This is a genomic window from Kitasatospora sp. NPDC098652 (assembly GCF_044760155.1).
In the GTDB taxonomy this organism is placed as follows: domain Bacteria; phylum Actinomycetota; class Actinomycetes; order Streptomycetales; family Streptomycetaceae; genus Kitasatospora.
On sequence record NZ_JBIWAQ010000017.1, the window covers coordinates 119983 to 177653 of the forward strand.

Consider the following 57671-nt stretch of genomic DNA (forward strand, 5'->3'; position numbering starts at 1 on the left):
GCCCTGCCCCCGGCCGGTCACCCAACGCGACGATGGGGGTGTGGTGGCCCTGGCCACCACACCCCCTGCCCGGCTCCCCGCGCCCGGTGGCGCTGCTACGTTCCGGCGCAGTTGGTGAACGTGGGCCTGGTCCGTGCGCTGTAGATGCTCGCGCCGCCATTGTTGTCGTACTTGAGGGGCACGGTGATGGTGTCGTCGGCGGTCCACGGGAAGCCCTGGGCGTCGAACGTGAAGGTTCCGGTGGCCTTGGTGGCCAGTTCGGACAGCGTGACCCACCCGTACTGGCGCGGGGGCACGCTCACGGTCAGCTTGCTGCCCAGCTCCTGCTTGAGGTCCACCGTGGTCGCGCCGTTGACCTCACCGTTGATCGTCAGCGCGACATTGGCGAGTCCGATAGTGCCGCCGACCTTCAGGCTTCCCCCCAGCTTGAAGCCGATGGTGTTGCTCCACCCCGTGGTGGTGCTCAGCGAGAACTCCCACGGGATCGTGGTCGAGGTGTCGTTGAACCAGATCGGGGAGACGCACTGCTCCGGCAGCGTGAACGGCGGCGTCTGGCTGCTCGTGGTCCACGAGCAGGTCGCGGTGTCCTTGTTGCACCGGGCGGCCGCGTAGTCCACGGCCATGTTCCACGCCGTCTGGTAGAGCTCGGCGGGCAGTGTCCACTGCTGGTACGGCGTGTTGTCACAGCGGTAGGTGTACACCCAGTTGTCGAAGGCGGGCGGAATCTGGACGGTCAGGCAGGAGTTGTCGCCGACCTGGCGGATCCTGAACGCCTTCTGCGCCGATCCGGCGACCGGTTGGAAGTACCACTGCTCGGACGCGCGCCCGTCACACGGCTGTTGCCGCAGCTGGTAGCGGGCGGTGGTCAGGTCCATGCACTTGCCGGTGGTGGCGTTGGCGATGGCGAACCCCGAGCCGAGGCTGGTGCCCGTGTTGATGCGCCACGTCGTGGCGGACCCCGGCGCCGAGTTGACGGAGATGGGCGCGTTGTCGTCGTAGCTGCCGTCCTGGACATCCAGTTGTTTGCCGTTGCTGACGTTGGTGAAGGTCAGCTGGATCAGCGCCGTGAGCGACGTGCCGCTCTCCTCCCGCGCGGCGGCGGGGGCGGCCATGAGCCCCACTGCCGCGAACAGCACCGCCGCGACGGCGGTGGCCCTCCTCCAGAAGGTCCGTCTCTGCCTTGATGGTTCGGTTGTCACCAGTGCGTTCCTTTCGTAGCGCAGGTATCACGTGCGAGGTCGGGGTCCTTACCGCCTGTACCCCGGAGAATTGACCTTGTTCGAAAGGTTGTCCTTGCCTCCGAGTTCGGCGATGAGAGAGGCTTCCTCCTTCTCACGGGCTCCTTTGCCACCCGGCACGTGGACGAGCAGGACGTCGTCCCCCTTCTCCGTCCTGCCGTTTCGAGCGTGCTCGTTCAGTCGGCGGTCGAAGTTGTTGGTCTGCCCCACGTACATCCGCCCTTGCGCGTCCGCCCTGTCCTTGAACGCGTACACGCCCTCCTGCGGCAGGCTGCAGCTGTTGTTGTGCACCAGGACGGGGGTGGGCCCTGCCAGTACGTAGTACGTGTGGACGTGGCCGATGGTGAGGTTGTAGACGGTCTGGCCGTCGACGTCACCGCGATCGTGAACGCTGGAGACGGTCACGACGTCGACAGTGCGTCCGCTGCGGACGCGGTCGCCGAGCCTCAGGTCCCCTGCGTCGATCCAGCCCCGGCCCTCCACCCAGAAGGGGTGGTTGGCGGTCGCGGTGATCGTGGTCCCGGGGGTCCGGGCGTCGAGACCGATGTCGATGAGGTGCTTCGTTCCGTGGCCGACAATGACGTCGGTGACGGGTTCGTCCAGGGTCGCGCCGGTGGCGGGGTCCGTGGCCTGGACCCGGTCGCCGACCTGGATGACGCTGATGGGTTTGGTCGAGCCGTCGGCCATCACCACAGGGGTCTCCACAGAGAAGGAGTTGCACCTCTCTGCGGCTTCCACGGCTTTGCCGACCGTCGAGGCTTCTTTCCCGGCGGTTCTGGCGAGCGTGCTGGCGAGTTTGCCACCGGGGATGGCACCGAGCGCATCCATGGCGGCTTCTTTGTAGTGCCCTTGCGCCAGCTGCCCGGCCGCGGCTGCGCCGGAGGCGACCGTTCCGATCGGGCCCGGCACGTAGGCCACGACTTCTGCCGCTTTGGTGGCGGTGGAGACCACGGACTTCCAGCCGAAGGTACCGGCGAGGTCCAAGCCGTTGACCGGGTCCGCGTTGACGTAGTCGTAGTCGTTGGCCGATCCGCCCGCGACGGGGTCGACCTGGAGGAAGCGGCCGAGTACCGGCAAGTAGACGCGGGCGCCCATCTCGATGGCCTGATGGTCGGCCAGGTGTTCCACCGGCCGTTCGTGCTGGCCCAGCCACCCGAAGTCCATCCCGCCGGCGACGGTGGCGGGGATCGGGACGTCGGTGAAGAGGCCGGTGACGGGGTCGATGTTCTGGCCGTAGGGGTCGTAGAGGCGGATGCCACCGGTGAGAGTGGCGGCCCCGTCCGCGGTGAACAGCACATCGCCGTGGATGTTGGGGTAGGACCAGTTGGTGGTGGCGCTCTGGTCGTAGTTCTTGGTCAGCAGCACGCCGCCGGGCAGTGCCACGATCCGTTGGAGTAGCCCGCCGTCCTTGCTGAGGATGAGGTCGGCGTCGTCGTGCCTGGAACTGTAGGAGTAGCGGGTGGTCCCGTTCTTCGACGCGTCCGTCGCACCGGTGACCGTGCGGGCGGTCAGCCTGTCGGCCGGGTCCCGGGTGTACGAGATCGTGGTCCCGGCCGCGGTCGTGGTCCGGACGTGCCGTTTGGTGACGTCGTACCCCAGGGTGTCGCCCCCGGCCTTGACCGTGTCGCCGAGGTCGTCGTAGCCGAACGACAGCGCGGTGCCGCCGCTGGTGGACGTCAACCGGTCGGCACCGTCGTAGCAGTAGCTGGTGGCGACCGCCGGGGCACCGTTGAAACTGTCCGTGGACGTGGTGCGGTTGGTGTTCAGCCCGGCGGCATTCGCTGTCCCGCAGCCGTCGGTCGGGTCGAAGCGGTAGGTGAGCTGGTGGTGCGGGACGGTCGCCGCGACGAGCCGGCCCACCGTGTCATAGGTGTAGGCGTAGGTCGCGACGGACTTCCCGTCCGCGGTCACCACGTCGTCGGTGACGCGGTTGTCGCGCGACCTGGTGACCGTGTCGACGACCGTGGACGCGGAGGTCTTCCAGGTCAGCGCCGTCGGTTTGCCCGAGGCGTTGCGCACCAGCGCGTCGAGGCGGGATCCGTTGCCGTAGACGACTCCGGCCAGTTCGGTGGCCGCGTCGTAGGACGGGGTGGCGACGGTGGTCCCGTCCACCTTGACGTTGGTCAACTGGTTGGCGTCGTTCCAGGCGTACGTCACGGTGCTGGACACGCCCTTGACCGTGGTGGTGTCCGTGATCAGACGTCCGACCTGGTCGTAGGTGGAGGTCGAGGTGACGCCGTTGGCGTCGGTGTAGCGGACCTCCTGGCCGAGGAGGTCGATCCCGGTGGTGATCGACCCGTTCTCGTCGGTCAGCTTCGAGATCAGCGGATCACCGTCGACCGCCCAGTCCGTGATGACCGTACGACCCGGCTTGCCCCCAGATGCGGGGACGCTCTTCTTGACCACCCGTCCACGTGCGTCGTAGCTGTTACAGGCCCACGGCTCGTCGTTGACGCGCTGGGCCACCACACGGCCCGCCTCGTCGTAGACCGTCTCCCCCGTGGGGGTTGGCCCGCTGCCCGGTTTGGCCGCGGTGGCGGTCCTGGCCATGCCGCCCTGGTTGGCGGCCGGACCGCCCGGGTCGCAGGGGTTGGCGCGGGTCTCGGAGTCGCCGTAGTAGACGGTCGTGTTGCGCTTGTCGGGGTTGGCGAGGTCACCGGCGGGCATGGCCGAGGCCAGCTTGCGCAGGTATCCCTCCCCCGGGCGCTCGTAGCTGGTACGGGCGGTCAGGCCCAGCCCGCCGGGATCACCCGTGGTGGACACGGTGAGCCCGTACGCCGGGTCGATGCCCGCCGCCGGGTCCGAGTAACTGCTGGTGCTGTGCTTGGACGGTGCCCGCTCCTGGCCGCCGCCGGAGGTGTCGTCGGTGGTCGTGCCCGTTGCCCAGCCGTAGCGGGGCGCGAGGTTCGTGCCGGGCACCGGGGCCGGGGCACCGGCGCCGGGCGGGGTCCAGGTGAAGGCCAATGCCCCGGTCGTGCCGGAGCGGTTGTAGTAGTCGACGCGGACCCGGTGCCAGCTGCCGGCCGTGCTGTTGGCGTAGGTGCCGGTGACCGCGGTGGCGGGTTTGTCGCCCCAGCTGTCGACGGTCAGGACGTCGTCGACCCAGAGGCGGACTCCGTCGACCGCGGTGAACCCGAGGCCGTACTGCCCGGCGGCCGGGAACTGCAACTCGCCGGTGAAGCGCCCGGACCAGCCACCGGTGTTCGGCACCGGCGGGCTCGTTCCCCACGACCGTGACAGTGCCCCGTCGGCGGCGCCGACCCCAGTGGCGAACACCGTCGGGACGCCCGCCAGTTCCGGGTTGTCGTAGAAGGCGGCCGACAGCCCCGCCAGGCCCTCGTCATAGCTGGTGCGGGTGTGCGGCATCGTCGCCGCGCACGCGGGTGTCGGGGTCTGGCCGGTGAAGCAGGAGGCCGGCGCGGGCCCGTACTTGTCGACCGGGCGGTCGGCGTGGTCGTAGACCGTGGTGGAGCGTCGGCCGGCGCTGTCGACGGCCGCGGTGGCCTGGTCCTTGGTGTTCCACTCCGCGGCGATGCTCGCCCCGGTGAAGTCGGTGGTGACCAGGGTGCGGCCGGCGTCGTCGTAGGTGACGGTGCGGGAGCGGGTGGAGTCGTACACCCCGGCCAGGGCCACGGTGGCCTGCTTGCGCTCCAGGTAGTACTGGTAGAAGTGCTCGGCGCGTTTGTCGCCGGAGCGGCCGTCCGGGGCCGGTGCCAGCACCTGCACCGCGCGCAGGGCGGGCGGTTCCTGGGGCTGTTCGGTCACGGAGTCGTAGCCGATCACCGTACAGGCGGCGGCGGTGTCACCGGTGTTGGTGCAGCCGTTCGCCGCGGACGGGGCCTGGTGCGCCACCCAGTCGTAGGCCAGACTGCCCCGGATGGTGGCCAGCGGCCCGATGCTGTCCAGGGCCTTCTGCTTCTCCTCCTCGTTGTCCCCGGCCTCGTCGTAGCGCTGCTTGGCCGAGGCCCGGCCCAGGTAGTCGAAGTCCTGCATGACCGCGCCGGGGTTCTCCACCCGGGCCAGGGTGCCCATCTGGTACCAGAGCCTGGTCTCGCTGCCGTCCCAGTACCGGACCCGGCACAGCATCTGCGGCGGGGCCGGGTCGGAGCCCGGCGGGCGGGGCACTCCGCCGTAACAGCCGTCGCTGCCGTCGGTGTTGTAGAAGAGCTGGTGCGACCGGCCGGAGACCGGGTCCTTGATCTGCGTCAGCCGTGGTGGCGTCCCGCTGTAGGCGTACTGCAGTGCGGCCGGCTTCTTGCCGTCCAGCACCGGCTCCACCGCCGCCAGGGTGCCGTCGGGGTTGAACAGCGACACGGTGTCGCCCTCGGTGAGCGTGATCCGGCCCGAGGTGTCGAAGGCGAGCACCCCGTCCTCGCCGACCGGCGGCGCGTAGCCGCCGGTGGAGGCCTTGGCCCAGGTGTGCTTGCCGCCGGCGCCGTCGGTGAGCACCACCGAGCCGTCCAGCATCTCGGCCCGGCTGTAGCCGCTGGACTGCGCCGACAGGGTCCAACCCGCCGGGAGCGCCTGCGAATCCGCGGAGAACAGCCACTCCGTGGGCACGATCCTCGGATCCAGGTTGTGGGCGCGGTGGTCGTCGGTGCCGGTGCTGCTCTTGGCCCACAGCACCATGCGCGGGCGCTGGTCGGAGTGGTGGTACAGCTCGACCCGGATCGGCACCAGTTGGCCGGCCTTCAACGCGAGGTCGTGGTCCTGGCGCGGGCCGGGCAGCAGGAAGTCGTCGCCGGGCTCGGCGGGCCCGGGGTTGTCGTAGACGAGCTTGTCGCCCAGCCAGATCCGGGCGCCGTCGGTGTGGGCGCCGGCGAACCGGAAGTCCCCGGTGACCGGGGCCTTGAACTGGCCCTCCCAGCGCACGACGAACCAGTTCTTGTCCAGGGCGGGCGGCATCGGGTTGTCACGCCACGGCAGGTTGTCCGGGTTGCCGGTCCACGGGATGCCCCAGTCCAGGTTGACCTGTGACTCTCCGCGCACCATCACGGGGATCGCGTCCGGGGTGCCCGCGTGCCGGGAGTCGTTGAAGTACGACGTGCGGACGCCGTGCGGGGCGCCCTCCCGGGAGTTGTAGGCGAGGTTCACCCCCGCCGATCCGCCGACGGTCCGGAAGGCCGGCCCGGCGGCCTCGACGTGCGCGTTGCCGTTGAACAGGTTCACCGTCACCGGGCCCAGGTGGTCGGTCGGTGCCGGCCCCGGGTCGCCGACCCGCTGGTTGACCGTGAAGTGCCCGACCCACTGCGGCGGCGTCGCGGTCGTCCCGCCGGACACCGCGGTGGCCGCCGTCCAGGTGTAGCGGCCGCCGTCGTGCAGCACGTGCTTGGGGACCGTCCACTGCGGCTGGTCGAGGCATCCGGAGTCCACCACGCTGCCCGAACGGCCGTCGAACCCGGTGGAGATCTTGAAGCAGTAGAGGACGCCGTCACCGGCCGCGGCCACCTGCAGCGCGGGCGTCTCCGTCCCCACCACGGCACCGTCGACCGGGGACACCAGGCTGGTCTGCGGCGCCGCCGGGGCTGCGGCGCGCACGGATCCGCGCGCGCCGGACCGGGGATGGCCGCCGGCGGCCAAGGGCGCGAAGTCGGCCTTCGGCTGCCTCACCTCGGCCTGCGGCTTCTGCTCGGCCGCCGACGGGACCGACAGGATCGGCAGGTCCCGTGGGACCGTCCTCGACACGGCAGACTCGGGCGCGGATGCGGGCTCGGGCAGGGGCGCGGACGCCTGCGCCGCTGGCAGGCCCCCCGCCTGGGCCAGCGAAGCCACCAACACCGTCGCCACCAGGAACACGACCCACCGGAACCACGAGCGCGCGGACCCCCGCGCCATGCCGGCACCTCTGGACAAGGCCCCCTCCAACGCCGTCGACGCCCGCCCGAACCCGCGACACGTCAGGGCGCGGGCCAACGCTCCTGCACTCCCGACCGGGAGGCATACGCAACGACTGGCATCCTCCGGGACCGGCGGGCCCCGGGGAACAGGTGCCGTGCACCTTGGCCGGAACCACCGGACCGCCGAGCCGCCAAACGGAACACCCGCCGTAGGGCCCGGCTGTCACCGTCAGCCCTCCCTGTCAGGGACATGGTAAAGATCATGCCCCTGGGCATCCCTAAACGGAGTTGTGGAACCGCCCGGCGCGGGTGCCCCAATTGGCCGGAACCGTACGGCCCGTCGAGCACCCGGCCGATGGCGCGTGACCGTCGGCGCGGGCCCCGGTCCGCCTACGCGCAGTGACGCCGCCCGGCCCGGGCGGCGGGCCGGGGCAGCGAACCAGGGCGGCAGGCCAGGGCCAGAAATTGATCCGCATCCGAACCGGGAATAGCCTGGAAGCACCGCGAGTTGGCGGGCCCCGGCAGTCCGTACTCCGCCCCCGCCGACCGGCACGGCGTCAATCCGCCGTGTCCATGTGCTGCGTTCATCCGCTGCGTTCATCTGCTGCGTTCAATCCGCTGGGGGCGCCCGATGCACACCCATCCGGCACGGGCCCTGGCCGTCTGTTCGCCAGGGCACGGCAGACTCCACCTCTTCGTCGGCGCGGAGGACGACACCGTACGGCACCAGGCCTTCGACGGCGGCTGGCACCCCTGGCGCACCCTGGACCGCCCCTGGCCCGCGCCCGGCACCCCCGGGGCCACCGGCGCCCCCGGGTTCAACTGGCTGAGCGCGACGGCGATGCTGGCCGACGACGGCGAGGTCTACTGCTTCGAGGTCAACCCCTGTCCGGCCTTCACCTACTACGAGTCCCACACCGGCCAGCCGATCGCCCGCGCCGTCGCCCGCGCACTCGCCCGGGGCTGACGAGGACAGGGAGCCCCGGGACTCTACGACTCGGCGAGGCGGGCCGCCAGCGCGTCCAGGCCGAGCGAGCCCTGGGCGAGGACGGTGCCGTGCCAGGCCCGGAGGTCGAAGGCGGCGCCCTGGCGGCGGCGGGCCTCCTCCCGGCCCCGCAGCCAGACCCGTTCGCCCAGCTTGTAGCCGATGGCCTGGCCGGGCCAGCCCAGGTAGCGGTCGATCTCGCTGCTGCGGCGTGGGAGTTCGCTGCCGTGGTGGGCGGCCATGAACGCGGTGGCGAGTTCCGGGGTCCAGCGCTCGCCGGGGTGGAAGCCGCTGTCGGCGGGGATGGCGAGTTCCAGGTGCATGCCCAGGTCCACGATCACGCGGATGATCCGGAGCATCTGCTTGTCCAGGTAGCCGAGCCGCCGGGCGGGGTCGGTGAGGAAGCCGAGTTCGTCCATCAGGCGCTCGGCGTACAGCGCCCAGCCCTCCTTGTCGGCGCTGACCGCGCCGAGGGTGATCTGGTAGCTGCTCAGCCGGTCGGCGGAGGCGGTCCAGCGGGCGGTCTGGAGGTGGTGGCCGGGGACGCCCTCGTGGTACCAGGTGCTGACGAGCTGCCAGGTCGGGAAGGACCGCCGGCCGAGGGTGGGCAGGTAGGTGCGGCCGGGGCGGCTGAAATCGAGGCTGGGGCCGGTGTAGTACGGCGCGCCCGAGCTGCCGGGCGGCGCGATCCTGGTCTCGACCCGGCGCAGCGGGCCGGAGATGTCGAAGTGGGTGCCGTCGAGGGCGTCGATCGCCTCGTCGACGACCTGCTGGAGCCAGGCGCGGACGTTCTCCTCGCCCTCGACGGCGTGGCCGTGCCGGTTGAGGTGGTCCATGGCGGCCCGGGGGCCGGCGCCGGGGAGGATGCGGTCCGCCTCGGTGTGCATCTCGGCGACCGTGCGGTGGAACTCCTCCCAGGCCCAGGCGTACGCCTCGGCCGGGTCGAGGTCGGCGCCGTTGGCCCAGCGGGCGGAGCGCAGGTAGCGCTCGCGGCCGACGGCGTCCGGGGTGCCGTCGGCGGCGGGCAGGTAGGTGTCGTGCAGCCAGTCGCGGAAGGCCGCGGTGGCGGCGGTGGCGCGGTCGGCGGCGGCGTCCAGTTCGGGGCGCAGCCGGGCGGGGGCGGCCGCGGTGAAGCCGTTGAACCAGCTCCCGCCGCCGGAACGGCCGGTCCAGGCGTCCAGTTGGGCGATGGTCGCGCGGGCCTGCCGGGGTGCGCTCAGCAGTCCCCGGGCGATGCCCTCGGTCAGGGTGGCGCGGTAACCGTCCAGCGCTCCGGGCACCTTGCGCAGCCGGCCGGCGACGGCCGCCCAGTGCTCCTCGGTCTCGGTGGGCATCATGGTGAGGACGCCGCGCACCTTGTGCAGCGGGGAGTTGACGTTGCGCAGCTGGCGGAAGTGGTCCCCGGCCTCGTGCACGGCGAGTTCGGCGGTCAGCCGCTCCCGCAGCAGCCGGGCGCAGTCCCGGTCCGCGCGGTCCGCCGCCCCGTGGTCGACACCGTCGAGCGCGGCCAGCGTCCGCCGCCCCAGTTCGGCGAGCGCCTCGAAGCCCTCCGGTGACAGGTCCGGCTGCCGGTCGTCCTCCGGGTGCAGGCCGAGTCTGGTCGAGGTCGCCGGGTCAAGTGCCGCGACCTGCGCGACGTACCGGTCGGCGATGCTGCGGGCGGACTCCGGCGTCTCGGGCATGCGCCCCATGCTGGCGCAGCGGCCGACCCGCCGTCCAGGGCGCCTCGGCTCCGGACGGCGGGTCGGCGGATCGGCGGGGCTGCGGGGCTGCGGGGCTGCGGGGCTGCGGGCTCAGCCCTGGCAGAGGCCGCGGCTGTAGTCGAAGGTCGCGGCGGCCTGGGAGTACTGCCACTGCGGGGCCAGCAGCTGCTGGTCCAGCTGCGCGGCGGCGGTGCGGTTCTCCACGACGTAGCCGAAGTCCTGGAGCCAGGCCGGGTAGAGGTTCTTGGAGCCGATGAAGAAGGCGGAGCCGTCGACCGAGACCAGCTTGTGGTGCAGTGCGTAGGGGTGGCCGTCGGCCCAGGTGGGGGCGGACGAGGCCCGGAACGGGGCGAGTTGGAGGTTGCGGCACATCGCGGTGCGGGCCTGCGCCGGGTCGCCGAGGCGGGCGGTGAGCCGGGCCGCGAGGGTGTCGCTGATCTCGTTCAGGGACTTGATCTGCGAGTAGCCGCCGCTGCCGACCGCGCCGCGGTTGCCGGGGTCGCTGACCACGATGCGGACCTTGACCCCGTCGGCGAGCTTGCCCGCGAGCAGGTCGAAGAGCCGGGCGTCGTAGCGGGGCATCGGCGGGCAGGTGCCGGTCATGTCCTGCTGGGAGATGTCGATCCGGCTGGCGGCGCCGGCGACCAGGGCGCGCAGCGCGTTCTCCTCGGGGTTGACCGTCTCGTAGTCGCGGTCGTCGTTGGTGCGGTCGGGCAGGCCGATCGGGCCGCACTTGACGTCCTCCGGCCGGGCCGTCCGGTCCGGGCGGTAGGCGGAGGCGGGGTCGGCGTCGCGGATGCCGACGCCCAGGCCGCCGATCGCGATCACCGGGACGCTGCCGGTGGCGGGCACCTGCCCGACCGCCGGGTTGCGGCGCTTCTCCAGGTCGGGGGTGCAGCTCGCGCCGTTCGTGGCGGCGAACCAGGCGGCCGAGAGCACCCCGGTGTTGCGGCAGGTCCAGTCCCACAGGGTGTCCAGGTACGCACCGGCGGAGGCGGCGGCCGGGCCGCTGAGTGCGAGGTCGACGTCGGTGACCGGGTGGGCGGTGTCGAGGTAGTCGCCCTTCCAGTTGTTGATGCCGCCGGTGATGACGCTCTGCCCGTCCACCACCAGCAACTTGGAGTGGTTCCAGGAGAACGCGGTCTTCGCGGTGGTCATCGAGGCCACCTCGATGGTGACGCGGCCGGCGGCGCCGCCGAGCCGGGCCACCAGGTCGTCCCGGTACTTGGACGGCAGCGCGGTGATGTTGAGCAGCGGCGCGGCCCCGGCGAGGACCCGCACGTGCGGGGTGTTCCCGGCGGCCACCGAGGCCTTGAGGCCGTCGGCGATGGCGTCCTGGAACGCACCGTCCGGGAAGGGGGCGAGGGTTGATATGTCGACGGTCCGGGTGGCCCGCCCGATGGTCTCCCGCATCCGGTCGAGCAGCTGCTTCGTGCCGGTGCGCTCGGTGCAGGAGGCGTCGCCCCAGCAGCCCGGCGTCTGCAGCAGCCACCCGCCCGGGTTCCCGGCCGGCGCGTCGAGCCGGTTGCCCGCCGTCCGCTGCCAGACCGTTCCCTCCAGCCCGGGCGACACCTGACGCAGCGTCCGCTCCACCGCGTCCAGGTACGGAGTGGCCTCGGCGGGCACGGTCGACGCCGGTGCGGTCGGCGCCGACACGGTCGACGACGGGGCGGTCGGCGCCGGGGCGGGAGCCGAATCGGCGAAGGCGGGAGCAACGGGCAGCACACCGACGGCGGCGGCGAGGGCCAGCGCGGTACCGGCCGAACGGCGGCGGCCGGAGCGGCGGGAATGAGGAGAGAGCACGTACGAGTCCTTCATGCGAGGCCGGGGACGTTCACCCGGACGACACCCTTAAATTACCTCAAAGTAACCATATCCGCTGTCAGGGTCCCATCAATTCCGTCAACTCGACCGCATACCAACCGATTTCACGTCGCATCACCCTGATGCCCACTCAGTTGCCGAAAGCAAAGAGACCTCCGCACCGATCCGGTGCGGAGGCGGTGCAGTTGACCAGCGCGGCGGCGCGGCAGCGTCGCCGGACGCAAAAAGGAGCCGGGGCCGACGCACCAAGTGCGCCGACCCCGGCTCCTACTGAGTAGCGGGGACAGGATTTGAACCTGCGACCTCTGGGTTATGAGCCCAGCGAGCTACCGAGCTGCTCCACCCCGCGTCGATGTCCCAACCATAGGCCACCCCCGGGCGAAAACGGAAATCGGTTTCCCGGCGGGCTCCTCGGCCTTCCCTTCCAGGCTCCCCGGCCCTCCCGTCTCCGGGGTTCGAGGGGCTCGTAGGAGCCCGAAGGGATTCGGTGCCCACAGCTGATCAGTCGTCGGTAGACGGGTGATCAACGCCGTCAGCAGATCCGCGGCAGCTGCTCGCCCATCGGCAGGTCCACGACCCGGGTGCCGCCGAAGCCGGTGCGGGCGACGACCATCCCCGGGTGGTCCTCGACGCACTCGCCGATCACCACCGCCTCCGCGCCCAGCGGGTGGGCCCGCATGGCGGCGAGCACGGCGTCCGCCTCGACGCGCGGGACGAAGGCCACCAGCTTGCCCTCGTTGGCGATGTACATCGGGTCCAGGCCCAGGACGGCGCAGGCGTTGGCCACCGGGTCCGGCACGGGGACGGCGCGTTCGCTCAGCACCACGCCCACCCCGGCCGCCGCCGCGATCTCGTTGAGCGCCGCCGCCAGCCCGCCCCGGGTGGGGTCCCGGAGCACGTGCAGGTCACGGGTCGCCCCGAGCATGGCTTCGACCAGTCCGCCAAGCGCCGCGCAGTCGCTGCGCACCTCGACCCCGAATTCCAGCCCCTCCCGAACGCTCATGATCGCCACCCCGTGCAGCCCGATCGGCCCGCTGACGATCACCACGTCGCCCGGGCGGGCCCGCTGCGGCCGGATGTCGACCCCGGCCGGGACGAGCCCGATGCCGGCGGTGTTCAGGTAGACGCCGTCGCCGTGCCCGGCCTCGACCACCTTGGTGTCGCCGGTGACCACCTCGACCCCGGCGGTGCGGGCGGCGGCGCCGAGCGCCCGGGCCACCCGGTCCACCACGGCCAGCTCCACCCCCTCCTCCAGGATGAAGCCGCAGGACAGGTAGGCCGCCCGGGCCCCGCTCATGGCCAGGTCGTTGACGGTGCCGTTGACGGCGAGGTCGCCGATGCAGCCGCCGGGGAAGAACAGCGGCCGCACCACGTAGGAGTCGGTGGAGAAGGCCAGCCGGGCGCCGCCCAGGTCGAGCACCGCGGAGTCGCCGAGACCGGCCAGCGCCCGGCTGCCGTAGGCGGGCGCGAAGATGTTCTCCACCAGCTCGGCGGACATCGCCCCGCCGCCGCCGTGCCCCATCACCACCCGGGGGTGGTCGCGCAGCGGCAGCGGGCAGCTCCAGCCGGCGAAGTCCGGCGCACCGGCCGAGCCAGGCGCACCGGCGCCGTCGGCCTGTTCGGTGAGCAGTTCGGTGTCAGCCAACGGGGCTCGCCTCCTGGACGGGGCTCGGCGTGCTCGACCCGGTCGGCGTGCTCAGCCGCCGGTAGAGGTAGTACGCGGCGCAGGCCCCCTCGCTGGAGACCATCGTGGCGCCGAGCGGGGTGCGCGGGGTGCAGACGGTGCCGAAGGCCTCGCACTGGTGGGGCTTGAGCAGCCCCTGGAGCACCTCGCCGGCCCGGCACTGGGCGGGTTCGCTGGTCCGGATGCCCCCGACGTCGAAGCGGTGCTCGGCGTCGTGGTCCCGGTAGCGCGGGGAGAGCCGCCAGCCGCTCTGCGGGATGACCCCGATGCCGCGCCAGGCCCGGTCGGTCACCTCGAAGACGTCCTCCAGCATGGCGCGGGCGGCCGGGTTCCCCTCCGGGCGGACGGCCCGCGGGTAGGCGTTGTCGACGGCGTGCTCGCCGCGCTCCAACTGCCGTACGGTGCGCCGGATCCCCTCCAGGATGTCGAGCGGCTCGAAGCCGGTGACGACGATCGGGACGCGGTGGCGTTCGGCGAGCGCGGGGTACTCGGCGGTGCCCATCACGCTGCACACGTGCCCGGCGGCCAGGAAGGCCTGGACCCGGCAGTCCGGCGATTCCATGATCGCATCGATCGCCGGGGGCACCCGGACGTGCGAGACCAGCATGCTGAAATTGCCCAGGCGCTGCTTGCGGGCCAGGTGGACGGCCATCGCGTTCGGCGGGGCGGTGGTCTCAAAGCCGATGCCGAAGAAGACCACCTCCCGGTCCGGGTTCTCCCGGGCGATCCGCAGCGCGTCGAGCGGCGAGTACACCACCCGGACGTCACCGCCCTCGGCCCGGACCCGGAACAGGTCGCGGTCGGTGCCGGGCACCCGCAGCATGTCGCCGAAGGAGCAGAAGACCACCCCCGGGCGGGCGGCGATGGCGAGCGCCCGGTCGATCACCTCCAGCGGGGTGACGCACACCGGGCACCCCGGACCGTGGATCAACTCGACCTCCTCCGGGAGGAGTTGGTCGATGGCGTGCCGGATGATGCTGTGCGTCTGTCCGCCGCAGACCTCCATCAGCGCCCAGGGCCGGGTGACCGTCGCCCTGATGTCGGCGAGCAGCCCCTCGGCCAGCTCGGGGTTGCGGAACTCCTCCAAGTACTTCACCGCCCCGCCTCCTCGACCGCCGCGGGCTGCCCCGCCGCCTCCCATGGATCGCCGAACTCCTCCTGCAGCAGCCCGAGTTCCTCGAACAGCTCCAGGGTCCGCCGGGCCGACTCCTCGTCCAGGCGCTGCAACGCGAACCCCACGTGGACGATGGCGTACTCCCCCACCGCCAGGTCGGGCAGGTACTCCAGGCAGACGTCCTTGACCACCCCGCCGAAGTCCATCACCGCCATCCTGGTCCCGTCGCGTTCCTCGATCTCCGTCACCCTGCCGGGCACTGCCAGGCACATCCGCTGTCACTCCTCCCGGGCGGCCGACGACCGGCCGGCCACCATCAGCTGGCCGAGCGCCAGCCCTCCGTCGTTGGGCGGCACCCGGCGGTGCCGCAGCACGGTGAAGCCGTCCTCCCCGAGGCCGCTCGCGCAGGCCGAGGAGAGCAGCGCGTTGGCGAAGACCCCGCCGCTCAGCGCCACCGTCGAAATCCCGTACTCCCGGCGGGCGTTCGCGCAGACCCGCCGGACGGCCCCGGCGACCGCGCCGTGGAAGCGGGCGGCGATCAGCCCGGTCGGCGCACCGGCCGCCAGGTCCGCCACCACCCCGGCCAGCACCGGCCCGGGTTCGACGGTCCAGCCGCCAGCGCGCTCCGCGAACCCGAAGGCGTAGCCCGCCGCCGGGCCGAACTCCACTGCGGCCGCCTCCAGTTCGATCGCCGCCTGGGCCTCGTACCCGGCCCGGTGGCAGACCCCGGCGAGCGAGGACACCGCGTCGAACAGCCGGCCCATGCTGGAGGTCGGCACGCAGTTCAACCCGCGCTCCAACTGCTGCTCCAGCAAGCGCAGTTCGCCTTCCGGGCAGGTCCGCACCGGCGGCAGCCCGGCCGCCCAGGGCAGCCCGGCGGCGCGCAGGTGGGCGAGCGCCGCCCGGTACGGGCGCTCGACCGCGGCATCGCCGCCCGGCAGCGGCACGTAGCCGAGGTGGGCGACGCGGCGGTACCCGTCGTAGTCGGCCAGCAGCAGCTCACCGCCCCAGATCGCGCCGTCCTCGCCGTAGCCGGTGCCGTCGAAAGCGACGCCGAGGACCGGCCGCCCGCCGTCCAAGCCGTGTTCGGCCAGGACGGCGGCGACGTGGGCGTGGTGGTGCTGCACCCGGCGCACCGGACGGCCGGCGGCGGTGCGCTCGGCGTGGTGCAGCGAGCGGTAGCCGGGGTGCCGGTCGGCGACCAGCAGTTCGGGCCGCACCCCGCTGACCAGGCCGAGCTGGTCCACCGCCCGGTCGAAGGCGCGCAGGGTGGCCAGGTCGTCCATGTCGCCGATGTGGCCGGACAGCCAGGCGTAGCCGTCGCGGGCGAGCGCGAAGGTGTTCTTGAGGTCGCCGCCGACCGCCAGCACCGGCCGCACGGGCACCGGCAGCGGGATCGGCAGCGGGGCGTACCCGCGCGAGCGGCGCAGCGGCAGCTGCTCGCCGTCCACCACCCGCACCACCGAGTCCTCGCAGGGCACGTGGATCGGCCGGTCGTGGGTGAGCCAGCCGTCGACCAGCGGGGCGAGCGCTTCGAGCGCGTGCCGGTCGTCGGTGACGATCGGCTCGCCGGAGAGGTTGGCGCTGGTCATCACCAGCAGGTCGGGCCCGGGCGCGGCGAGCAGCAGGTGGTGCAGCGGGGTGTACGGGAGCATCACCCCGAGGTCGGGGCTGCCCGGGGCGACGGCCGGGAGGTCCGCGGCGAAGCCCCCGGGGCGGCGCAGCAGGACGATGGGCCGGACGGCGCCGGTGAGCAGTTCCCGTTCGACCGGCCCGACCGGGACGAGCGCCTCCACGGTGGCGAGGTCGCGGGCCATCACGGCGAAGGGCTTGTCGCCGCGTCGCTTGCGCCGCCGCAGCAGGGCGACGGCCGCGGCGTCGCGCGCGTCGCAGGCCAGGTGGTAGCCGCCGATGCCCTTGACGGCGAGCACCGCCCCGTCGGCGAGCAGCCGCCGGGCCTGCGCCAGGGCATCCTCGCCGCCGAGCCCGCCGAGGCCGCCGAGCTCACCGGGTTCGGCGCGTCCGCGCAGCGTGAGAGCGAGCTGCGGCCCGCAGGCGTGGCAGGCCACGGGCTGGGCGTGGAAGCGGCGGTCGGCCGGGTCGGTGTACTCCCGGGCGCAGTCCGCGCACATCGGGAAGCCCGCCATGGTGGTGTTGGCCCGGTCGTAGGGCAGGCCGGTGACGATGGTGTGCCGGGGGCCGCAGTTGGTGCAGCTGATGAACGGGTGGCGGTGGCGCCGGTCGGCCGGGTCGGTGAGTTCGGCCAGGCAGTCGGCACAGACGGCGACGTCGGGCGGGATCAGGGTGGCCCGGGGCCCGTCGGTGCGGGAGGGGGTGATGGCGAACCCGGTGGCGCCGGTGGCGGCGAGCGGCGCGTGCTCGACGGAGGCGACCTGGGCGAGCGGCGGCGCGTCGGCGGCCACCCGGCGGCAGAACGCGTCCAGGGCGGCCGGGCTGCCCTCGACCTCGGCGAGGACGCCCTCCCCGGTGTTGGTGACGCTGCCGGCCAGCCCGAGCTCCCCGGCCAGTGCGAAGACGAAGGGCCGGAAGCCGACGCCCTGCACCAGCCCCCGGACGGCGACCCGCCGCCGTTCACGGTCGAGCGCCGTCACGGCGTCCCCGGCACCGCGTGCGAGTACTCCGCGTCCGAGTGCCCCGGCTGCCCGACGTGCGCGTGCCCCCCGTGTGCGTGACCGCCGTGCGCGTGCTCGCCCTGCCCGGCCGCCATCACCGGCCGGTGCGGCGCCGCGCCGTCCAGCACCGCGAGCGCCCGGTCCAGCAGCGCCCCCACGCCGTCCCCGGTCCGGGCCGAGGTGGGCACCACCTCCACCCCGGGGTTGACCCGCTGGACGTTCGCCAGGAACGCCGCCTCGTCGAACTCGGCCGCCGCCGCGAGGTCCGCCTTGGTCACCAGGACCAGGTTGGCCAGCCCGAACGCGGTCGGGTACTTGAGCGGCTTGTCCTCGCCCTCGGTGACCGAGGCGAGCACGACCCGCAGCGATTCGCCGAGGTCGTAGGAGGCCGGGCAGACCAGGTTGCCGACGTTCTCCACGAACAGCAGCCGGCAGTCCTGCGGCAGCCAGCCGTCCAGGTGCCCGGCGAGCATCCGCGCCTCCAGGTGGCAGAGCCCGTCCGTGAGCACCTGCTTCACCGGTGCGCCCGAACGGGCGAGCCGCAGCGCGTCGTTCTCGGTGGCGAGGTCGGCGGTGAGCGCGGCGACCGGGATCCCGCGCCGCCGGGCCAGCCCCAACTCGGCTTCCAGCAGGGCGGTCTTGCCGCTGCCGGGGCTGGAGAGCAGGTTGACGGCGACCGTCCTGCGGGCGGTCAGCGCGGCCCGCAGCTCGTGGGCGCTGTCGTCGTTGCGGGCGAGCACCGCCCGGCGGAGGTCGACCGTGTGGCCCGACTGGCACATCGGTTTCAGCCTTTCTGTTCGGCCGGGACGCCGGGGCCCGCGGCCCACTCGACGTCGAGGATCTGGAGCTCGCGCCCGGCGAGCAGCTCGACGCCCACGCCGGAGCGGCAGTCCGGGCACCCGAGGTCCGGCGGCATGCCGACGGCCCACTCGACGGCGCAGGGCGAGCAGCGGGCTCGTGCCGCGACGGACTCGGTGTCCAGCACCGCGCCCTCCACCAGCGTTCCGGCGCAGGCGAGTTCGAAGCAGAAGTCGAGGGCCTCCGGCACCACGCCCGCCAACTCGCCGACCTGCAGCCGGACCCGGGACACGCCGGGGGCCCGGTGTTCGCGCGCGGCCGTGTCCACCTGCTCGACGACGGCGGCGGCGATCGACATCTCGTGCATCGGTCCCTTCCCACGGCGGGCGGCAACGCGCCCCATTACAGGGGTCGGTGGCGGCCACGGCTCGAAGCCGCGCCGCCACCCGGTCCGGGGCTGCACCGTTCGCAGCAATCCGCGGCTCACATCCGCGAGATCCTCAGGTACCGCTTGAGGTCCGGCAGGCTCTGCCAGACCAGCGCGCCGATCCCCGCCAGCAGGGCGGCGCAGAACAGTTTCCTCAGCATGGTGTTGTCCTCCTCTCGGGCTCCGCACTCGACCGCTCGGGCCCGATACTCGACGCACCCGACACTTCCGACGCACTCGACGCCACCGGGCGCACCGCCTCCTCGACGGCCTCCAGCACCATCCGCACGGCCCCGTCCACGGCGGCGGCCACCGGATCGCTCAGCCCGATGCCCTCCTCCAGCGAGGCCGGCTCGCACCCGACCACCAGCACCCGCCCGGGCGGTTCGGCCCCGGTGCCGGCGGCCAGCGTGGCGAGCAGGCCGAGCACGGCGTCCGGTCCCATCCGGTGGCCGTCCAGCGCGGGCACCTCCAGCGGCTCGGCGGCCGCCTCGATGAGGTAGAGGGTGCCGGGCGGGCCGCCCCGGCAGGTGGCGTCCACCAGCACCGCCGTCCGGTAGCCGTCGAGCAGCCGGTACGCGAGGTCGACGCCGCGCACCCCGACGTCGACCGCCTCGACGCCGTCCGGCAGCTCGACGCCGGCCAGCCGACGGACGGTCTCCACGCCGAAGCCGTCGTCGCCGAGGAAGATGTTGCCGACCCCGGCGACCAGCACCGCCCCTCCGGTCACGACTCCTCCAGCGGGGCGACCTCGTCCGGCTGGAAGTAGCGGAAGCGCCCCTGGGCCCGCCACAGGTCGGCGCCCGGGTCGTCCTCGACCGTGACGGCGAGGTGCACCGAGCCGTCCACGTCGTGCAGCACCGCCTCGACGACGGCGGTCCGCCCGTCCAGGAAGAGGTCCTGGGCGTCGGTGCGCCGCCGCCCGGGCCGCAGCAGTACCCGGCTGCCCGCGCCGACCGGCCGGCCGTCGACCAGCACCTTGTCCCGCTCGGGGTCGACCTCCGGGTCACTGCCCGGATCCCACCAGGGCTGGTCGGAGTCCGCCCCGGAGCCGGTGATCGCGCGCAGGCCGCGGACGGCGCCGTGCAGCCGCTCCAGCACCTCGGGCGGCATGGAATCGGCGAGGTCGATCACCGCCCCGGCCCGGTCGTCGGTGCCCCGCGCCTCGCGCTTCTCCTCCTCGGTCAGCGCCGCCGTGCGCAGGGCCAGGATCTCGTCGATCTCGGTGGCGTCGTAGAGGGTGCCGAGGCTCTCCGGGGCGATCCGCGGGTGGTCCTCCAGGATGATCGGCGAGGACAGCATCACCTGGTACCCGCCGTCCGGTCCGGCCAGCACCGGCCAGGTGCGGTCGTTGCGGCAGCGTTCGACGGCCGGGCGGGCCCACTCGGGCGGGTCGGTGACCGAGACGAAGCGGCCGTGCTCCAGCCCGAGCAGCAGGTGGGCGGAGACCAGCGAGCGCGCCAGCGCCTCCTCGCGCCCGGTCTTGCGGCGCGGTGTCCAGCCGGAGACGTTCTCCACCTCGACGGTCAGCCGCTGCGCCCGGTACGGGCCGGACAGTTCCTCGATCCGCAACCGGACCAGCCCGTCGACCTGTTCGCGCCGCCGTACCAGCCGGCCGACGGCACTGCCGTGCTCGTGCACCAGCTCGGTGGAGCCGACGCCCGGCAGCCGGAAGTCGCGCTGCACCCCGGCACCGGCCAACTCCTCGACGGGCACGAGCAGTTCGATCCGCTCCTCAGCGCCCTCGTCCCATTCGACCAGCACCCGGTCGGCCAGCTCCAGCCGTTCCACCGGCTCGAACCCGCCGTCGGCGGTGGCCCGTTCGACGGTTCGCCGCTGGACCCGCAGGAAGCGCAGCTCCACCGCGAGCCGGTCGTCCCGCCGCGCCTCCATGACGCATTCGGTGCGCTGGTGCGAGTGCTCGCCGCCCTGCCGGGTGTACTCGGGCGGCACCAGCACGCCGAACTGCCAGCGCAGTTGGTTCTTGGCCGCCGACGCGCGGTACGGGTAGAGCACGTAGCCCTCCAGCAGCACCGCGTCGGCGATCTGCCGGGCGGCCGCGAAGCCGCGCTCGATCCCCTCGGGCAACTCGACCGTGAGCCCGCTCACCGGACCCCCTCCCCGACGGCCGCGGTCGCGAGCAGGTCGCGCACCGTCGCCTCCCAGGAGGGCAGCGCCCGCCGGGAGCGGTGCGCCAGCAGCGCGTCCATCAGGTCCTCCGGCAGCCGCAGCCAGCCGCAGCCGGGGAAGTGTTGGTCGACGGCCTCGCGCCAGACCCGGACCGGCATCCGCACCCGGGCCTCCTGGTTCCAGGGCACCGGGGTGACCTGGAACCCGCCGGGCCCGGCGAAGGCGGTGCCGGAGAAGAGCAGCAGCAGCGGCACCTCGCCGCCCTCCAGGGCCCGGAAGTACCGGGCGCAGGCCACCTCCAGGTCGTAGCTGCACGGCACCACGAGGTCGGCCTCGGTCTCGCCGGTGAAGCCGGGCACCAGCAGCGGCACGGTGGCGAACTGGATCGGGTTGAGCGTGCTCCCCCAACGCTCCCGCTCCCCGAACAGGTCACCCAGCCGTTCCCCCTCGGCCTCGCCGTACGGCCGGCGGGCGGGTTCGATCCGCAGCTGGCACTGGAGGGCGAGGGCGTGCACCCGGGTGTCGGCGGGCCCGGTGATCCGCAGCCGGAACACCAGGGTGGGCCCGGCCGCGTACGGGTCGGAGCGCACCCCGGTGCAGGCGAAGCCGAGCGTCGTCACGCCGTCACCGCCGCGGGGAGCGGGCGGGCCCGGAGGGCCAACCGGCCGAAGAAGGCGTCGAGTTCGGCCCGGGCCTCGGCGCCGCCGTCGAAGCCGTGCCAGCACCGGCGGAGCCGGCCGACCAGCTCGTAGCAGACGTCGATCGGCACCAGGTAGCAGGCGACCCGGCCCTCGGTGCGGCGCAGCAGCAGCGCCTCCACCTCCGGTTCCAGGGCGGCGGCCAGTCGGCTGGTGCCGAGGGCGCGCTGCCAGGCCTCCTCGTCCACCTCGCTCTCGGTGGCGCCGGCCGGGCCGGGGTAGAAGGCGAGCAGCCGGTCCAGCACGGCGTTGCGGAACAGGAAGACGGTGCCGACCGGGACGCCGAGCACCGACCAGACCCGCTCGTCCGGCGCGCCGTCCGGGTCGACCAGGAAGCGGTCGGGCACCGTGCGGTAGCGGCCGCCGGCCGCACCCTCCTGCTGGAACAGCAGGCCGCAGGCGGTGCAGGTGCAGGCCAGGGCTCGTTCCTCGACGTCCACCAGGTGGCGGTGGCCGGGCGGCAGGTCGCGGCCGCAGAGGCCGCACTGCTCGGGCCGCGGGGGTGCCGGCTCGCGCAGCCGGCGCAGCAGGGCGGTCCCGTCCCGGGAGACCCTCCGGGTGTTCATCACGCCTCCGCGGGCTGGGGCGGACGGGTGCCGATCTGGAGCAGCTGCGGGGCGCGCTCCAGTTCCAGGGCCGTCACCTCGGGGGCGTGGCAGGCGAGGGCAGCCTCCACCTCCGGCTCGCCGCAGCCGCAGCCGGAGGCGGTCCGGCGCAGCCGCAGGGCGCCGGTCTCCGGGGTGAAGCCGAGCACCTCGATCCGCTCGGGCAGGTTGGCGAGCGCCCGGTCGATCCGGGCGGTGACGTCCTCGGGGTGGAGGTCGTGCAGGAGCAGCAGTCCGGCCACCGCCGGGTCGTCCAGCATCCGTTCCAGGGCGGGCGGGGGCAGCGCGGGGACCAACCGGGCCAGGCCCTCGCCGTAGAACTCCATGAGCTCGCGGACGAGTTGCTCGCCGGCCTGCTCGGCGCCGCTGCCGGCCAGGGCGTCCAGGGCCTGCTGGATCCGCTGCCCGGTCTGTTCGGCCGTCATGCGGTGAGCCCGCTCAGGCCGGTGGGCACGTGCATGGTCTTGAGGGTGCGGCCGTTGCCGACGTACATGTGCACGCCGCAGGGCAGACAGGGGTCGAAGCTGCGCACGGCGCGCATGATGTCGATGCCCTTGAAGTTCTCCGGGGAGTTCTCCTCGAAGATCGGCGTGTTCTGCACCGCGTCCTCGTACGGGCCGGGGGTGCCGTAGCTGTCGCGCACGCTGGCGTTCCACGGGGTGGGCGGGTACGGGTGGTAGTTGGCGATCTTGCCGTCGCGGATCACCATGTGGTGCGAGAGCACGCCGCGGACGGCCTCGGTGAAGCCGCAGCCGATCGACTCGTCCGGCACCTCGAAGCGCTCCCAGGTCTGGCTGCGCCCGGCGCGGACCTCGTCGAGCGCCTTCTCGGCGAAGTGCAGGGCGGCGGCCGCCGCGTAGGCCTGGAAGTAGGTGCGGGCGCGGTTGCGCTCGATGGCGTTGCTCCACTGCGGGATCTTCCACTCGAAGGTGACCTCGGGCTTGGTCATCGAGCGGGGCAGGTTGATCCGCACGCTGTGGCCGGTGGCCTTGATGTAGCCGATGTCGACCAGGCCGGACAGGGCGGTGGACCACAGCCGGGCGATCGGGCCGCCGCCGGTGTCGAGGGCGAGGTGCTCCTTGCCGTCGAACCAGCGCGGGGACATCACCCAGCTGTACTTGTCGTCGAAGTTGCGCTTCTGCGGCTGCGGGATGGTGTGCTGGTTCCACGGGTGCCGGGGGTCGACGGGGTTGCCCAGCGGGTCGTGGGTGACGAACAGTTCCTTGCCCTGCCAGTCCTCGTAGTAGGAGCTGCCGAGCAGGATCCGGATGCCGAGGTTGATCTCGGTGAGGTCGTTGGTGACGAGCTTGCCGTCGACCACGACGCCGGGGGTGACGAACATCCGCCGCCCCCAGTCCGTCATGTTCCGGTACGTGAAGTCGCAGTGGTCCGGGTCGTTGAGGCTGCCCCAGCAGCCGAGCAGGACGCGGCGCCGGCCGACCTCCTCGTAGCCGGGCAGGGCCTGGTAGAAGAAGTCGAAGAGGTCGTCGTGCAGCGGCACGACCTTCTTCATGAACTCGACGTAGCGCATCAGCCGGGTCAGGTAGTCGGTGAACAGCTGCACGGTGGCGACGGTGCCGACGCCGCCCGGGTAGAGCGTGGAGGGGTGCACGTGGCGGCCCTCCATCAGGCAGAACATCTCCCGGGTGTAGCGGCTTACCTGGAGCGCCTCGCGGTAGAACTCGCCCTCGATCGGGTTGAGCGAGCGCATGATGTCGGCGATGGTCTTGTAGCCGTGGTCGCCGGCGTGCGGGGCCTCGGTGCGTTCGGCCAGTTCCAGGACGCCGGGGTTGGTCTCGCGGACCATCTTCTCGCAGTAGTCGACCCCGACCAGGTTCTCCTGGAAGATGTTGTGGTCGAACATGTACTCGGCCGCCTCGCCGAGGTTGATGATCCACTCCCCCAGGTGCGGGGGCTTCACGCCGTACGCCATGTTCTGGGCGTAGACCGAGCAGGTGGCGTGGTTGTCGCCGCAGATCCCGCAGATCCGGCTGGTGATGAAGTGGGCGTCGCGCGGGTCCTTGCCGCGCATGAAGACGCTGTAGCCGCGGAAGACCGACGAGGTGCTGTAGCACTCCGCGACCCGCTTCTGCTTGAAGTCGATCTTCGTGTGGATGCCCAGGCTGCCCACGATCCGGGTGATCGGGTCCCACGACATCTCGGTCAGGCCGCTGCCGTCGCCGGCCGCCCTGGTCATCGGTGTTGCCATCGTCTCTGGGTGTCCTTGTCTAGGGGTCTACGGGTTGGGCGGGTTCGACGGGCCGGGCGGTGGCCGACGCGGGCCGCACACCGGGAGGTGTGCGGCCCTCCCCGGTCACCAGGGCGGGCGGTAGCCCGTGGTCAGGTGGCTCCCGGGGCGGCGCCACTTCGGTTCCTTGTCGACGGTCTTCTGGGTGATCCCGCGCAGCCGGCGGATCAGCGAGCCGTACGCGGCGCTGGCACCGGTCGAGATGTGCGAGCCGGGCGGCGGGTCCATGAAGGGCATGAACTTGTCGGGGAAGCCCGGCATGGTGCAGGCGATGCAGATGCCGCCCACGTTCGGGCAGCCGCCGACGCCGTTGATCCAGCCGCGCTTGGCGACGTTGCACTTGACGACGGGGCCCCAGCAGCCCAGCCGCACCAGGCACTCGGGGGTGCCGTAGTCGGTGGCGAACTGGCCCTGCTCGTAGTACCCGCCGCGGTCGCAGCCCTCGTGCACGGTGGCGCCGAACAGCCAGGCGGGCCGCAGCTTGTCGTCCAGCGGGATCATCGGCGCCGAGCCCGCCAGTTGGTACAGCAGGTAGGTGAGCGTCTCGGCGAAGTTGTCGGGCTGGATCGGGCAGCCCGGCACGCAGACGATCGGCAGCCCGGCCTTGGACTTCCAGTCCCAGCCGAGGTAGTCCGGCACGCCCATCGCGCCGGTCGGGTTGCCGGCCATCGCGTGGATGCCGCCGTACGTGGCGCAGGTCCCGATCGCCACCACGGCGGTCGCCTTGGAGGCGAGCCGGTCCAGCCACTCACTGGTGGTGATGGGCTGGCCGGTGGCGGGGTCGTCGCCGAAGCCGCACCAGTAGCCCTCCTTCTTGATCTTCTCGTTGGGGATCGACCCCTCGACGACCAGCACGAAGGGTTCGAGCTCGCCGCGGTCGGCCTTGAAGAACCACTCGACGAAGTTGTCGGCGCCCTGGACCGGTCCGCACTCGAAGTCGATCAGCGGCCAGTGCACCGCGATCTTCGGCAGACCGGGCAGCGCGCCGGTGACGATCTCCTCGATGCTCGGCTGCATCGCGGCGGTCAGCGAGACGGAGTCCCCGTCGCAGCTGAGGCCGGCGTTGATCCAGAGAATGTGCACCACGTCGGTGTCGGTTGTTGCAGCACCCATGAGGATGCCTCCTCGGGGATGGGAGCCGGACGAAAATGGCTCGGACCAGTCATAGCAACGCTTCGGGCCTTCCGCCGGTCCACCGGCCCGGCGGGACCGCCCGGCGCGCGCAAGCCGGACCGGCCGTTCGGGTCACGGCGCGGCGCGGAGCCCGGCGGGCACCGGCTGCTTGCGCACGAACGCGGACCGCAGCGCGTGGTACGGCGATTCGGGTGTGAAGAACTGCCGGCGCATCACCGCGAGTTCCTCCGCCCGGTACGCCTCCAGCGGCTTCGCCCGCTCGTCGGCCTCGCGCGCCGCCTTCTTCGCCGCGATCCGCCGGTGGAGGGACGGCGAGGCGGCCAGCAGCCCCGCCAGCCGGGCCGTGTGCGCCCCGAACTCCTCCGGTCCGGCGCCGATCACCCGGTCGACCAGGCCGATCCGCTCGGCGGCCGCCGCGGACACCGGCAGGGCCCGCTCGGTCAGCCGCTCCGCCTGCGCCGCGCCCACCCGGCGCGGCAGGGTGTACGTCCAGTACTCCGAGCCGTGCAGCCCCATCAGCCGGTAGTGCGGGTTGAGCACCGAACCGGCCCGGCACCACACCTCGTCGGCGGCCAGCGCCAGCATCACCCCGCCGGCCGCGGCGTTCCCGCCGACGGCGGCGACCACCAGCCGGTCGGTGGTGGTGAGCACCCCGGCGACCAGGTCGTCCATCGCGGTGATGTTCGCCCAGGACTCGGCGGCCGGGTCCGGCGCGGCCTCGATCACGTTGAGGTGGATGCCGTTGGAGAAGAAGTCCCGGCCGCCGCCGAGCACCAGCACCGAGGTCGGGCGGCCGAGCGCGAAGCGGTACGCGGCCAGGAGCCGGCGGCAGTGCTCCGCGGACATCGCCCCGCCGGGGAAGGAGAACCGCAGGAAGCCCACCGGGCCGTCCTCGCGGTAGCCCAGGTCCGACCAGCCCGGGTGCTCGCCCTCGTCCGCCGTCAGCGGTGCCGGGTGCTCCGGCAGGGGCGGCAGCAGGGCGCCGAGCGCGATCACCGCCGGGAGCTTGACCGTCGCGGGCCCGCCCGGCGTGCGGCGGCGGCGCAGTTCGGGGAGCCACACTGCGCCGTCCGGGGTGGCCCGGCACACCGCGCCGGCCCGGGTGGCGAGCAGCTCGCCCGGGCGTCCGCGCAGCAGCGGCTCCCGGTGGCCGCCGTGCAGGTACCACTCGGCGCCGCACAGCACGTCCAGCACTCCGGGCCGGGAGTCCGCGGCGCGGAGCCGGCGCAGCACCTCCTCGGTGGGGTCGGCCGTCCAGTCGATCCGGCGCTCCTCCTGGCGCAGCGACGGCCGGGTGCACACCGTCCCGTGCCAGCCGGGGCCGTACTGCGGCTGCGGGGTGTACGTGCCGGAGGCGAAGCGCTCCACGGCGAGCAGCGCGGCCGTGACGGCCGCGTCGGAGACCTCGTTGCGGTAGAGGTCGCTCTTGCCGCGCTCCGGCAAGCGGCAGGGCGCCCAGGCCCAGACCGGTCCGGCGTCCATCTCCGCCTCGGCCTGGAGCACCGTGACGCCCCATTCGGTGCGGCCCTCCTGGACCGCCCGGTCCAGCGAGGACGGGCCGCGGTCGCCCGGCGGGCCGGGGTGGACGACCAGGCAGGTGAGCTCGGCCCAGAGCGTGCGCGGGATCGCGCTGCGAAGCATCGGCGCGAGCACCAGCTCCGGTCGCAGCCGGGCCACCGTCGCCAGCAACTCCTCGTCATCACCTGCCAGTTGGACATCGACACGGTGACCGCGGTCGCGCAGTTCGGCGTGCAGCCGCTGGCTCAGGCTGTTGAACGCGCTGGCGAGGAGCAGGATCCGCATGTCCGCCTCCGACGGTGAGGGCCCGGGGAACCCGGCGATCATCGCCTCCGCCCCATCCGCCACCGGGCCCGTCGCCCCCGCCGCGCCGCCCGTTCACCCGAGCGGCGGGGCCCGGCCCGGGCGCGCCCACCGCGAGCACCCGTTCGAGCGGTCCCACCGCTCAGGCTGGTTCCTCGGGTCCCTGGCGTCGGCGGCGGAAGCCGAGCAGCAGCAGGACGGTGAGCGCCGCCGTGGCGACGCCCTCGGCCCAGGCGGCCAGGGTCTTGTCGGCGAACCAGATCGGCTCGTACATGTTCGGCAGCGGTCCGAGGGTCCCGACGTCGACGTAGCGGTAGAGCAGCAGGGCGCCGAGGCCGGAGGCGGCGACCAGCCAGCCGAAGAGGACGGCGGAGCGGCGGCGCCCGAGCAGCAGGAACAGCGCGGCGAGGCTGGCGGCGGCGGCCTCGGCCCGGAACAGCGTGCCCTGGCTGATGCTGTCGCCGATGGCGTCGTACCGGTCGGCGAGCCGGGCGTGGACGGCCGCGTCCACGGCGAGCCCGGCGACGGCCAGCAGGCGCAGGAGGAGTGCGGCGGGCCGCCGGCCCTCGCGGGGGCGGGCGTGGGTGTGGGGGGCCACGGCGGGTCAGCCGACGGTGAGGGTGCCGTGCATGAACGGGTGGATGGTGCAGATGTACGGGTGGTCGCCGCTCTGCTGCGGGGCGGTGAAGGTGGCGCTGGCGCCGGGCTGGATCGTCCCGGTGTCGAAGGACTTGTCGGAGGCCGTCAGGGTGTGGGCGGTGGAGTCCTGGTTCACCACGGTGACGGTCTGGCCGGCCTTCACCGTGAGGGCCGCGGGGGCGAAGGCGAAGTTCTTGATGATGACCTGGAGGGCTCCGGTGCTGCTCTGCGCGGGGCTGCTGGCGACGGCGCCGCTCTGCGCGGGGCTGGTGACCGCGCCCGACGGCGCGCCGTTCGAGGGCGCACCGTTCGAGGTGGTGCCGTTGGACGGGGTGCCGGAGCTGGAGCAGGCCGCGAGGGCGGCGGAGAGCAGCAGCGCGGCGGCTGTCTGGAGGGGCCGGAGGCTGGTCACGGACGGGCTCCGTTCGGGAGGGGTGCGGCGGGCGGGAGCGGCGCGCTTCCCAGCCTCCGCCGCCACGGGCCGGTCGCGGCTACGCCGAGGACGCCGGACAGCCCACCGTTTCATCCGTGCGAGTGAATGCGACGGCCCCGTACCGGCGCCCGGCGCCCGGCGCCCGAGGCCCCGGCGATGCGGGGGAATTGTGGAGGTTCCTCCCCCGCCCGCTGCCGGTCGGCACACCGGGTAGGCGCCCCGGGTACGGCGGGCCGCCCCGGTCCGGCGTGCCGCGATCGCAGGAGGCCGAACCGATGCAGTTGTCCACCGTCCGCCCGGTGCCCGTCACCTTCCCCGACGGCCCGGCGCCCGACGTCCCGGTCGAGGCCGAGCTCCGCTTCGACGCGAGCCTCCCGTACGCGGCCTGCCTGGCGTTCCCGCTGACCCCGTGCCGGTGCACCGGCGACGCCGCCCGGGTGTGCTGGTACTTCAGCCGCGAGCTGCTCAACGAGGGCCGGCTCGGCCCGGTCGGCAGCGGGGACGTGCGGATCCGCCCGGGGGCGGTGGGCGAGGTGCTGATCACCCTCCTGGGGCCGGTCGGCCGGGCCGTGGTGAGCGCCCCGGAGGACCTCGTCACGGCGTTCCTCTCGGACTGCTTCGCGCTGGTGCCCGCCGGGGCGGAGTCCGACCACCTGGACGTCGACGCGGCCGTCGACCGGCTGCTCGCCGCCGACTGAGGGGCTCCCGGTGCTCCTCCGTAGAATCCACGGGCCGATCCCCACCGCCGCTCGCCCGCAGGAGGCCGCGTTGACGTCCCACCCCGGACCAGGTGTGCTCACCCACCTGGAGTCCCTGCTGCACCGGGCCCCCGCCGACCGCGGCGGGGCGCTGTGGCGGTTGCAGGAGGAGGGCCGCCAGCTCGACGCCAACATCGTCCGCCTGCCGGCGAACGCCGAGGTCGCGGCCCATGTGGAGCCGGACCTCGACGTACTGGTCCAGGTGCTCGACGGCAGCGGCCACCTGGAGACGGCCAACGGCCGGCAGCTGCTCTCCCCCGGCTGCACCGCCTGGCTGCCGCACGGCGCGCGGCGGGCGGTCAGCGCGGGTGAGGACGGCCTGGTCTACCTCACCGTCCACCGCCGCCGGCCCGGCCTCACCGTGCGCCCCGGGCCGGCCGGGTAGCCGCGCCCGGCGCCCGGTGCGGCTACCCGGCCTGGCGGGCCGCCCGGCCCCTGGCCCCCGGCCCCGGCCCCGGCCCCCGGCCCCGGCCCCCGGCTCAGCGGGCCGGCAGCGGGAGCCGGGTGGCGGAGGTACCGAGTCCGGTCGGGCCCGTGAGCTCGCGGCCGTGGTGGCGGCGCAGTTCGGCCTCCGAGAAGCGGGCGCTGCGACCGTGCCAGTCCAGGTTGCCGGCCAGAAAGGCCCGCAGGTGGCGGACGTGCTCGTCGACGGCCTCCCGGGCGGCCGCACCGAGCCGGAAGTCCTCGCAGAGGACGGGCAGTTCGGCGGCCACCAGGTGCTCGAACTGGTCCAGCCGGGCGTCCACGAGGTCGGCGACGACGTGCGCCGCCTCCCGGTAGCCGCAGTCGAAGAAGTGCTCCGCGACCAGGGCCGAGTTGTGGAAGTCGCCCTCGAACTCGACCTCCCGCTGGTACGAGTACAGGTCGTTGACCAGGGCGGAGTGGTCGATCGCCGCGAGTTCCACGGCCCGCATCGTGCCGCTGGCCCGGACCTCGGGCGGGAGCGCCCCGCCGCGCAGCAGGCCGGGGACAATGGTGAAGAACTCCCCGCCGACGGTCTGCCGACGCACCTCGAGGAAGTCGACCGGGTCGGGGATCCGGTGGTGGGCCAGGTTGGCGACCTCCGTCACCCAGCCCTCGAACAGGTCCGTCAGGACGCGCCGGACGGTGTCCTGTGCGGCGGACGGCAGTTGCGCGGCGAGCTGGGACCAGAGGTCGGCGAGACCACGCTCCAGCGCGTCCGCGGGGGCGACGGGTGCGGCCGGGTCCGGTGCGGTGAGCGCCAGCAGACGGGCGGCGGCCAGTTTGGCCCCGGCCAGGTCGCGAGACTGCCCGTAGGCGGCGTCGAAGTAGTCGTCGCCGTAGCAGCCCCAGGTGATGAAGCTGACGGCGGCGGCCAGCTGCTCGGCGCCGAGGTCCGGCAGGGTGACGGCGCCCAGCAGTCCGAAGTCGGAGCGGGTGAGGGTCCGTTCGCTCCACACCGGCCGGCCGCCGGCGCGCGGTTCGGGGGCGAGCATGCCCATCCGCTCGGCCCACTCCAGCGACCCCTGCCGGGCCTGCGCCAGGTGCGGGCTGATCCGTACCTCGGCCGGGAGCCGGAGTTCGGGCACCAGGGACGGCCCGGTGCGCCGGTGCGGGACGAAGGAGAAGTTCCGTACGCGCTGCGCGCCGGTCGCGGCCCCCAGCCGCTCGAGGTCCATCGCCGAGGTGCCGAGGCCGCCCAGCGGGAGGCCCGAACCCGCCTTCGGGACAGCACTGTTGACGCCTCCGCCGTTCATGTAGCGGCTCGACCGCAGGTGCCACTCGTGCCCGCCCGACTGCCAGTCCTGCAGCCCCTTGACGTACGCGAGCACCCGGGCCGCCTCCTCCGGGCCGAGGCCGTGATCGGCGAACAGCGGGGGCAGTTCGGTCAGCGCGGTGTCCTCGAACTGCTGGAGCCGGGAGGTCAGCAGGTCGTTGACCCGGTCGGCCGCCTCCTGGGTGGTGATGCCGAGGAAGGTCTCCAACACCAGGACGCCGTTGCTCAGTTCGCCCTCCTCCTCGGTCTCGCGCTGGTAGGAGAACAGGTCGTTGCGCAGGTGCACCGCGTCCGAGAAGGCGTCCCGGAGCACCCGCAGCGGCCGGGTGCCGGCGACCGCCGCCGGGACCTCGGCACCCGCCGCGTGCTCCACCAGCCCGGCGGACCACGGCGCGCCGCCCACCTTGCGGCGCATCTCGATGTACTCGACCGGGTTGGGGATCCGGCCGATGCCGATGTTCGACAGCTCCCAGATCGACTCGTCGAGCAGGTGCCCGGTGCTCAGCGCGAAGCGTTCGCGCCACTCCCGCGAGGTGCCGGGGACGGTGCGCAGCCAGAGGTCGGCGAGGCCCGCCTCGACCGGGTTCTGCGGCTCGGGCATCGAGAAGGGGAGGTTCAGCGGCATGAAGGCGGGCAGCCGGTCCAGATACGCCTTGCCGCCGGCCCGGTCCCGGGTGCGCTTGAAGGTCTCCAGGAAGTGGTCGTCGAAGAAGAACACCCACACGTACCAGTCGGTGATCAGCGAGAGCTCGGGCCCGTCGCAGTCCGGGTGGGTGTAGGCGCACAGCAGCGGGTAGTCGTGGGCGTCGAGGTCCCGCTGCTCCCAGATGCCCGAGCCCTCCAGCATGCCCATCCGCCGGGCCCACTGCCGGGAGTGCTCGCGCGCCTCCTCCAGTCGGGGGTTGAGGCGGGCGGGGTACGGCAGGTAGAAGGCGGGGAGTTCGAAGGGCTGGGGCACGTGGCTGCACGCTTTCTCGCGGGGACGTCCGGCCCCCTGCTCAACGACCCCCGCCGGGCCCGGTCACCGCCGGCGCCCCCGGACCTCGGCACCCGGACCTCGGCACCCGGACCTCGGCGCCCGAAGCTCGGCGCCCGAAGCTCGGCGCCTGCGCAGATTTACTTGACAAGCTCAACCTTTCAGGCCTAGCGTCGTCCCGATTGTTTCAGCTGATGAAAAATTGAGAGTGCAAGCCATCGGGCGCAATCCGCCCCGGGGAGCCGCGAGACCTCACAGCCACGCTCGCGAGCACGCGCACCCACTCTCGTAAGCACTGGAGACAGCCCTCATGACCCCGCTGGACCACGGCGCCGCCGTCACCGCCGAGACCGCCCGCTTCGTCACCGCCGTCCAGGACGCCGACCCGGCCCTGCCGGTGCCCGGCTGCCCCGGCTGGACGCTCGCCGACCTCGTCCGCCACACCGGCAGCGTGCACCGCTGGTTCACCGTCCTGCTCCGGCAGCGGATCCAGCAGCCGCCGCGCAGCCGGGACGTCGACCTGCGACTGCCCGAGGGCGTCGAGCAGTACCCGGCCTGGCTGGCCGAGTCCGCCCGGGAGTCCGCCGCCGCCTTCGCCGAGGGCGACCTCGACGAGCCGATGTGGGCCTGGGGCGCCGACCAGCACGCCCGGTTCTGGGTGCGCCGGATGCTCTTCGAGACCCTGGTCCACCGCGTCGACGCCGAGACCGCGCTCGGCCTGGAGCCGGAGATCGACCCGGCCCTCGCCGCCGACGGCGTGGCCGAGTTCCTGACCAACCTGCCCTTCGCCACCCTCTTCGCCCCCGGGACGGCCGAGCTGCGCGCCGAGAACCGGACCATCCGCTTCACCCGCACCGACGGCGAGGGCGACTGGCTCGTCCGGCTGCGCCCCGACGGCTTCGGCCTGGAGGACTCCGCCCCCGACGGCTCCGGCCCGGCCGCCGACGCCACCGTCCGGGCGGGCGCCGCCGAGCTGCTGCTGCTCCTGTACGGGCGCCTGGACCGCGCCGCCGCCGGGGTCGAGCTCGCCGGGGACGAGGAGCTGCTGGCGCACTGGTTCGCCCACTCGGCGTTCTGAGCCGCGCCGGACACTCGTCCGGACACGTCACCGGCCGGGCCCGTCGGGGCTCGGCCGGTGCTGTCGTTCCACCCCACCGGCACCCCACCCGCACGCCACCGGTACGGGCGGCCGACCTCCCGTCCGCCCGTCCGGCGGTCCGGGCACCGGGGCTCAGTCCGTCGCGGCCAGGGTGCCGTCGAAGGTGGCGGCCGCCAGGCCGAAGGAGAGGGTCATCCCGACGCCCGAGGTGACCGAGATCGCCCGTACGCCCGGGGCCAGGTCGCGCACCAGCAGCGGGCCGCGCGCACTGCTGGCGTAGACGCCCTGCCAGCGCTCCAGGATCCGCAGGTCCGGCACGCCCAGCACCCGGGCGACGGCGGCGATCAGCAGCTCGTAGGTGCGCTCCTCGACGAACGGCGGGGTGGTGGCGTCGTAGTGGTGCGAGTCGCCGACCAGCAGGGTGCCGTCCGGCAGCCGGGTGAACATCACATTGGCGCCGATCCCCAGCAGCTCCGCGCTGTGGCCGAGCACCTCCGAGCGCAGCGGAGCGGCCGACGGCTGGGTGGTGAAGGCGTCGTAACGGAGCATCGAGGTGGCGGTCAGCACCGCCGCGTTGGTGCGGAACCCGGCCGGGGCCTCGGCCCGGGCCATGCTCAGGCGGCAGCGCTCGATCTCGTGCTCCTCGGCGACGTCGGGGAACAGGTAGTCGAGGTCGTGGCCGACACAGACCAGGATCCGGTCGCCCTGCACCGGGCCGCGGGTGGTGTGCACCGCGCCGGACTCGACGCCGGTGACGGCGGTGCCCCACAGCACCCGGCCGCGCGGGTGCTCGGCGACCCAGCGGGCCAGCGCGGGCGCTGCCTCGCGCGGGTTGACCCGCAGGTCGGCGGGGAGCAGCGCGCCGCCGACCAGATTGCCGGCGGCCTCCCCGCCCGCTCGGCCGAGCGCCTCGGCCGTCTGCGCGGCGGTGCGCAACTGGACGGCGTCCTCGCCCCGGTCGGCCCGCAGTTCGGCCAGCACGGCCGCCTCGGTCTCCGACCGGGCCACCACCAGCGCGCCGGCCTCCTCGGCCCAGAAGCCGGCCGCCGCGGCGGCGCGCAGCCAGCCGGAGCGGGAGCGCCGGGCCAGGCCGAGCAGTTCGCCGTCCTGGGCGGTGATGCAGCAGTGGCCGAAGTTGCGGATCGAGGCACCGACCGGCTGTCGGTCGCGCTCCACCACGGTGACGGACAGTCCGTTGCCGAGCGCCTCGAAGGCGTGGGCCAGGCCGACGATGCCGGCGCCGACGATCACCACGTCGCTGCGGCCGGGCGCGCCGGCGGTGTCGTGCGAGGGGGAGACGGCGGGGGTGGTTGCGGATGCGGTGCTGCTGCTCATGGGCCCCAGCCAAGCGGCCGGCGAGCGCCGGAGTCAAGAGATGTATGTACAAGTCACCCCCTGTTCACCCACCGGACGATCTTCGGGGGAACTTGGATGAACAGGAGAATCCGCAGGTGGACCGGCCTTGAGAAGTTCCGGCCCGGGGTGTCATAGTCGACTTGTGAAGACAAGTGAGGAGCTCCCTCTCCACCAACGGCTCGGCGCGGAGTTCCTGCGCCGCATCGAGTCCGGCGAGTGGCCGGAGGGCGAGCCGGTGCCCAGCGAGTCGCAGCTCTGCGCCGAGTTCGGCACCTCCCGCGGCCCGGTCCGCCAGGCCCTGGCCATGCTGCGGAGCACGGGCAGCCTGGTCGGCGGACGCGGCAAACCGCCCGTCGCCCACCGCACCACGCCCTCCCAGCCCTTCGGCACCTTCCTGTCCTTCACCCAGTGGGCCCGCAGCATCGGCCGCGAGCCCGGGCAGCACACCCTGGAGGTGGCCCGCCGCCGGGCCGCCCCGGAGGCGGCCGCCCGGCTCGGGCTCGCCGAGGGCGAGCCGGTGGTCGAACTCGTCCGCCTGCGGCTGCTGGACGGCGTCCCCGCCATGCTCGAACGCTCCACCTTCGTCCACGAGGTCGGCCGGGTCCTGTTCGACTTCGACCCGGACACCGGCTCGGTCTACCAGGAGCTGCTGCGCCGCGAGGTCGACCTGCACCACGCCCGGCACACCATCGACGCCGTCGCCGCCGGGCCGCGCGACGCCGAGCTCCTGCGGATCGCCACCGGGGACCCGCTGCTGCGGGTGCGCCGGCTCACCACCTCCGGCCGGGGCGTGCCGCTGGAGGACGCCGACGACCGCTACCTGCCCGCGATGGCCACCTTCACCATCGAGAACACCGTCGAAGGCCGGACCGTGATCGGCCGCTACCGCACCGAAGAGGACTGAACACCGTGATCGAGCTCGCCGCCCTGGACATGGCCGGTACCACCATCAACGAGTCCGGCGCCGTGTACCGCGCGCTGCGCACCGCCGTCGAACGCAACGGGGTGGCCGTCGCCGAGGCCGACCTCCAGACCTGGATGGGCACCGACAAGCGCGAGGCCATCGCCGCCCTGGTCCGCATCGGCGGCGGCACCCCCACCCCGGAGCTGGTCGAGGAGAGCTACGCGGCCTTCGCGGAGTTCCTGCGCGAGGCCTACCGCACCAACCCCCCGCAGGCCATCGAGGGCGTCGAGGAGGCCCTGGCCGAGCTGCGCCGCCGCGGCATCAAGGTCGCGCTCACCACCGGGTTCAGCGACGACGTCGCCCACCCGCTGCTGGAGTCGCTCGGCTGGTCCACCGGCGAGGGCGGCAACCTGGACGCCGTCGTCACCTCGGACGAGGTCCCGCGCGGCCGCCCGGCCCCGCACATGATCCACCGGGCGATGGAGAAGACCGGGGTGATCGACACCCGCCGGGTGCTGACCGCCGGGGACACCGTGGTCGACGTCGAGGCCGGCCGCAACGCCGGGGCCGGCGTGGTCGTCGGGGTGCTGACCGGGGAGCTCACCCGGGCCGACTTCGACGGGCACCCGCACACCCACGTGCTGGCGAGCGTCACCGAGATCCCCGCCCTGCCCGAGACCTCCCCCACGGCCTGACCCCACGGCCCGCTGCTCCCGCTGCTCCCGCCACCGGATCGCGCCCCGGCGGCGGGAGCAGGTGTCAAGACGGCGAGAGGATCTCGTCAGGGTCCGCCGCCCCCGCCCCCCGGAATGCCGCACCCCCAGCGCCGAGGCGCTAACGTGGGCGGCTTCCGTACCCGCGGTCCACCGAGGAGCAAAGCGCCGTGTCCGACAGCTTCGCGCACCTGCACGTCCACACCGAGTACTCGATGCTGGACGGGGCGGCGAAGAACGGAAAGCTGTTCGCCGAGGCGGAGAGACAGGGCATGCCCGCCATCGCGATGAGCGACCACGGCAACATGTTCGGCGCGTACGAGTTCTTCCACGCCGCCGCCAAGACCGGGGTGAAGCCGATCATCGGCATCGAGGCGTACGTCGCCCCGGCCTCCCGCTTCCTCAAGAAGCAGGTGTTCTGGTCGCCCGGCGGCCAGCGCCCCACCGGCGCCGACGGCGAGGGCGGCAAGGACGTCTCCGGCGGCGGCCGCTACACCCACATGACCATGTGGGCGCAGAACGCCACCGGCCTGCGGAACCTCTTCAAGCTCTCCTCGCTCGCGTCGATGGAGGGCTACTACATGAAGCCCCGGATGGACCGCGAGCTGATCGCCGCCAACGCCACCGGCATCATCGCCACCACCGGCTGCCCCTCCGGCGAGGTGCAGACCAGGCTGCGGCTCGGCCAGTACGACGAGGCGGTCAAGGCCGCCGGCGCCTACCAGGACATCTTCGGCAAGGAGAACTACTTCCTGGAGCTGATGGACCACGGCCTCGACATCGAGAAGGACGTCCGCGAGGACCTGCTGCGCCTGGCCAAGGACCTGAACATCCCGCTGCTGGCCACCAACGACTCCCACTACGTGACGGCCGACCAGGCGGACGCCCACGACAGCCTGCTCTGCGTCGGCGTGGGCAAGAACAAGGACGACCCGAACCGGTTCAAGTTCCAGGGCACCGGCTACTACGTCAAGACCGCCGAGGAGATGCGCGAGCTCTTCCGCGAGCTGCCGGAGGCCTGCGACAACACCCTCGCGATCGCCGAGCGGATCGAGTCGTACGAGGAGGTCTTCACCTACGTCGACCGGATGCCCCAGTTCGACGTGCCCGAGGGCGAGACCCAGGCCTCCTACCTGCGCAAGAAGATCGAGATCGGGCTCAAGCACCGGTACGGCGACAGCCCGAGCCAGGAGGTGCTGGACCGGATCGAGCTGGAGATGGGCGTCATCACCCCGATGGGGTTCGACGCCTACTTCCTCGTGGTCGCCGACATCTGCCAGTACGGGCGGGACAACGGCATCCCGGTCGGCCCCGGCCGTGGCTCGGCGGCGGGCTCGATGGTCGCCTACCTCACCGGCATCACCCAGCTGGACCCGCTGGAGCACGACCTGCTGTTCGAGCGCTTCCTCAACCCCGAGCGCATCAACCCCCCGGACGTCGACATCGACTTCGACGACCGCCAGCGCGACCAGATGGTCCGCTACGTGACCGAGAAGTACGGCGCCGCGTACACGGCCCAGGTGAACACCTTCGGCACCATCAAGGCCAAGGCGGCCGTGAAGGACGCCAACCGCATCCTCGGCTACCCGTTCGCGATGGGCGACCGGATCACCAAGGCGATGCCGCCGGACGTCATGGGCAAGGGCGTGCCGCTGGCCGACCTGTTCGACGAGAAGCACCCCCGGTACAACGAGGGCACCGAGATCCGGGCGCTGTACCAGAACGAGCCCGACGTCAAGAAGATCATCGACACCGGGCGCGGCATCGAGGGCCTGATCCGCGGCACCGGCGTGCACGCCGCGGCCGTCATCCTCTCCTCGACCCCGCTGCTCGACCTGATCCCGCTGCACATGCGGGACAAGGACGGCGTGATCATCACCGGCTTCGACTACCCGTCGTGCGAAGCCATGGGCCTGATCAAGATGGACTTCCTGGGTCTGCGGAACCTGGGCATCATCGACCACTGCATCAAGATCGTGAAGGCCAACCGGGGCATCGACGTCGACATCGAGAAGATCCCGATCGACGACCCCACCACGTACCAGCTGCTCGCCCGCGGCGACACCCTGGGCGTGTTCCAGCTCGACGGCGGCCCCATGCGCGCCCTGCTCAAGCTGATGAAGCCCACCGAGTTCGCCGACATCTCCGCCGTCTCCGCGCTGTACCGGCCCGGCCCGATGGGCATGAACTCGCACACCAACTACGCGCTGCGCAAGAACGCCCAGCAGGAGATCATCCCGATCCACCCCGAGCTGGAGGAGCCGCTCAAGGACGTCCTCGGCCCCACCTACGGCCTGATCGTCTACCAGGAGCAGGTGCAGCGCGCCGCCCAGGTGCTGGCCGGCTACTCGCTCGGACAGGCAGACCTGCTGCGCCGCGCGATGGGCAAGAAGAAGAAGGAGGTGCTGGAGAAGGAGTTCGTCCCCTTCCACGCGGGCTGCAAGGAGCGCGGCTACTCCGACGAGGCGATCCAGGCGGTGTGGGACGTCCTGGTCCCGTTCGCCGGCTACGCGTTCAACAAATCGCACTCCGCCGCGTACGGCCTGGTCTCGTACCAGACCGCCTACCTCAAGGCCAACTACCCGGCCGAGTACATGGCGGCGCTGCTCACCTCGGTCGCCGACGACAAGGACAAGATGGCCGTCTACCTGGCCGAGTGCCGGCAGATGGGCATCAAGATCCTCTCCCCCGACGTCAACGAGTCGGTGGTCGACTTCACCGCCGTCGGCAGCGACGTCCGCTTCGGCCTCAAGGCCGTGCGCAACGTCGGCGTGCCGGTGATCGAGTCCCTGGTCGGGACCCGCGACGAGAAGGGCAAGTACACCTCCTTCGCCGACTTCCTGGACAAGGTCGAGCTGGTGGTCTGCAACAAGCGCACCATCGACTCGCTGATCAAGGCCGGCGCCTTCGACTCCCTCGGGCACACCCGGCTCTCGCTCAGCAGCGTGCACGAGAGCGCCATCGACGCCGTCACCGGGGTGAAGAAGCAGCAGGCCATCGGGCAGGACGACCTGTTCGGCGCCCTGGACGGCGGCGACGGCGCGCCCGCCATCGGGCTGGACTTCCAGCTCACCGAGAACGAGTGGCCCCGACGCCAACTCCTCGCCCTGGAGCGCGAGATGCTCGGCCTGTACGTCTCCAGCCACCCGCTGGACGGCGCCGAGCACATCCTCTCCCAGAACCGCGACACCTCGATCGCCGAACTCCTCGGCTCCGGCCGCTCCGAGGGCGAGGTCCGGCTCTCCGGGCTGATCACCGGCGTGGACCGGCGGATCAACAAGGCGGGCAACGCCTGGGCGATCATCACCCTGTCCGACCGCGACGGCTCGGTCGAGGTGCTGTTCTTCCCGGCCACCTACAACCTGATGGCCGAGCAGATGATCGAGGACAACGTCATCTCGGTCCGCGGCCGCCTCAACGAGCGCGACGGCTCGCTGAGCATCTTCGGCCAGGAGATCACCACCCTGGACGTCTCCTCCGCCGAACTCGGCACCAAGCCGCCCGTCCAGATCACCGTCCCGGCCTCCCGGATCACGCCCGAGGTGGTCGCCGAGCTCAAGCTCGCCCTCCAGGCCCATCCCGGGGACGTCCCGATCCGGCTGCTCACCACCAACTGGGACAAGAACACCCTGTACGAGCTGGGCTTCCGGGTGAACCCCGACAACGGGCTCGCCTCGGACGTCAAGACCCTGCTCGGCAACCGCGCCTGGGCCGGCGCGGCCGTACGCGCCGCCGCGGACCAGCCCGCCGGGCGGTAGGCGCCGCCGGACGGGCCGGGGTCGGGTCGGGGCACTGCGGCGCTCCGACCCGGCCCCGGCCCGCTCCACCCCGACCCTGACCCGCCCCGCCCCTGACCCGCCCCGCCCCGCCCCGGCCCTGACCCTCCCCGCTCGGGGCCCGCCCCGCTCGGGCGGGCGCCTCGTGAATTCCCGTGGTCGCACGAGCCCCAGATGAAAACGGATATCATTATGGCGCGGGCAGTGGATCGTGCCGGTCGACTCCATTGCCAATCCGTATGGACATGACACACATTGGCATCGAAACGGGGAACGCGAATGCGCATGGACACAGCGGGAGTCGGGATGCCGGTGGACGCGAGCCTGGCCGGGGCCTGGCTGGAACGCTGGGAGCGCCAGCAGGAGCGGTACGCGGTGGGGCGCGAGGAGCGGTTCACCGTCATGGTCGACGTGGTGGAGCAGGTCGTCGGCCGCCGCGCCCGGCCGCTGATCGCGGACCTCGGCAGCGGTCCCGGCTCGCTCTCCGCGCGGGTCGCCGAACGGCTGCCGCACGCCGAGGTCGTCGCCGTCGACATCGACCCGCTGCTGCTCGCGCTCGGCCGGGCCGGACACCCCCGGGTGACCCGCTGGGTGGAGACCCTGATCGGGCGCCCCAGCTGGATCGAGGACCTCGGGCTCGACCGTCCGCTGGACGCCGTACTCTCCTCCACCGCGCTGCACTACCCGCCGCCGGAGGCACTGCTCGGGATCTACCGCGACCTCGCGGGCGCGCTGGCGCCCGGCGCCGTCCTGGTCAACGGCGACCACCTAATCCCCGAGGAGCCCTCCCTCGCCGAGCTCGCGCTGGCGATCGGCCGGCGCCGCTCCCAGCGCCGGGGCGTCGGCGGCGCCGAGGACTGGTCGCAGTGGTGGGACGCCGCCCGCCGGATCCCGGAGTTCGCCGAACTGCTGGCGGCCCGCGAGCGGCAGCTGCCGCCCAGCGAGGGTGACGGCAACGGCCTGTCCGCCGCCCAGCACGCCGGACTGCTGCGGCTGGCGGGCTTCCGCCAGGCCGGATCCGTCTGGCAGTACGGCGCCAGCTCCGTCCTGGTGGCGGTGCGCTGACCGGAGTTGACCGCGGACCCAACTTCCTGTTGTCACAAACGGATTGAGTGCGTTCGTATTGGCACAGTCTTTGCTATGGCGTGACAGAAATCGCTGTTGATTCAAACTGAAAACAGTTACCGTTTCCCTCGGTCGTCGACCGGCCGGGGCAGCCCGTCGGCGTGCCGTGTGCCCCTCACCCCGGACCACCGACGGGAAGCTGAACGCCATGCGGCCCTCACCGCTGTACCTGGAACCACGGCTGGAGCCACGGCTCCGATCCCTGCTGGACACCACCGACCTCCTGCACACCCTGGTCGACGCGCTCGGGTCACCGCTCAACCTGCTGCTGCCCGAACAGCTCGCCGACAACCTGGCCCGCTTCCGGTCCGTCTACCGCAAGCACCGCCTCACCGGGCGGATCTACTTCGCCCACAAGGCCAACCGCTCCAGCGCCCTGGTCCGGCGGCTCGCCGCCACCGACACCGGGCCGGGCACCGGGCTGGGCACCGGACCGGGCACCAGATCGGGCACCGAACTCGACGCCGGGATCGACGTCGCCTCCCTCGGCGAGCTCCAGCACGCCCTCGGCTCCGGCTGCGCCCCCGGGCGGATCATGGCCACCGGCCCCAAGAACCGCGAGTTCCTCTGGCTGGCCGCCCGAACCGGCGCCACCGTCCACCTGGACTCGTTGGCCGAACTCGACGAGCTGGCGGACCTGGTGCGCAAGCACGCCCTCCCCCGGGTGCCCGTGATGCCCCGGCTCTCCGGCTTCCGCTCGCCCGGCGTCACCGTCCTCACCCGGCCGAGCCACTTCGGCGTCCCGGCCGACGAGCTCGACGAGCTGCTGGACGCCCTCGAACGCCACCGCGACACCGTCGAACTCACCGGTGTCGCCTACCACTTGGACACCACCGGCATCACAGAGAAGGCCGTCGCCCTGGAAGCCTGCATCCGGATCATGGACGACTGCCACCGCCGCGGCCTGCGCCCCCGCACCATCGACATCGGCGGCGGCTTCGGCGTCAACTACCTGGCCGACGCCGCCCAGTGGGAGCGGTACACCACCGAACTGACCGACGCCGTCCTGGGCCGGCGGCCCGCGCTCACCTGGCAGGGGCACGGCTACGGGCTGCGCAACGAGTCCGGCACCCTGCGCGGCGCCCTGGGCCTGTACCCGGCGCACCGCCCGGTGGCCGCCGAGGCCTACCTGGACGAACTGCTCTCCCACCCCGCGCCCACCCTCGGCCGGCCGCTGGCCACCCTGCTGCTGGAGAACATGTACGACCTGGCCGTCGAACCCGGCCGGGCGCTGGTCGACCAGTGCGGCGCCACCCTCGCCCGCGTCCTGGAGGTGCGGCGGGGGCCGGACGGCCCGGACGGCCCCCGGCTGGTGCGGCTGGAGATGAACGCCCGGGACGCCGGGCTGGAGGACCACGGGGTGCTGATGGACCCGGTGCTGATCCCCCGCTCCGGCGGGCCCGCTCCGGCGGACGGCTCGGGAAGCCCGGTGGGCGTCCACCTGCTCGGCAACCTCTGCCTGGAGGCGGACCTGATCACCCGTCGGGTGGTCCACCTCCCCCGCCTCCCCGCCCCCGGCGACCTGCTCGCCTTCGCCAACACCGCGGGCTACCTGATGGATTTCAACGCCGGCGGACCGATCCGGCAGCCCGTCGCGCGCAAGGTCGCCGCCTACCGGCAGGACGGCACCTGGCACTGGCGCCTCGACGAGCAGTACTGGCCCCTCGACGCCACGGGGGCCGCGACACCCCAGGGGGACGGACGGGCATGAGGTACGACAGCATCACCGACGCGATCGGCGACACCCCGCTGGTCCGGATCGACCCGGCCGTGACCGGCCTGCGCAACATCGACCTGTACGCCAAGCTCGAACTGCTCAACCCCTTCGGCTCGGTCAAGGACCGCGCCGCCTGGAACATGACCCGTGAGGCGCTCCCCGCCGCCGTCGCCCGCGGCGACACCGTCGTGGAACTCTCCAGCGGCAACACCGCCAAGGCGCTCGCGCTGATCGCCGGCATGCACGGACTGCCGTTCAAGAGCGTCACCAACCGGATGAAGGTCCCCGAGATCAAGGACCTCCTGCTGCTGCTCGGCGCCGAGATCGAGGAGCTGCCCGGCCGGGCCGAGTGCCTCGACCCCACCGACACCGACGACCCGCTCACCCGCATCCACCGGATGCTCTCCACGGCCGGATCCGGCTATCTGCACACCGACCAGTACTTCAACCCGCTCAACCTCGACGCCCACCTCACCGGCACCGGGCCGGAGATCGTCCGCGACCTCGACGGCCGCGCCCCGGACGTCTTCATCGCCTGCGTCGGCACCGCCGGCTCCTCCACCGGCGTGGCGACCGTGCTGCGCGCCCACAACCCGGCGGTCGAGGTGCTCGGACTGGTCGCCCACAAGTCCGACTTCATCCCCGGCATCCGCACCATCGACGAGGTGCACGAGGTCGGCCTGTTCGACCCCGACACCTACGACAGCATCGCGTCGGTGACCGCCGAGCAGGCCATCGACGGGATGCTCACCCTGGTCCGCCGCTGCGGCCTGCTGGCCGGCCCGACCGGCGGCGGCGCCTACTACGGCGCGCTGCGCCACCTCCGCGCCCTGGACGCCGAGTTGGCGGACACCGAGGAGCGCCGGGCGGCCGTGTTCATCGTCTGCGACCGGGTCGAGAGCTACCTCGGCTACGTCCGCGACCGCCGCCCCGAACTGTTCGACCGGCCCGCCCGGCCGAACTCGGTGGGCACCCTGACCGAGGCCGAACTGGCCGCCGCCCGGGCCGTCGACGTGGACACCGCCCGCAAGTGGATCGCCGAGGAGCACCCGTTGGTGATCGACCTGCGCGGCCCCTTCGCCTACGCCGCGCTGCACATCGAGGGCTCGGTCAACATCGTCGACGAGCTGTTCGACGAACTCCTGCACGGCGGCCTGCCGTTCGGCATCCGCCAGCCCGTCCTGCTGGCCTGTCCGGTCGGCGAGAAGTCGGTCCGGTACGCCGCGCTGCTCACCCGGATGGGGCACCAGGACGCCCGCAGCCTGGCGGGCGGCATCATCGGCTGGCGCGACGCGGGCGCGCCGCTGGTCCGGGACTGAGCGGAGGCCGCGAATGAGCACTCTCGAAGAACTGGACGGCTGGCACCGGGAGTTGCGGGAGCAGTTCCCGATCATCACCGGCGCCCCCGAGCAGGCCTACCTGGACAGCGCGGCCACCGCCCAGAAGCCGCGGGCGGTGCTCGACGCCGTCCACCACTACCTCACCACCGCCAACGCCAACGCCGGGCGCGGCACCTACACCTGGGCCAACGCCACCACCGCGCTGGTCGAACGCACCCGCACCCGGGTCGCCACCTTCCTCGGCGACCCGGCGCCCGGGCAGCCCTCCGGCGTGCACTTCGTCAGCGGCACCACCGAGGGCCTGCGCACGGTGGCCCGGGACTGGCTCCCCCGGCACCTGCGGGACGGCGACGAGATCATCGTGCCGTTCGCCGACCACCAGGCCAACGCCCTGCCCTGGCTGGAGGCGCAGCAGCTGCTCGCCGAACGCGGCGTGCGCGTCCGGGTCCGCGAACTCCCGTACGACCCGGCCTCGCACGACTACGACCACCGGGCGCTGCCCGGACTCGTCACCGAGCGGACGGCGTTCGTCGCCGCCACCCACGTCCACCACGTGTACGGCGCCGACATGAACGTCCACCGGATCCGGGCCGCCGTCGGCCCCGGCGTACCGATCTGCCTGGACGCGGCGCAGAGCGTCGGCCACCTGCCGGTGGACGTCGGCCGGCTCGACGTCGACTTCGTGGTCTTCTCCGGCCACAAGGCGCTCGCCCTGCCCGGCACCGGCGCGATCTGGGCCCGCAACACCCGCGGTCCGGAGTTCCGCCCCGGCGGCTGGAGCGGCACCCCCAACACCTGCGGGATCGCCGGCCTGGAGGCCGCCCTGGACTGGCTCGACGCCGCCGGTACCGACCGCATCCAGCGTTGGACCACCGCCCTGGCAAGCCGCCTCACCGACGGCCTGCGCGGCTCCGACGCCTACCGGGTCCTCGGCTGCGAACGGAGCCTGGCCGCCGACTCCCCGGTGCAGCGCCGCGAGGCCATCGTCACCTTCCGGCACCGCGCGATCCCCTCCAACGACCTCGGCTTCGTCCTCGCCGGCCACGGCCTGATGGTCCGCGCCGACGGCCACTGCCAGGGCCGCGCCGGCGAGACCGACACCTCGGTGCGGGTCAGCCTGCACGCCTACAACTCCCCCGAGGAGATCGACCGGCTGCTGGCCGCCCTGCCCGACCTGTAGCCGGGGCCGTGGCAGGGGCGCTCAGCGGCGCCAGCGGTGGTAGGTGTTCCAGTCCCTGGTGATCCAGGTGCCGTCACCGAGCGGGACCACCTCGTCGACCTCGGGCATCGGGTACTCGACGCGGCCGTGCAGGGTGCCGGTGGCGGGGTCGGCGAGCCAGTGGCTGTGCTCGCGCCAGCGCTCCTCGCCGAACACGTACACCGCAGCCTCGTCGTAGGTGTTGTGGAGCGTCACCATCGCTGTGTCGTCGTCCACGAACCCGCTCCAGGAGGAGATGGACGGGTCGTTGTGCACCGAGCAGTCGCCGGTGCCGGGGGCCGGGAAGTCGCTCAGCCGCAGCGAGGCGACGACCCGGTAGGAGGGCAGCTCGTGCCAGCTGACGTCCCGTCCCCTCCGGTCGACGCTCATGCAGCGGGTCCGCCGCGGGGAGGCGCCCAGGTACTCGCGCTCGGCCGGGAGGTGGCCGGCCTCCGCGTCCTGCGGCATCCGCCCGCCCAGGACGACGGCGCCGGACTCCCAGCCCGCCCGGTAGCGGGTGTCCGCCTCACGTCCGCCGGACACCTTCACCCCGGTGACCTCGCCGCACTCGTCCAGCAGCAGGCTGACGAACCGCTCGTAGCCGCCGCACCGGAGCATGCTCCGGGCCAGCACCGCCCCCTCGGTGTCCAGGGTGAGCAGCAGGGTGCTGTCGGGCAGGCCGGAGGGCAGCCGCAGCCAGGTGCGGGGTTCCCGGCCGGGCCCGGCCGGTGTGAACGCGACGTACCCCCAGCGGTCCACCTCCCAGGTGCCGTACGGCTGCCGCCAGAGCGTCCGGCCGTCCCGGGCGACCGCGACGTACCCGGCCGGGGTGCCGAATACGGCGAAGGAGAGGTCGGGGGCCGGCCAGGTCCGCGACCACAGCTCGGGGGACGGGGCCGGGAACTCGGCCGCGAGTTCGGCCCGTTCGCCGAGCTCGTAGAGGCGCAGCGCTTCGGCGCTGCGGACGTGCAGCCGGGGGACGGGGCCGCTGGGGTCGAGGAGGGTCCGGGTACCGGCCGGGTCCGGGATCGGGTAGCTGGCCACCAGCTCGGGTGTGATCGTCACACCGCCATCCTCTCGCGGCGGGCCGACGGCCGCTGGCGGGATCTTGACGACCTACGGCGTTCACGCCACTCGTGGGGATGGGCCCCGGGGCCGGAGGATGGAGCCAACGCCGACCGGGGAAGCCCGGAACGGCCCACCGAAACCCCGCCCGACCAGCAGAGACCGAGGTCCTCCCATGTCCGCCAGCGCCGTCCTGAACGTCCCCGCCGCCACCCCGGCCGAGGCCGCCGCCCACTACGCCGCCCGGCTCGCCTTCGAGGCGGACGTCTCCGACGTCCACGCCGACCTGGCCTCCGGAGTGTCCGGCGTGGTGGTGGTCGACACCCGCAGCGAGGTCGCCTGGAACCAGGGCCACATCCCCGGCGCCGTGCACATCCCCACCGCGCGGATCGCCGAGCTCGCACCGCAGTTGATCGACCCGGCCACCCAGACCGTGGTCACCTACTGCTGGGGCCCCGGCTGCAACGGCGCCACCCGGGCGGCGCTGACCTTCGCCCGCCTCGGCTACCCCGTCAAGGAGATGCTCGGCGGCTTCGAGTACTGGGTCCGCGAGGGCTTCGCGTACGACACCGCCACCGGCCCCGAGAGCCGCCCCGTCGACGACCTGACCGCCCCGCGCTCGGGCATCTCCTGCGCATGCTGAGCGTCACCGCACGGCCGGGCGGCACCATCCGCCCGGCCACCGCGGCCGACCTGCCCGCGCTCGCCCAACTGTGCGCCGACCACGCCGCCTACGAGCGCGCCGAGCCGGTGCCCGCGGACCTCGCCGCCCGGCTGGAGCCCGCGCTGTTCGCCGCGCAGCCGCGGGCGTGGTGCCTGGTGGTCGACCACGGCGGCGAGTTGACCGGCTACGCGAGCTACTCCAGGGAGTTCTCCACCTGGCAGGCCGCCGAGTACGTCCACCTGGACTGCCTGTTCGTCACCGAGGCACACCGGGGCGGAGGGTGGGGCCGCGCCCTCCTCGACGCCGTACGAGTGGCGGCGGCAGAGCTGGGCGCAGCGCAGTTGCAGTGGCAGACGCCCGACTGGAACACCGACGCCATCCGCTTCTACCACCGGGAAGGCGCCGTGGGCCGCCCCAAGGTCAGGTTCTCCCTCGCGGCGGTCCTCGACGCCGGGGCCACCGGGGCGGGCCCCGGGCCGGCGGGGAGGCCGGGCCGGGGGCCGCTCAGGGGTGTGGCCGGGGGTGTCGGCCGGGGGTGTCAGCCGTCGTTCTCCGTGGAGGGGAGGTAGGCGCCGGGGACGTCGTTCGGGGCGTGGATCGTGTCCTCGCCCGGGTACGGGGTCCGCCAGTTGTGCGTCTGGTACCAGGTCAGGTGGTTCATCTGGGCCGGGTTGGCCAGGTCCGGCGCCGCGTTCGGGCCGGTCAGCTGCTGCTTGGACTTCCAGTCCTCCCACTGGGCCGCGACCTGCCGCTCGGCCGCCGGCGGGGCGGTGGTCACCGGCGCCGCCGCCGCGTTCGCGTCCGGGGCACCGGGCACGTCGAGGCCGCAGGACGGCGGGGTCTTGAGGCCGTCGGTCAGCGAGGTACGGTTGGGCACCGCGTCGAACGGGGTGAGGTCCGGCTTGTCGGTGAACGCGGTGGTCATCGGGCTGGCCGCGCTGTCCTTCTGGTTCATCGGGTGGATCCCGAGGATCTGCTCGATGGTGCGGACCATGGTGATCTGCGAGTAGTAGCGGCTGTCGACGGCCCCGTGCTGCGCCCAGGGGCTGATGATCTGGATCGGGGCGCGGTGGCCGTCGACGTGGTCGAGGCCGGCCTGGGAGTCGTCCTCGACCACGAAGATCGCGGTGTCCTTCCAGTACTCGCTGTGCGAGATCTCCTGGACGATCTTCCCGACCGCGAGGTCGTTGTCGGCGACCTGGGCGGCCGGGGCGGCCGGACCGCCGGTGTGGTCGCTGGACAGCCACAGCATGTTGAGGGCCGCCGGGCCGTTCTGCTCGAAGTCCTGCTTCCAGATCTGGTAACGGTAGACGTCCGGGACGTCGGTGTCGAACTTCGGGAAGCCCGGCACCGACACGTCGTTGAGCGAGGGGATCGGCGAGGAGGAGTTGAGCGGGTAGGCGGTGTCGTCACCCGTCGCGTCCATGTTCTTGGCGTCGCAGTACAGGTTCTGCCAGGTCGCGCCGTCGGGCTTGGTGAGGAACTGGTGGAACTCGCCGAAGTCGCGCACGTCCTGGCCGGCCGCCTGGGCGCCGGTCCACAGGAAGCCCGTGCGCTGGTGGCCGAGGGCGTCGTCCTCGGTGTCGTAACTGCGCTCGTACTCCCCGGCCGAGGACTCGGTGTACTCCGGATTGTCCGCCTGCATCAGCCAGTTGTGGCCCTCGGCGGAGTTGGTACCGATGTCGTAGGTGTTGTCGTAGAGCCCGAACTGCTTGGCCAGCGCCTGCTGGTTGGGCGTGACGTTGGCGCCGAACTGGGCCAGCTTCGGGTCGCCGTTGCCCTTGCCGATGTCGCCGAAGACCTGGTCGTAGGTCCGGTTCTCCTTGACGATCAGGAAGACGTGCTTGATCGTCGACGGGTCGCCGATCCGGGCCGGCACGGCGACGGGCTTCGCCTTGTGCCCGTCCGCCGTCCGCACGGCGCCCTTGGTCCAGCCGTTCTGCCGGAAGACCTGGTCCGTCCGGGAGCGGATCTCCTGGTCGGACGGCAGGGTGAACTGCGTCAGGCTGGAGGTGGTGTCGTGGGTGTTGTGGGCGCCGGTGGAGTTGGGGCGGCGCGCGTCGATGCCGCGGGTGTTGGAGACGACCACCTTGGAGCCGACGGTGGTGATCTCCGCCGGGAAGTAGTCGGTGGGCAGCAGGCCGACGTAGCTCACCGGCTCCTGGGCACTGGTGAAGCGGTAGACGGCCACCGCGTTGGCCCGGCCGAGGGTGACCAGCAGGCGCCCGTCGTCGGTGAGCGTGATCGCGGTGGGCTCGTAGCCCACCGAGGCCTCCGGCCAGGGCTTGGTGGAGATGCGCTGCACCACCTTGCCCCGCGCCGTGTCGATCACGGACACCTGGTCGGAGGAGGTGTCCGCGACGAAGACCGTCCCGCCCTTGGCGTACACGGCCGTCGGGTGCAGGCCGACCTCGATGGACCCGACGGCGGCGGAGCGGTTCGCCAGGTCGATCACACTGATGGTGCCGGTGGTGGTGGCGCCGGTGTCCGGGTCGGCCGGCACCTGGGTGCCGTAGGAGTTCAGCGTGTCGTCGTCGGCGGTGGCGGCCCGGCCGCCCTCGTTGCTGACGTACAGCTTCCGCCCGACCTGCACGATGCCGCGCGGTGCGATGCCGGTCGTCCAGCTCTGCCCGAGCGCGCCGGTGGCCGCGTTGATCTCGACCACCCGGTTCTGGCCGTTGACGGCCGCGTAGACCGTCGAGCCGTCGGCCGAGAACACCGCGCCGGAGGCCAGCGCGTGCTTGCTGCCGTCGGCCGGGATGGCGATCCGCACCGGGTCGGCCAGCGAGCCGTCGGCCTGCACGGTGAACCTGGTGTAGCCGTCCAGCTGGCCGAGCCACAGCTGCTTGCCGTCCGGCGAGTAGACCGGGGCCTCCTGGCCGACCGAGCCGTCGGTCAGGTGCAGGTCGGCGGTCTTGGCCTTGCCGGCGCGCTGCTGCACCTTGCCGGTCCTGAGGTCGACCACGACCAACGAGGCGTCGCCGTCGGCCAGCGAGGCGGCCAGGTGGGTGCCGTCCGGGCTGACCCGGGAGCCCATCAGCTTGCCGTTGTTGATGACCAGGCGGTCGCCGTACGGGGCGATGTACTGGTCGCTGGATATCACCTGGCCGTCGGCGGTGACCTGGCCGACCTGGTCGGTGCCGAACTGGTGGGTGGTCGCGAAAGCGGTGCCGGTGGCCACGGCCACCGCCGTGATGCACGCCGTGGCCAGGGTGGCCCGGCGGCCTGTCCGGCGTGCTGCCCGGCGGCCGAGGAGCACGGGGTGCTCCCGCTGGACTCGTCGACGACGCGTTACCTGCATGGCGTCAGCCCTTCGTGTGAGTGCGCTGCGTTGATTCCGGTGTCTTCGCTGCGGGGTGCTGCGAGTGCTGCGGGGCGGTGCGGGCGGTGCGGGCGGTGCGCGGGTGCTGCGGGGCGGTACGGGCGGGGCGCTCAGTCCGTCGAGGAGTCGAGCAGGTCGATCTGGGCGTCGAACTGCCACAGCGGGTTCGGCGCGTCCCCGGTGCCGGTGTGGACCAGGAAGTAGCCGTTGACCTCCTTCGGCCCGTCACCGTCGGCCATCACCCGGCCGTCCGAGGCGACGTCCAGCTGGTAGATCGCGCTGCCGGGGGCCTCGGTGCCGGGCAGGTGCCAGGTGACCACGCAGCGCCAGTCGTTGCCCGGGCCCTCCGGCTCGACCTGGCCGTCGCCCCGGTTGCAGTCCGCGGCCACCCGCAGGGCGGCCTCGGTGACGGCGGGGCGGTGCAGTTGCTCGGTCTGCAGCCGGTACAGGTGGGCGAACACGGTGGAGACCGTCCGCTGCACCTTCGCCCGGCTGATCCCCGAGCCGGTCGAGGGCGCGGCCACCGCGACCGCCCCGGTGGTCAGCGCGAGCAGCGCGGCCAGCGGCAGCACCCCGTGGGTGAGCGCGCGGCGCTTCTCGCCGTCCTCGCTGCCGTTGGTGAAGTCCCGCCGGACGAACAGCCGGTGGGCCGCGGCCGTCGCCACCACGGCCCAGACCAGGCTGACCGCGACCGCGATCAGCAGCTCCGGCAGCCGGTTCGGGTCGGCGAACAGCCCGTTCCAGGAGACGAAGGCGTAGCCGGGCAGGGCCAGTCGCAGCGGCACCGGCAGCGGCAGCGTCTGGGCGAGCTGCATCGCGACCGCGGACAGGGCGGGGACGAGCAGGCCCATCGGGGAGCGGCCCAGCACGACCGAACCGAGCAGGCCGAGCGAGGCCAGCGCCATCGTCGGCGCCAGGGCGGCGGTCCAGGCCAGCAGGACGCCCACGGCCGCGTCGGACGGTGCCAGCAGGTGCCCGTCGACGCCGACCAGCGGCCGGTCGCCGACCGCCGCGAGCCCGCCCACCGTGCTGGAGGCCACCAGTCCGGCCACCAGCAGGACGATCACGGTGGCGCTCGCCAGGGTTTTGGCGAGGAAGATCCGGTGCGGCGAACGGACCGCCACCAGCAGGTGCCGCCAGGTGCCGAGCCGGTCCTCGGCGGCGAACACGTCGCCCGCGACCACCGAGGTCAGCAGCGGCAGCGCCCAGGAGCCCGCGAAGCCCAGCAGCACCAGCGGGCCGGCCCAGCCCGTGGCGTGCATCCAGCGGCCGAACAGGGTGTCGGAGGGCAGCGTGCCCTGCTGGGCGACGGCGGCCACGAACAGCCCGGGCAGCGCCCAACAGGCCAGCACCAGCAGGCGGATCCGCCACTGCGAGACCAGTTTCACCAGCTCGAAGCGGTACACCCGGCCCACCGGCACCCGGCGCGCCCCGGGCCCTGCGGCCGCACCGGACGCCGCCTTCCCCGCCGTGACCGTGCTCATCGCCCCTCCTCCTGCTGCTCCTCGGTCAGGGCGAGGTACGCGGCCTCCAGCGGCGACACCACGGGCGCGACCTCGCGCAGCCGTACGCCCTCCTGCACCAGCCCGTCCACCAGCCGCTCGACGGCCGGGCCGGTGGCGCGCACCACCAGCGCCTCCGTACCGCGCCAGGCCCCGGCTCCGTCCAGCACCGTCACCCCGGCCGTCCCGACGGCCACCCGCCGGGCGGCGCGCAGGTCGGAGGTGAGCAGCCGGTGCTCCAGCGCGCGGGTCTCGGCGGCCAACTCGCCCAGCGGGCCGGAGAACCGGACCCGCCCGGTGGCGAGGATCGTCACCTCGGAGCAGAGCGACTCCAGGTCGTCCATCCGGTGGCTGGACAGCACGACGGTGACGCCGTCCTCGGCGAGCCGGCGCAGCGCCCCGTGGACGTGCTGCTTGCCCGCCGGGTCCAGGCCGTTGGAGGGCTCGTCGAGCACCAGCAGCCGCGGCCGGGTGAGCAGCGCGGCCGCCAGGCCGAGCCGTTGGCGCATGCCCAGGGAGAAGCCGCGCACCCGGTCGTCGGCCACGTCCCGCAGTCCGACCTCGAACAGCACCTCGTCGATCCGCCCGGCGCCGGCGTCCTCCCCGCGCAGGGCCGCCAGCGCGGCGAGGTTGCGCCGCGCGGTCAGCGAGGGGTAGAGGCCGGGGCCGTCGACGAACCCGGCCACGCCGTCGGGTGCCGCGAGTGCCCGGCCGAGCGGGCTGCCCAGCACCTCCAGCTCGCCGCCGTCGGCGACGGCCAGCCCGAGCAGCAGCCCGAGCAGGGTGGTCTTCCCCGCTCCGTTCGGCCCGGCGAGCCCGTGGATCCGCCCGGGGAGCAGCTCAAGACCGACTCCGTCGAGCGCCACGACGTCACCGAAGCACTTCGTCAATCCCCTGGCCCGTACGGCAGGTTGCGTGTCTTCCATGGCTCCTTCTCGCAGTCCCCCAGGGAAGGTAGGGGGTTGGCGGGGCGGCGTCAGGAGCACGCGGTTGAACTCCGGGGGAACAGCGGGTCGGCTCCGTGGCGGGGGCCGTCGGCCCTCGCTCTGAGGTGCATGACGTCACCGGGCCTCACCGCCGGGGCCTCACCGCCGGGGCCTCACCGCTGAGGCAGCCAGGGCCTCACCGCCGGGGCAGCCGGGGCACGGGCGCCCCGGCAGCGCGCAGTCGGGCCTCGGTCAGCGCCGTCAGCCGGGCCGAGTTCCGCAGCTCGCCCTCGCGGTGCCGGTCGATCAGCCGGTACTGGGTGGCGGCCCTGCTCCAGGCCTCCAGACCGGCCTGGTCCGCCAGCAGCGCGGGATTGGCGAGGTAGCGCTCGGCCATGGCATCGGCGAGTTCCTCCAGCCGCGGATCGTCCGGCTCCCAGCCCTCGGCCTCCCAGGCCTGCCGGGCCAGGTCGACGAACCCGGGGTCGTCCAGCTGCCGTTCGAGCTGGGCGAGGAAGGCGTCGAAGCCGCCGGGCACCAGCACCCGGGCGAGCACCAGCGCCTCGCGCTGCCCGGCCACGTAGTCCGGGCCGAAGCCGAGTCCGGCCATCCGGTCCAGGACGGCGCAGGCGCGGTCGGGCAGCAGGGCCCGGTCGCCCTCGGCCAGTCGGTGCAGCGTGGCGCGGCGCTGCTCCAGTTCGGCGATCCGCTCGGCCAACCGGCGTTCGACGTCGGCCAGGGCGGCGGCGAACTCCTCCGCCCCGGCGTCGAGCAGCGGCCCGATCTCGGCCAGCGGGACCCCGGCGGTGGCCAGCGTGCGGACCTGCACCAGGCGCAGCAGCTGGTCCGAGCCGTACCGCCGGTAGCCGGAGCCGTCCCGCGGCGGCTCCGCCACCAGCCCGTGCTCGTGGTAGTGCCGCACCGTCTTCACCGAGACGCCCAGGAAGGCCGCCGCCTGACCGATCGTGACTCCGCTCATCATCCGCCAAGCTTCTCCTGTGGTCGGCTCCGTCGGCGAGGCGCCCCCCGGCCGGGCGCCCCCGACCGGTGCCCCGCTCAGGGATCTCGGTCAGCCGGAGAACACCGCGGCGACCAGCCGCTGCTGGGCCTGCTGGAAGGCCGCCGCGACGGACATCTCCGGGTCGTCCACGTAGTTCAGACCGGCGGTCAGGATCCGGCGGCCGTCGGCGGAGCCGTACATCAGCGCCGCCGAGCCGATGGTGGCGCCGTTGTGGTGGTAGATCGTGCCGCCGTCCGGGCCGAGGTCCTGGGCGAACAGCCCGAGGCCGTAGCCGACCCGCTCCTCCGGGGTGCGCATCTCGGCCAGCAGCCCGGCGGGCAGCAGTCGCCCGCTCATCAGGGCGGCGAAGTAGGTGTGGAGGTCCTGGGTGGTCGAGATCATGTCGCCGCCCGCCGCGACCCAGCTGGGGTCGTGCCGGGTGACGTCGAGCGTCCGCTCCTGCCCGCCGTCCCGGTAGCGGTAGTAGCCGTGGTGGTGCGGCTCGGGGAGCTCGGGCGAGCTGCCCGGCGCCACGGTGCCGGTCAGCCCCAGCGGGGCCAGGACCAGCCGCCGCAGCTCCTCGGCGAACGTCCGGCCGGTGGCCCGCTCGATCACCAGCCGGGCCAGCACGTAGTTGGTGTTGGAGTAGCTCCAGCCCTCCCCCGGCGCGAACCGCGGCGCCCGGGACAGTGCCAGCCGGACCAGCTCCTCGGGCCGGTAGGTGTGGAAGCGCAGGTCCACCCACTCCTTGCCGCGCCAGGGGACGCCGGGCTCGACCGTGCCGTCCGCCAGCAGCTCGCCGGTGTGGCTGAACACGCCGCTGGTGTGCTGGAGCAGCATCCGTACGGTGATCCGGTGGTCCAGCCCGAACTCGGGCAGGTAGTGGTCGGCGGGGGTGTCCAGGCCGATCCGGCCCTCGGCGACCAGCAGCAGCACCGTGGTGGCGACGAAGCTCTTGGTGCTGCTGCCGATCCGGAAGTGGCCGTCGGTCAGCGGCGCGGCGGCGCTGTCCAGTTCGCGGGATCCGGCGCTGCCGGCCCAGCTGCCCCGTTCGTCGCTCACCCGCAGCTGGACGCCGAGGAAGCCGGAGCCGGCCAGTTCCTCGATCGCCCGCCGCAGTTCCGGTCGGTCCTGGCCCTGGCCGGAGTCGGCGGATCGGTCGGCGTGGTGGGACTGGACGGTGGTCATGGGTGCTCCCCGGTGTTCGTCGTGCCCGGACCGTTGTCCGGCTGCTGCGACGAATCTCCACCCTGCCCCAGGGGCGGCCTCAAGTGTGACCCGGCCCACAGCGGTGCTGCGCGCCGCGCCGCCGACTCAGCCGGCGGCTCAGCCGGCGGCTCAGCCGGCGACCTCCACCGTCACGTCGTAACTGCGCTGGTTCGGCGTGCAGTTGAGGGCCTCGCCGCAGACGGTACGGAAGGCGGTCAGGTGGGCCGTCCCCGCCGTACGGGCGGTGAAGGAGGTGGTGACGGTGCCGCAGCCGCCGCCGGGGCGGCAGGAGGGGGACGGCGCGGTGGTCGGGGAGCCGGTCGGGGCGAGCACCGCGGGGGCGGAGCTGGTGGCGCCGGACCAGTACGTCCCCTGGAGTTCGACCGAGACGGTGGCCCCGACGGACACCTTCACCGTGGTGTGGTTGGCCTTCTCGTCGGCGGTCACGGTCACGGCGGCCGGTGTGGTCACGGCCGTGACCGTCGGTGCCGGGGCGGAGGCCGCCGTGGAGGGTCCGGTGGAGCCGCAGCCCGTCAGGGCCAGCAGGACGGCGGCGCAGCCGAGGACGAGGACGGCGGGTCTGTTGAGCTTCACGGGGGTTCCTTCGGGAGAGGGTCGGCAGCGGTACCGGTTGGACGCGCGGGACGCCGGATCGGATCCCCCCGAATACGGAAATACCGCACCGGGGCGGGCGCGAGGCCCACCCCGGTGCGTCGAGCCGAGGCGATCGTCAGGAGACGGTCACGTCGTCGTAGTAGGTGTAGGTCGGGTCACCCGGGTAGTTGTCGTCGTGGTTGCTCAGGGTGAGCGTGTACGAGTGGCCCGGGGTGACGGTGGCCGTCTTGTTGGTCCAGCTGCCGGTGGTGGTGCAGGTCTTGGCGAGGACCGTGGTGGTCGTGCCGGTGGTGTTGTCCTTCAACGTGGCGGTGGCCCAGTCGTAGGTCACCGTGTCGTCGCAGGTGTTGCTGTACCAGAAGGACAGCTTGCTGGAGCCGGTCGGCGCGGTGAAGGTCTGGGTGACGGAGGAGTCGCCGGTCGGGTTGGTGGAGCCGACCATCGCGCCGTAGCTGCCGCTGTGCGCCGCACCCGTGGTGGCGGAGGTGGAGCCGGCGGCAGTCCAGCCGCTCAGGCTGCCGGTCTCGAAGCCGCCGTTGGTGATGGCGTTGCCGCCGCCGGAGCCGCCGGACTCGGTCCAGCTGAACGTGGTGCTGCCCGCGGCGCCGGTGGTGTCGGTCGCGGTGACCGTCACGCTGGAGGTGCCGGCGGTGGTCGGGGTGCCGGAGATCAGGCCGGTCGAGGAGTTGATCGACAGGCCGGCGGGCAGGCCGGTGGCCGAGTAGGTCAGGGTCTGGCCGGAGGCGGAGTCGCTCGCGCTGATCTGCAGGCTGGCCGCGGTGCCGACGGTGCCGGACTGGTTGCCCGGGTTGGTGACGGTGACCGTGTTGGTGTTGCCGTGGTTCAGGATGGCGTGCGTGATGGCGCAGGAGTTGGTGTCGTTCGACCAGCTGGCCTGCTCGGCGAAGGTGCCGTAGGAGCCGAAGGAGACGTTGGCGGCGCCGCCGGTGGAGCCGGGCTGGATCCAGGCGCACTCGTCCGAGTTCTCCTGGCCGTTGTACGAGCTGCCGGAGACGTGGTTGGTCCAGCCGCCGGCCGGGTTCTGGTCGGACATCATCTCGTGCCACTCGTGGCCGAGGGTCATCGTGAAGCCGTCCAGCGTGCCGGGCGAGTTGACGAAGCCGACGCCGCAGCTGGCGCCCTGGTCGATGTTGTACGGCTGGTTGGAGAAGGCGATGTCGCCGTAGGGCGAGCTGGCCGCACCGCCGGTGAGGGTGGTGTCACCGTTCCAGTCGTGCCAGGCGCAGTACCCGGTGGTGGGGTTCTGGTAGTCGTCCGGGTTGGTGCCGTGCGGCGACAGGATGATGTAGTACGCGTCACGGTTGGAGGCGGCCGTGGTGTTGCCGAAGTGGCCGGCGGCCTTGACGGACTCCTGCGCCAGCTGGTTGCCGGTGGCCGAGGCGGGCGAGGGGGCCGCGTTGTCGTACCAGACGCCGGAGAGCACGCCGCCGCTCTGGTACGGGATGAAGTTGGCGTTCGACGGGCAGCTGACCGCACCGGTGGCGACGTTGGGGCCGTCGCACCACTGGGTCAGGTCGGCCGACCAGGTCTCGCCGTTGGTGCCGATGCCCTTGAACATCTGCTGGGTGGCCCCGGCCGCGCCGGCCGAGTCGCCGGAGAACTTGGCGTTGCCGTTGGCGTCGGTGGTCTGGGTGCCCCACTGGCTGCCGTAGAAGACCAGGTAGACCTTGGAGTGACCGCTCTGCACGCCGATGCCGTCGACGCCGCCACCGTAGGAGAGCGTCTGCTGGCCGGTGGCCGCGGCCTGGGCGTGGGCGGCCATCCACTCCTTGTACTTCTTCTGCTGCTGCTTGCCCATCACCGCGCCGTGGCGGTACGGGTGGCCGTTCTGGGGGCTCCAGGGGTTGAACTCGTTGTTGACGCTGCCCGAGGAGCTGGAGATGTCCTGGGCGGCGGCCGGTCCGGCCGCGCCGGCGAGACCGGCGGCGGCGAGCGCTATGGACGCCAGGCCGGTGAGCGCCGCGTTCTTCGCGCGCCGCATTCTGGGGGAGTGACCCATGGGGTGAGGGTGCCTCTCTGCTTGCCGATCGCCCATTGCGGCTGGGGGCCGCGAACGATCCCTTTGTGGGGAAGGAGCAACAGGCGGAATCCACCGGGCGCCGAATCCGGTTCTATCTTCCGGACAGCCGGAATTGACGGTCTCTCGGTGGGGCCAGCTGCTTGGGCATGAAGGAAAGCAGAGTTGATGAACGGTGGTCAACGGCTGCGGGTAAGGAAACATTAAGAACGGTGTTCGGGCAGGTGAAGGGCCTGTCGGGAAGTCAATTCGAGGCCCACGGCATTCACTGAATATCGCTCGGAAGACTGTTTCGACATTCGGTGAAACGTCGCCGTTTCAACATTGCAGCTTTTCCGGAACCAGCAGTCACGACCATCGTCACGACCACCGTCTCGACCACCCCTCAGGACCGCCCCTCATGCCCCCTGTCACAACCGTCCGCCGGCGCTGTCCGCGGACAACCGCTGGGCCAGGTACACCGGGACGACCGAGAGCAGCACCAGCACCGCCGCCACCACGTTCACCACCGGGGCCTGGTTGGGGCGCGCCAGGTTGGCGTAGATCCAGACCGGCAGGGTCTGGACGGCCGGGCCGGCCGTGAAGGTGGTCACCACGATCTCGTCGAAGGACAGCGCGAAGGCCAGCAGGCCGCCCGCGAGCAGGGCCGACCGCACGGCCGGGAAGGTGACGTACCGGA

General features: G+C 72.9%; 45 protein-coding genes and 1 tRNA gene (1 of these 46 running past the window's edge). 13 read left to right on the forward strand and 33 right to left on the reverse strand.

The features are described from left to right. Positions 1-95: 95 nt before the first annotated feature. Together ACIQWA_RS29920 and ACIQWA_RS29925 are read right to left on the reverse strand one after the other, a co-directional pair. Positions 96-1199, reverse strand: coding sequence for a ricin-type beta-trefoil lectin domain protein (locus ACIQWA_RS29920; RefSeq protein WP_402487765.1), 1104 nt, complete (start codon positions 1197-1199; stop codon positions 96-98). Positions 1200-1247: 48 nt separating this feature from the next. Continuing rightward, a complete protein-coding gene (locus ACIQWA_RS29925; protein WP_402487767.1) occupies positions 1248-6776 on the reverse strand; it encodes a PA14 domain-containing protein in 5529 nt (1842 codons plus the stop codon). A gap of 930 nt (positions 6777-7706) precedes the next feature. Between ACIQWA_RS29925 and ACIQWA_RS29930 the strand changes: the two genes are divergently transcribed. Next, the gene (locus tag ACIQWA_RS29930) at positions 7707-8042 is read left to right on the forward strand and encodes a hypothetical protein (RefSeq protein WP_402487768.1); all 336 of its coding nucleotides are present in this window, start codon (positions 7707-7709) and stop codon (positions 8040-8042) included. Between the two features lie 23 nt (positions 8043-8065). On the opposite strand, the gene ACIQWA_RS29935 is transcribed toward ACIQWA_RS29930, so the two are convergent. From ACIQWA_RS29935 to ACIQWA_RS30030, 20 genes are all read right to left on the reverse strand, one after another. Beyond that, a complete protein-coding gene (locus ACIQWA_RS29935; protein WP_402487770.1) occupies positions 8066-9742 on the reverse strand; it encodes a DUF885 domain-containing protein in 1677 nt (558 codons plus the stop codon). 111 nt (positions 9743-9853) lie between these two features. Next, positions 9854-11566 (reverse strand): phospholipase, encoded by a 1713-nt coding sequence (locus ACIQWA_RS29940; RefSeq protein WP_402487772.1) that lies wholly within the window; start codon positions 11564-11566, stop codon positions 9854-9856. A gap of 296 nt (positions 11567-11862) precedes the next feature. After that, a tRNA-Met gene (locus ACIQWA_RS29945) sits at positions 11863-11936 on the reverse strand. Between the two features lie 183 nt (positions 11937-12119). Further along, on the reverse strand, positions 12120-13217 hold the full coding sequence (hypE, locus tag ACIQWA_RS29950; RefSeq protein ID WP_402487840.1) for a hydrogenase expression/formation protein HypE: 1098 nt from the start codon (positions 13215-13217) through the stop codon (positions 12120-12122). A 7-nt stretch (positions 13218-13224) separates the two neighbouring features. Next, positions 13225-14367, reverse strand: coding sequence for a hydrogenase formation protein HypD (gene hypD / locus ACIQWA_RS29955; RefSeq protein ID WP_402487774.1), 1143 nt, complete (start codon positions 14365-14367; stop codon positions 13225-13227). Further along, entirely contained in the window at positions 14364-14657 is a 294-nt protein-coding gene (locus tag ACIQWA_RS29960) for a HypC/HybG/HupF family hydrogenase formation chaperone (RefSeq protein ID WP_360236827.1), read from the reverse strand. Before ACIQWA_RS29960 ends, hypD begins: the two co-directional genes overlap by 4 nt. Positions 14658-14663: 6 nt before the next feature. Beyond that, positions 14664-16997 (reverse strand): carbamoyltransferase HypF, encoded by a 2334-nt coding sequence (gene hypF, locus ACIQWA_RS29965; RefSeq protein WP_402487777.1) that lies wholly within the window; start codon positions 16995-16997, stop codon positions 14664-14666. After that, a complete protein-coding gene (gene hypB / locus ACIQWA_RS29970) occupies positions 16994-17797 on the reverse strand; it encodes a hydrogenase nickel incorporation protein HypB (RefSeq protein WP_402487779.1) in 804 nt (267 codons plus the stop codon). Before hypB ends, hypF begins: the two co-directional genes overlap by 4 nt. Positions 17798-17802: 5 nt before the next feature. Next, positions 17803-18183: a hydrogenase maturation nickel metallochaperone HypA gene (gene hypA, locus ACIQWA_RS29975; protein ID WP_402487781.1), complete on the reverse strand. Its 381-nt coding sequence runs from the start codon at positions 18181-18183 to the stop codon at positions 17803-17805. Positions 18184-18299: 116 nt separating this feature from the next. Then, positions 18300-18404, reverse strand: coding sequence for a DUF6893 family small protein (locus ACIQWA_RS29980; RefSeq protein WP_380397724.1), 105 nt, complete (start codon positions 18402-18404; stop codon positions 18300-18302). Beyond that, complete coding sequence (locus tag ACIQWA_RS29985; RefSeq protein ID WP_402487783.1) at positions 18398-18973, reverse strand: hydrogenase maturation protease; 576 nt, start codon at positions 18971-18973, stop codon at positions 18398-18400. The genes ACIQWA_RS29980 and ACIQWA_RS29985 overlap by 7 nt, the downstream gene beginning before the upstream one ends. Continuing rightward, entirely contained in the window at positions 18970-20352 is a 1383-nt protein-coding gene (locus tag ACIQWA_RS29990) for a hypothetical protein (RefSeq protein WP_402487785.1), read from the reverse strand. Before ACIQWA_RS29990 ends, ACIQWA_RS29985 begins: the two co-directional genes overlap by 4 nt. Further along, positions 20349-20993 carry a DUF6084 family protein gene (locus ACIQWA_RS29995; protein ID WP_360236845.1) on the reverse strand — a complete coding sequence of 215 codons (645 nt, stop codon included), beginning with the start codon at positions 20991-20993 and terminating at the stop codon, positions 20349-20351. The genes ACIQWA_RS29990 and ACIQWA_RS29995 overlap by 4 nt, the downstream gene beginning before the upstream one ends. Next, positions 20990-21637 (reverse strand): DUF5947 family protein, encoded by a 648-nt coding sequence (locus ACIQWA_RS30000; protein ID WP_402487787.1) that lies wholly within the window; start codon positions 21635-21637, stop codon positions 20990-20992. Before ACIQWA_RS30000 ends, ACIQWA_RS29995 begins: the two co-directional genes overlap by 4 nt. Continuing rightward, complete coding sequence (locus ACIQWA_RS30005) at positions 21637-22101, reverse strand: thioredoxin (RefSeq protein ID WP_402487789.1); 465 nt, start codon at positions 22099-22101, stop codon at positions 21637-21639. The genes ACIQWA_RS30000 and ACIQWA_RS30005 overlap by 1 nt, the downstream gene beginning before the upstream one ends. Then, positions 22098-23885, reverse strand: a complete 1788-nt coding sequence (locus ACIQWA_RS30010) for a nickel-dependent hydrogenase large subunit (protein ID WP_402487791.1) — start codon at positions 23883-23885, stop codon at positions 22098-22100. Before ACIQWA_RS30010 ends, ACIQWA_RS30005 begins: the two co-directional genes overlap by 4 nt. Before the next feature lie 105 nt (positions 23886-23990). Continuing rightward, entirely contained in the window at positions 23991-25037 is a 1047-nt protein-coding gene (locus tag ACIQWA_RS30015; RefSeq protein ID WP_402487793.1) for a hydrogenase expression protein HypE, read from the reverse strand. 132 nt (positions 25038-25169) lie between these two features. Then, the gene (locus ACIQWA_RS30020; RefSeq protein ID WP_402487795.1) at positions 25170-26861 is read right to left on the reverse strand and encodes an enoyl-CoA hydratase-related protein; all 1692 of its coding nucleotides are present in this window, start codon (positions 26859-26861) and stop codon (positions 25170-25172) included. Positions 26862-27021: 160 nt separating this feature from the next. Continuing rightward, entirely contained in the window at positions 27022-27477 is a 456-nt protein-coding gene (locus ACIQWA_RS30025) for a hypothetical protein (RefSeq protein ID WP_402487797.1), read from the reverse strand. 6 nt (positions 27478-27483) lie between these two features. Further along, positions 27484-27930, reverse strand: coding sequence for a cupredoxin family copper-binding protein (locus tag ACIQWA_RS30030; protein ID WP_402487799.1), 447 nt, complete (start codon positions 27928-27930; stop codon positions 27484-27486). 296 nt (positions 27931-28226) lie between these two features. Between ACIQWA_RS30030 and ACIQWA_RS30035 the strand changes: the two genes are divergently transcribed. Beyond that, on the forward strand, positions 28227-28649 hold the full coding sequence (locus tag ACIQWA_RS30035) for an SsgA family sporulation/cell division regulator (protein WP_360236869.1): 423 nt from the start codon (positions 28227-28229) through the stop codon (positions 28647-28649). A 70-nt stretch (positions 28650-28719) separates the two neighbouring features. Next, on the forward strand, positions 28720-29094 hold the full coding sequence (locus ACIQWA_RS30040) for a cupin domain-containing protein (RefSeq protein WP_402487801.1): 375 nt from the start codon (positions 28720-28722) through the stop codon (positions 29092-29094). Positions 29095-29188: 94 nt separating this feature from the next. Here the strand turns inward: ACIQWA_RS30040 and ACIQWA_RS30045 are convergent, their stop codons facing one another. Beyond that, the gene (locus tag ACIQWA_RS30045; RefSeq protein ID WP_402487803.1) at positions 29189-31405 is read right to left on the reverse strand and encodes a germacradienol/geosmin synthase; all 2217 of its coding nucleotides are present in this window, start codon (positions 31403-31405) and stop codon (positions 29189-29191) included. A 328-nt stretch (positions 31406-31733) separates the two neighbouring features. Here ACIQWA_RS30045 and ACIQWA_RS30050 point away from each other — a divergent pair, with 328 nt between their 5' ends. Then, on the forward strand, positions 31734-32501 hold the full coding sequence (locus ACIQWA_RS30050) for a maleylpyruvate isomerase family mycothiol-dependent enzyme (RefSeq protein WP_360236878.1): 768 nt from the start codon (positions 31734-31736) through the stop codon (positions 32499-32501). A gap of 153 nt (positions 32502-32654) precedes the next feature. Here ACIQWA_RS30050 and ACIQWA_RS30055 read toward each other — a convergent pair whose 3' ends face one another. Then, entirely contained in the window at positions 32655-33857 is a 1203-nt protein-coding gene (locus tag ACIQWA_RS30055) for a TIGR03364 family FAD-dependent oxidoreductase (RefSeq protein WP_402487805.1), read from the reverse strand. A gap of 163 nt (positions 33858-34020) precedes the next feature. Here ACIQWA_RS30055 and ACIQWA_RS30060 point away from each other — a divergent pair, with 163 nt between their 5' ends. From ACIQWA_RS30060 to ACIQWA_RS30090, 7 genes are all read left to right on the forward strand, one after another. Beyond that, positions 34021-34782 (forward strand): GntR family transcriptional regulator, encoded by a 762-nt coding sequence (locus tag ACIQWA_RS30060; RefSeq protein WP_402487807.1) that lies wholly within the window; start codon positions 34021-34023, stop codon positions 34780-34782. Between the two features lie 5 nt (positions 34783-34787). Beyond that, on the forward strand, positions 34788-35477 hold the full coding sequence (locus ACIQWA_RS30065; RefSeq protein ID WP_402487809.1) for a phosphonatase-like hydrolase: 690 nt from the start codon (positions 34788-34790) through the stop codon (positions 35475-35477). 188 nt (positions 35478-35665) lie between these two features. Beyond that, positions 35666-39253 carry a DNA polymerase III subunit alpha gene (dnaE, locus tag ACIQWA_RS30070; protein WP_402487810.1) on the forward strand — a complete coding sequence of 1196 codons (3588 nt, stop codon included), beginning with the start codon at positions 35666-35668 and terminating at the stop codon, positions 39251-39253. A 303-nt stretch (positions 39254-39556) separates the two neighbouring features. After that, positions 39557-40336: a class I SAM-dependent methyltransferase gene (locus tag ACIQWA_RS30075; RefSeq protein ID WP_402487812.1), complete on the forward strand. Its 780-nt coding sequence runs from the start codon at positions 39557-39559 to the stop codon at positions 40334-40336. Positions 40337-40544: 208 nt separating this feature from the next. Next, positions 40545-42107, forward strand: a complete 1563-nt coding sequence (locus tag ACIQWA_RS30080) for a Y4yA family PLP-dependent enzyme (RefSeq protein ID WP_402487813.1) — start codon at positions 40545-40547, stop codon at positions 42105-42107. Continuing rightward, positions 42104-43432 carry a pyridoxal-phosphate dependent enzyme gene (locus ACIQWA_RS30085; protein WP_402487814.1) on the forward strand — a complete coding sequence of 443 codons (1329 nt, stop codon included), beginning with the start codon at positions 42104-42106 and terminating at the stop codon, positions 43430-43432. The genes ACIQWA_RS30080 and ACIQWA_RS30085 overlap by 4 nt, the downstream gene beginning before the upstream one ends. A 13-nt stretch (positions 43433-43445) precedes the next feature. Next, on the forward strand, positions 43446-44633 hold the full coding sequence (locus ACIQWA_RS30090; RefSeq protein WP_402487816.1) for an aminotransferase class V-fold PLP-dependent enzyme: 1188 nt from the start codon (positions 43446-43448) through the stop codon (positions 44631-44633). Between the two features lie 21 nt (positions 44634-44654). Here ACIQWA_RS30090 and ACIQWA_RS30095 read toward each other — a convergent pair whose 3' ends face one another. Continuing rightward, positions 44655-45716 carry a hypothetical protein gene (locus ACIQWA_RS30095; RefSeq protein WP_402487818.1) on the reverse strand — a complete coding sequence of 354 codons (1062 nt, stop codon included), beginning with the start codon at positions 45714-45716 and terminating at the stop codon, positions 44655-44657. A 175-nt stretch (positions 45717-45891) separates the two neighbouring features. Between ACIQWA_RS30095 and ACIQWA_RS30100 the strand changes: the two genes are divergently transcribed. Next, positions 45892-46359 (forward strand): rhodanese-like domain-containing protein, encoded by a 468-nt coding sequence (locus ACIQWA_RS30100; protein ID WP_402487819.1) that lies wholly within the window; start codon positions 45892-45894, stop codon positions 46357-46359. After that, positions 46353-46949: a GNAT family N-acetyltransferase gene (locus ACIQWA_RS30105; protein WP_402487821.1), complete on the forward strand. Its 597-nt coding sequence runs from the start codon at positions 46353-46355 to the stop codon at positions 46947-46949. Before ACIQWA_RS30100 ends, ACIQWA_RS30105 begins: the two co-directional genes overlap by 7 nt. Here the strand turns inward: ACIQWA_RS30105 and ACIQWA_RS30110 are convergent. The 8 genes from ACIQWA_RS30110 to ACIQWA_RS30145 form a co-directional block, all read right to left on the reverse strand. Then, the gene (locus ACIQWA_RS30110) at positions 46919-49681 is read right to left on the reverse strand and encodes an alkaline phosphatase family protein (RefSeq protein WP_402487823.1); all 2763 of its coding nucleotides are present in this window, start codon (positions 49679-49681) and stop codon (positions 46919-46921) included. The genes ACIQWA_RS30105 and ACIQWA_RS30110 overlap by 31 nt on opposite strands. A gap of 131 nt (positions 49682-49812) precedes the next feature. Next, positions 49813-51186 carry an ABC transporter permease gene (locus ACIQWA_RS30115; RefSeq protein WP_402487825.1) on the reverse strand — a complete coding sequence of 458 codons (1374 nt, stop codon included), beginning with the start codon at positions 51184-51186 and terminating at the stop codon, positions 49813-49815. After that, on the reverse strand, positions 51183-52130 hold the full coding sequence (locus ACIQWA_RS30120; RefSeq protein ID WP_402487827.1) for an ABC transporter ATP-binding protein: 948 nt from the start codon (positions 52128-52130) through the stop codon (positions 51183-51185). The genes ACIQWA_RS30115 and ACIQWA_RS30120 overlap by 4 nt, the downstream gene beginning before the upstream one ends. A 196-nt stretch (positions 52131-52326) precedes the next feature. Continuing rightward, positions 52327-53112, reverse strand: coding sequence for a MerR family transcriptional regulator (locus ACIQWA_RS30125; RefSeq protein ID WP_402487829.1), 786 nt, complete (start codon positions 53110-53112; stop codon positions 52327-52329). 87 nt (positions 53113-53199) lie between these two features. Beyond that, positions 53200-54318 (reverse strand): serine hydrolase domain-containing protein, encoded by a 1119-nt coding sequence (locus tag ACIQWA_RS30130; RefSeq protein ID WP_402487831.1) that lies wholly within the window; start codon positions 54316-54318, stop codon positions 53200-53202. Positions 54319-54468: 150 nt separating this feature from the next. Beyond that, entirely contained in the window at positions 54469-54933 is a 465-nt protein-coding gene (locus ACIQWA_RS30135; protein WP_402487833.1) for a hypothetical protein, read from the reverse strand. Between the two features lie 136 nt (positions 54934-55069). After that, positions 55070-56974, reverse strand: coding sequence for a putative Ig domain-containing protein (locus tag ACIQWA_RS30140; protein ID WP_402487835.1), 1905 nt, complete (start codon positions 56972-56974; stop codon positions 55070-55072). A 428-nt stretch (positions 56975-57402) separates the two neighbouring features. After that, positions 57403-57671 carry the final stretch of an ABC transporter permease gene (locus tag ACIQWA_RS30145; RefSeq protein WP_360236934.1) on the reverse strand. The gene runs 544 nt beyond the window's last position, so 269 of the gene's 813 nt are visible here — the last part of the coding sequence; its start codon lies beyond the right edge, outside the window; its stop codon occupies positions 57403-57405.

What these genes read in the sequence shown, in the direction of transcription:
- ACIQWA_RS29930 (WP_402487768.1), top strand. Translation starts at nt 7,707, where the DNA reads ATGCACACCCATCCGGCACGGGCCCTGGCCGTCTGTTCGCCAGGGCAC.
- ACIQWA_RS29935 (WP_402487770.1), bottom strand. Translation starts at nt 9,742, where the DNA reads ATGCCCGAGACGCCGGAGTCCGCCCGCAGCATCGCCGACCGGTACGTC.
- ACIQWA_RS29960 (WP_360236827.1), bottom strand. Translation starts at nt 14,657, where the DNA reads ATGTGCCTGGCAGTGCCCGGCAGGGTGACGGAGATCGAGGAACGCGAC.
- hypB (WP_402487779.1), bottom strand. Translation starts at nt 17,797, where the DNA reads ATGTGCCAGTCGGGCCACACGGTCGACCTCCGCCGGGCGGTGCTCGCC.
- hypA (WP_402487781.1), bottom strand. Translation starts at nt 18,183, where the DNA reads ATGCACGAGATGTCGATCGCCGCCGCCGTCGTCGAGCAGGTGGACACG.
- ACIQWA_RS29980 (WP_380397724.1), bottom strand. Translation starts at nt 18,404, where the DNA reads ATGCTGAGGAAACTGTTCTGCGCCGCCCTGCTGGCGGGGATCGGCGCG.
- ACIQWA_RS30000 (WP_402487787.1), bottom strand. Translation starts at nt 21,637, where the DNA reads ATGAACACCCGGAGGGTCTCCCGGGACGGGACCGCCCTGCTGCGCCGG.
- ACIQWA_RS30005 (WP_402487789.1), bottom strand. Translation starts at nt 22,101, where the DNA reads ATGACGGCCGAACAGACCGGGCAGCGGATCCAGCAGGCCCTGGACGCC.
- ACIQWA_RS30010 (WP_402487791.1), bottom strand. Translation starts at nt 23,885, where the DNA reads ATGGCAACACCGATGACCAGGGCGGCCGGCGACGGCAGCGGCCTGACC.
- ACIQWA_RS30015 (WP_402487793.1), bottom strand. Translation starts at nt 25,037, where the DNA reads ATGGGTGCTGCAACAACCGACACCGACGTGGTGCACATTCTCTGGATC.
- ACIQWA_RS30020 (WP_402487795.1), bottom strand. Translation starts at nt 26,861, where the DNA reads ATGCGGATCCTGCTCCTCGCCAGCGCGTTCAACAGCCTGAGCCAGCGG.
- ACIQWA_RS30035 (WP_360236869.1), top strand. Translation starts at nt 28,227, where the DNA reads ATGCAGTTGTCCACCGTCCGCCCGGTGCCCGTCACCTTCCCCGACGGC.
- ACIQWA_RS30050 (WP_360236878.1), top strand. Translation starts at nt 31,734, where the DNA reads ATGACCCCGCTGGACCACGGCGCCGCCGTCACCGCCGAGACCGCCCGC.
- ACIQWA_RS30055 (WP_402487805.1), bottom strand. Translation starts at nt 33,857, where the DNA reads ATGAGCAGCAGCACCGCATCCGCAACCACCCCCGCCGTCTCCCCCTCG.
- ACIQWA_RS30075 (WP_402487812.1), top strand. Translation starts at nt 39,557, where the DNA reads ATGGACACAGCGGGAGTCGGGATGCCGGTGGACGCGAGCCTGGCCGGG.
- ACIQWA_RS30080 (WP_402487813.1), top strand. Translation starts at nt 40,545, where the DNA reads ATGCGGCCCTCACCGCTGTACCTGGAACCACGGCTGGAGCCACGGCTC.
- ACIQWA_RS30085 (WP_402487814.1), top strand. Translation starts at nt 42,104, where the DNA reads ATGAGGTACGACAGCATCACCGACGCGATCGGCGACACCCCGCTGGTC.
- ACIQWA_RS30090 (WP_402487816.1), top strand. Translation starts at nt 43,446, where the DNA reads ATGAGCACTCTCGAAGAACTGGACGGCTGGCACCGGGAGTTGCGGGAG.
- ACIQWA_RS30100 (WP_402487819.1), top strand. Translation starts at nt 45,892, where the DNA reads ATGTCCGCCAGCGCCGTCCTGAACGTCCCCGCCGCCACCCCGGCCGAG.
- ACIQWA_RS30105 (WP_402487821.1), top strand. Translation starts at nt 46,353, where the DNA reads ATGCTGAGCGTCACCGCACGGCCGGGCGGCACCATCCGCCCGGCCACC.
- ACIQWA_RS30110 (WP_402487823.1), bottom strand. Translation starts at nt 49,681, where the DNA reads ATGCAGGTAACGCGTCGTCGACGAGTCCAGCGGGAGCACCCCGTGCTC.
- ACIQWA_RS30115 (WP_402487825.1), bottom strand. Translation starts at nt 51,186, where the DNA reads ATGAGCACGGTCACGGCGGGGAAGGCGGCGTCCGGTGCGGCCGCAGGG.
- ACIQWA_RS30120 (WP_402487827.1), bottom strand. Translation starts at nt 52,130, where the DNA reads ATGGAAGACACGCAACCTGCCGTACGGGCCAGGGGATTGACGAAGTGC.
- ACIQWA_RS30125 (WP_402487829.1), bottom strand. Translation starts at nt 53,112, where the DNA reads ATGATGAGCGGAGTCACGATCGGTCAGGCGGCGGCCTTCCTGGGCGTC.
- ACIQWA_RS30130 (WP_402487831.1), bottom strand. Translation starts at nt 54,318, where the DNA reads ATGACCACCGTCCAGTCCCACCACGCCGACCGATCCGCCGACTCCGGC.
- ACIQWA_RS30140 (WP_402487835.1), bottom strand. Translation starts at nt 56,974, where the DNA reads ATGGGTCACTCCCCCAGAATGCGGCGCGCGAAGAACGCGGCGCTCACC.